Consider the following 47,392-nt stretch of genomic DNA (forward strand, 5'->3'; position numbering starts at 1 on the left):
GTACCATTGCTCCGCCTGAAGTGCCATTCCAGCCTTCATTTTCTCCTTTCCAGATGGTTTCGCCACAGCGGTTGTAGATCGAGAGTTGGCCCGTGGCCGGACTTATCCGGCTGGAAAGCCGAATTAATGTAGGTCCCAATTGCATTGGGACAAGCCCGGCAACGGGCTACCATGGCTGGATGACTCCGCTCTCCTACCCGGCCCTGATATTCCGCTGTCGTGGAATTGTCCGATAACAAATCGGACCTACATGAGCAACTGTTCCGTCCCAGCCTTCATTTTCTCCTTTCCAGATGGTTTCGCCACAGCGGTTGTAAATCGAGAGTTCCCCGCTCCCCGCTCTCGCTCGCCTCTGGCGAGTGTGAACTATCCCCAGGCGTCCCGCCTACGGTGATTGCAATAATTGTTTCATCCATTCACAAAAGTTGAAGCTACCGCACCACCGTCACATTTCCTTTAAAGAAATGCGGGGCGGCAGTATCGTCCTTTTTCTTCGTTTCTCAACGCTACAGCAGGTCAATTACAATCATACCTCTACCTCCGGAATAATTTACTGATGATTAACCCTCCAAGAGTATCAAAACTCTTGGAGGGTTGGGACGGGACGGATAAGGAATTTCAGGTTTATTCTTTCTCAAATATCATCCTCCGTATTTTTTCAGTTTCAGCACCCAATAATTCCTGAAAATCCCAGTCATGAAATTTGTTAGCGTTTTTGCCCGTGCAAAATGCCCGGTAGAAATCTTTCCAGTATTCTGGGTAAAAAGCCGCGGAAACAAACGTGCAGGCAACATAAGGAAGAGACCACCTTCCGTTTCCCAACGGAACAAACTGGATACAGGCTTCATCTTTTATTGTAGTTCCATAATTAAATAAGACATGGTAAACATCATGAAACTCTGCCATTGGAATCACTTCCAGGTTATGCCGTTTCAGGAAAATGCCTACATCCCTGCCCAAGGTACCTTCAGGCATTTTGCTCAATGATTCAACCGTGACATTCCAAGGTTTTCTGTTTCTCCTCATGTACAGGTATAGCGGACGTAATCCGTAAGCAATTTTCCAAGATAGCTTTTCCCGGAAAGATTGTTTATTTTTAAGTTTTAATGTTGACATACGAAAGCGTTGTTATTTGTTGTATTCATAGTCAAATTATCTGAAAGTACTTTGAGCTACAAAGTGATGTGGCAAATTTTTTTAGCGTTTTAAAAGCGTCATTCAAGTCCAGCAGAACGAACTGTTATCGCTGCTTTGCATTCCCCGTATAAGGTGTTGGGAAGTTGCAGCGTTTTCAACGCCAAGCAACCGATCGCAATCTGGTGATTCCGGAAAGTGATACAAATCCCGGGGGCATGTTCCAATAAGCTTTTTACCTCTGCCGAAGCGTATAGGCAATATGCTTCCTGATTTAAAGTGATCATAAAAGTACTTTGTGTTGCAAAGTAAAGTAAAGTAAAAGATTTGAAAGAAGGTTGTATCGTGGAGAAATAATTTATTGGTCTCTTTTCCCGCAGATGCTTCCGCCAGGCCAATAAAACGGACACCTTCCGAGGTGAGCAAATGGCTAAATTTTACCTTCGCTCCAGCTCAATGATGTTTGATATCATAATAAGTCAGGTTGTAGCCGACTATTTTACTATGATTAATAAAAATATGTCAACAAATAAAGCGAGATATTTTGGTTATTTCAATCAACTCGAAAGTAATTGATTTGACGTTGGTGATCCAGGAAAGACGCTTTAAAGTTCAAGTGAAAGTGCTTTAAAAGAATTACGCAGTGATATCCACTAAATATTAAAATCCCGAAAAGACAAGCGCTATCCAGATTCTCACTCTGCCGGACCCAATGCGCCCGGAAAATGAAACGCCTTTGTCATCTCAATATATTGTCCGGTATAATGCGCAGGATTGCCTTCGCGGATAACGATCATTTCTTCCGCAACTGCCTGCGGGTCTTTGCTGAATTCCAGGAGCATTCGATTGGGAGGATGCGAAGTGGTCGGCTTTACGAGTGCCTTTTTTAGGAGGTGAAGGGGAGATACTTCTGCAAGACCGATAAAATGGACGGCTTCTGTAGTGGGTAGCACCAGGCAGATTCGGCCTTTGGCTGAAAGCAGTAAAAGACTAAAGTGCAGCAGATCGCACAACGGAAGCCGATCATCGTGGCGGGCCGTGGCACGATGCAGCTTCTGTGGCTTCAGCGAATTGCGGAAGTAAGGTGGATTGCTGATGATGAGGTCAAAATGATTGTGGTTTGTTTTGGCAAATTCCTGCAATGATATTTGCGATACAGCAATTTGCGAGGGCCATTTGCTTTGCTTCACATTCAGCCGGGCCAGCTCTGCCGCCTTTTCGCTAACGTCAATGGCTGCGATATTGACAGTGGTTTTCTGCGCCATCATTAATGCCAGCGCTCCGGTGCCGGTTCCCACATCCAGGATGGAGCGCGCCTCAAGGGGTTGCACCCAGGCGCCCAGCAGCATCGTATCCGTCCCCAGCGGGAAGACCTCCGCATTCTGCTGCAAATCGAATTCTCTGAATCTGAATATTATTTCCGCCAATTCATTTTATTAAACAGAGGTGCTAATTATTAAAATAACACAAAACAGAAAATACCTTATATATTCTTAGCCATATTTCTTATATCCTTTGCCTTGAGATTGCGACCGGAACCTGCATGTTCAGAATACATTACCTCACCGGTAGCAGAATTAATAATACTTAATGTCTTTTGAAACTGGCTTTTGGTATACATAAGATAATAAAAAGGATTCGTATCTTTTAGTATCCGGTCATTAAGTTCTTTTATAGAAACAATTTCATAATCATAAACATAGTCCTTCATTAATTCCCCTGCCGTTAGCTTATCCGATTCGCTGTCAGTGAATTCATTAAACTTAATAAGCACATAATCCGGAATATAGAGCTTTTCATTCCTTAGTACTTTTAGCTTTTCTTTATTAATTATTTTATCTTTTAATGTTATTTCCTTTTTAGCAGTAAATCCCTGGTTTATTTGTTGAATATAGTTTTTTAAATAACCCTTATCCCAGTTTCGCACACGGCCACCCAGATCAGCATCTTGCCGGAAGAGTTCGTATTGTGCATCTACAAGGTTATGATCAGGGAACATTTGTATTCTGGCCACCGGCCTGATGTCTTTCTCTGAAAATTTTTTATTTCGCATAAAGAACCTGTCCCGTGGATACCAAAGCGAAAGGTACAGGTAAACATAAGAACCCCTGCGATAGGAGTCCAGCTCCCAGCGGAACGTAAGAAATGTAACGTTCCTGCCAAATACCTTACTCATATCCTCCTTACAAATAAAATCAAGCCTCGTAAAAGTCCAGTATTTCCTGTAAATCCTTTTATATTCTTTGGCAATTTCCGAGTCTGGATCGTTCATTACCACGTAGGTAACTCCACCCTGCAATTCCGGTATTTTCTCTACGTTTGATATTAATACTTGCGCATCTGAATTTACCGCTATAAATCCGAGAAATATGATTAATACGATCAATTTCAGAAGGTTTAATCTTTTGCTCATCGTCATTTAAATTTGGTTTGTGACTGCAATATCCGCATTTAAGCACTTCCCTCCAAATGCGCTTTAGCTATGGATGCTTAGCCACCAATTAAATCCACTCTTTCAATTGTTGGAATGGGGCGCTGTAACGCTGCTCTATCGCTTTTAACCATTCAGATATTTCAGGTAATTGAGTGAGTGAAGATGTGCCAATAGAAAAAGTTTCGATTGTCATTAAAGCGTACTAAATCCCCAAGATAAACAGGTTCATTTAGCAGATATGGCGCAGAGAACAAAGCCAGCGCCTCAAGAATATTTGACTTCCCCACATTAGGCCGCCCAATAAAAAGGTTGATCCGTTTGCACCGCAGCTTCATCTCCTTTATGGATTTGAAGTTTCTGATCTCAAGTTCAGTAATGAAATTCTTATTCACCTCCACGGCTACTATTGTTTCGTTCGGATGTCAAAAGTAGATATTTAGAAGCTTCTCTTTTTTAACGTGATCATTGAATCTTAAATCTTTACGCATTTTCACACTTCCCGTTTCTTCTCTTCAAATTTCTCGAATTCTTCCTGCGCTTCGGTCCATTCATTCATGGCGGCTTCCAGGCGGGCTTTCAGCTTATCGTACTGTGTAAAAGTATCGTGGCTCATGGTCTTGAACTTGGCGGGATCGGCCATGTCGGCTTCGTGGCTGGCGATGGATTTTTCCAGTTTTGCCACTTCCTTTTCCAGGTCTTGTACCTGTTTGCGCCATTTGCGCTGTTCGCGGTCCAACTCTTTTTTTGCCTCGTAGCGGGCTTTGTTGTCAACCGGCTCATTTACAGGGGCAGCGGCCTTTTTTTCATCCGCCTGCCGGCCAAGCTCATCCAGGGTTTCCAGCTTCTTTTTGCGCAGGAATTCATACACATCACCCGGAAATTCGCGGGTTTTCTGATCCTTGAACTCCACCACCTTTTGCGTCAGCCCTTTCAGGAAATCACGGTCGTGGGAAACGAGGATGAGAGTACCGGTATAGTTCTGTAGCGCCTGCTTCAGCACATCCTTGCTACGCATGTCGAGGTGGTTGGTAGGTTCGTCCAGGATAAGGAGGTTAACCGGTTGCAGTAGCAGGCGCGCCAATGCCAGGCGGGAGCGTTCGCCTCCACTCAGCACCTTCACTTTCTTGTCCACATCCTCACCGCTGAAGAGAAATGCTCCCAGCAAGCTGCGGACTTTCAGGCGCATTTCTCCGGTCGCTGCATTGTCAATTACCTGGAATGCAGTCAGGTCCTGGGGCAGGCGGTCGGCTTCGTCCTGGGCATAGAATCCGAGCGACACATTGTGGCCAGGTTTCATAGTGCCCTCAAAATTTTCGCGGCCTCCGATGATTCGCGACATGGTGGATTTCCCTTCGCCATTTTTTCCTACAAACGCCACCTTTTCCCCTCTGTGTATCTCCATTGAAACGTGGTCCAGCACAAGGTTATCATCATATCGTTTGCTCAGGTCTTTTACGTCCACCACCACGAGCCCGGATCGTGGCGCATCCGGAAAACGGAACTTTATAGAAGAAGTATCCTCTTCATCTAGCGTAATGCGCTCAATTTTATCCAGTTGCTTTATCCGGCTCTGAACCAGCGTGGCCTTTGTATTCTTGGCCCGGAATCGCTCAATGAATTTCTCGGATTGTTTTATCTGTTTCTGCTGGTTTTCATAAGAAGATTGCAGTTGTTCCCTGCGTTCCTGCCGTAATTCCATGTAGCGGCTATAGTTGGAAGGATAGTCGAAAACGCTGCCGTTGCTGATCTCAATAGTGCGGTTGGTGAGATTATCCAGGAATGCCCTGTCGTGCGACACGAGGAATACGGCTCCGACATACGATTTCAGGAATTCCTCAAGCCATTGGATGGACTCAAGGTCTAAGTGGTTGGTCGGTTCATCCAGAAGAATGACGTCAGGCTGCCGGAGCAGGATCTTGGCCAGCTCTATCCGCATCCGCCATCCACCGCTGAAGGTGCTTGTGGGAGCGTCAAAATCACTGCGCTCAAATCCAAGCCCCGTCAGCACTTTTTCCGTTTCACCTTCAATGCCGTGCCCGCCAAGCATGGTGTAGCGCTCGTTGGCTTCATGCTGTTTGTTCAGCAACTCCAGGTATTCAGCCGATTCGTGATCCTGCCGGTGGGCCACTTCATCCGCCAGCGCATCAATGGTTTTTTCAAGTGCTTTTAACTCAGCAAAAGCCGAAAGCGCTTCCTCATAAACGGTCTTTCCTTCCTGATGTACCATCTGCTGAGGCAGGTATCCGATCTTCCTCCCACGTGGTAATACCACCTCTCCCACGTCCGGCACATGCTCACCGGCCATGATCTTGAGTAGCGTGGATTTCCCCGCACCGTTGCGGCCCACAAGACCAATGCGTTCACGAGCGTTTACTGTAAAAGAAACATCATCGAATAGAATGCGGTCAGCAAAAATGACCGCCAGTTCAGAGGCAGTTAATAACATGGTGCAAAGGTAAAGACGCTAAAGCCGGAATTGGCTATCGACTGTTAGCTGTTGGCGATTGGCCGTTGGCAATGAGGACGCCATGAGGTCGCTCAGAAAAGTAATTTTTGCCTAAGGCTGTATATTACCTTTGTCGCTCTTTCCACCATATCCTATGAAACTATTTGCGGGGAGTTTACTGCTCCTGTTTTGCCTCCTACCTTTTAATGGGAATGCCCAGAAATACACGCTTAGCGGATACATTAAAGATTCCACCAGTGGCGAAGCGCTGATTGGTTCAACCGTTTATCTGCCCCGCCAGGAGACAGGTGCTGCCGCCAATGCCTATGGTTATTACTCTATTACATTGCCGGCCGACACGCTGGATATGGTGGTCAGCTATGTGGGCTATGAAAGCCTGGCGAAGCGGATAATCCTGGATCGCAACCGCACGCTCAATATTTCTCTCATTCCGCAGGCCACTATGCTGAAAGCAGCGGTTGTAACGGATAAAAAGTCGCGGGAAAATGTAGAGGCACCAAAAATGAGCACTATCGAGGTGAGCGTGGAAACCGTAAAGGAAATGCCTACAATTGGTGGGGAGAAAGACGTGCTGAAAACATTGCAGTTACTGCCGGGCGTACAAAGCGGCAATGAAGGATCGGCTGGCTTTTACGTGCGCGGTGGCGGCCCCGACCAGAACATGATCATGCTTGATGAAGCTGTGGTTTACAATCCGTTTCACCTCTTTGGTTTCTTCAGCATTTTCAACCCGGATGCGCTGCGGAACATCACCCTCATTAAAGGAGGGTTTCCGGCCAGGTATGGTGGCAGGCTCTCTTCCATCCTGGACATGAGCATGAAGGAGGGCAACTTGAAGGAATACCATGCGGAGGGAGGCATTGGCCTGATTGCATCGCGCATTACGGCTGAAGGGCCGATCGTTAAAGATAAATCATCCTTCATGGTGAGTGGCAGGCGCACCTATGCTGATGCCGTGGTGCGGCCATTTTTACCGAAGGGAGAGGATGGTGCCTATTATTTTTATGATGTAAATGGAAAGGTTAATTATAAATTTTCTGATAAAGACCGCATCTACCTTAGCGGGTATCATGGAAAGGATATTTTCTTTACTAAATTAACAGATGATGATTTCAAACTACGCTATCAGGTGGACTGGGGCAACAATACCGGCACCCTGCGCTGGAACCATATTTTTACTCAAAAGCTCTTTTCAAACACCTCTCTAATTTATAATGATTACGGTTTTCGGGTCAATTCAGAATTTGATTCAATTAACGTGGGACTTTTTTCCGGCATCCGGGACATCACCCTTAAATCAGATTTTGATTATTTTCCAAATACCCGGAACAAATTAACTTTTGGTTTTAATTTCTCCCTGCACCGGTTTATTCCACAGGCCATCAAAGGCAGTAAGGAAGAAATTGAGGAGGAACTTGGGATCCTGTTCCCGCCTGATCAGGTTAAGAATGTAAACGAATCGGCAGTTTATGTTAATGATGAAATTATAATTTCTGATGATTTGGCTATAAGCCTGGGTGTGCGAATTCCTTGGTTTAATTATAAAAGCACCAATTATTGGAGCGTGGAGCCGCGGGTAACGGGAAAGTACAGCCTTTCGGCCAATTCCTCCTTAAAGGCTAGCTATACGGTGATGAACCAGTACCTGCACCTGGTGAGCAGTTCCTCCATTTCCATTCCGCTTGATTTGTGGGTGCCCAGCAGCGATATTGTAAAACCGCAAATTGCACAACAGGCGGCCGTTGGGTATTTTCAGAATTTCTTTGACAATAAATACGAAGCAAGTGTAGAGCTTTATTATAAGGATATGCGAAACCAAATAGAATACAGGCCTGGTGCGAATGTATTCTTCAATGATAATATTGATGAGGAATTTATCTTTGGGAAAGGTTGGAGTTATGGCGGTGAGTTCTTTTTCAGGAGGCGGGAGGGGCGGCTCAATGGCTGGGTAGGCTATACGCTGGCATGGTCCGAGCGGAAATTCCCTGATGTGAACCGGGGGCTTACGTTTCCGGCCAAGTATGACCGAAGGCATGATCTATCTGTAGTGGCATTTTATAATTTCTCTAAAAAGTGGAGCTTCTCTGCAGTCTTTGTTTATGGAAGCGGGCATTGGGTTACTTTTCCAAAAGGAAGCTACACATTGCCTGTAAATGGTTGGCAGGATAATAATTCGTGGTGGATGAATGCCTATCCGGGTGGATCTTTTAATCACTATGAAGGAAGGAACAACCAACGGCTTAGGGCGTACAACCGCCTGGATGTTGGGCTTAAATATACCGTCCCTGACAGCAAGTGGGATTCAGAATGGCGTCTGGATATATATAATTTATACAGCCGAAGGAATGCTTATTTTATTTATCCGGTTAAAGAAAAAAACCCGAACAACAACCTCACAAGAACCTATGCCCGGCAAGTTTCCCTTTTTCCAATGATCCCTTCTATCAGTTATAATTTTAAATTTTAGAAAAATGAGAATTCTTAATATTTGTTTCTTTATTTCAACTCTGTTTTTTTATGCCTGCCAGGAAACCATCGAGATTCCTTATGAGGACTATGATGAAAAAATTGTAGTGTATTGCATGCTGGAGCCAGGGAAACCGCCCCAGGCCAATATCATGGAGAGCAAGGGGTTGGACACACCAGACGAATTGCAGGGTTCGGTTGTTTTTTTAAATGATGCAGTAGTTACCTTATTTGAAGGCACCACTGCTCATCCAATGTATTTGGTAAAAGGGGTTGAGCAGTTGCCCGATGGTGGAGATACTTATTACTTTACAGACACTGGTGTAACTATTGAGATTGGTAAAAGCTACCGTTTGGAAGTGATGCAGGGCGGCAGGCTGGTAAGTGGTGAAACTTATGTCCCGGCCCAGGTCCCGGTTACTTCGGTAACCCATGATGTGGTGAGCATTGATTACGAGGATCCTTCTGGTTATATTAGCGGTACAATAAGGATTAAATATTTCTTTGATAATCCTGCAGGAATAGGGGACAATTTTGAAGTAGTAAATTTTAACGATGTTTCATTTAGCCTAAGCAATTATGATGTTGAAAGTATTTTGCGCGATTCAATCCAGGAAAGGCACGAGAATGAGGTGCTGTATTATTTCTCTTCACAAGCCCATGAGGTACAGCTAATCGCTTACACGATAAATTATCCAAAAACCACTGCGGATTTCATAGAATCCCTGGCCAGTGCGAAATACTCCGGGCAAGATCCCTTTTCTGAGGTGAGTGAAGTGGTGTCCACCATCAGTGGTGGAATTGGGCTATTTGGTGCAAGGACGGTCAGCGATACCACTACCTGGGATCTTAAATTGAAATAGAAGATGCGAACACTCATTATTTTAGGATTAATTTTATGCATGGCCGGCACACTAGCAGGGCAAACGCAAGCGGACACCGTGAAGAAGCGGATCATTTATTTAAATGCAGGGATTGATTTTAAAGTAGCTGGAATTTCAGCACAAGTAAACCGGGAGTTCAGTGGAGAATATCTGATTGGCTCCTCCCCTCCCGAATGGGAATGGCGAGAGCGGTCGTTCTCCAAATCGGACTTTATGGATAATTATAAAGTTAAAATGTATGGCTTTCATATTTCGCTTTCGCCAATTAAAGCGGTTACTGCCGGGCTTTCCTACCGTGGGGTTTTATTGAAAAAGCAATGGGATGTGCCTGCGGGTTTCTTTATGATTACCGGTACACTGGCCTATAACCATTACTTTAAAAGTGCCCCGGGGTTGTTTATTACTTTAGGCGGTGCAGGTGGCAGCTTTCAGGGTACTGATGCCGGGACAGGGCGCGAGATGTATTTTTCAGCAAGGCCAGGCATTGGGTACAGGATAGCCGACCGTTTTACGTTTATGGCCAACTACAACCACGACTGGATGCTCTACCGTTACCATCCCGAACCATATTATTATGACAAAAGGCAAATGGACAATGCAACCTGGCAATTTTCCTACGTCAGCCTCACGTTGGAATATCATTTCCACCTCATCCCGGACTAAAAGTCCCGGGGGCGTTTCCTTCATTCTGTCACCTATAGCCTTTGATTTTTGCAAAAGCGTCAGTGCTGTCAGTGAATTTTTTTCAGGATTTCTGCCAATAAATCTTTTGTACTGACAAAATTTAGCCTCTGGTTGCTCCAATTTAGTGTTTGCAAATTATTTGATTAAGTGGGTTTATCAATGATTTTATTCAATTTGATAAACGTAACTTAAACCAATAAAAACAGGAGGTTATTATGGCACTTGTTAGATTTAATGAAATGGACGCGATCCCCGGATCTTTCAGCACTATGCTGGACAGGTTTTTTGAAGATGCAGTAAAAACCAAGGATGGCAATTTCCGTCCCCAGGTTGATGTATCAGAGACCGAAGATCAATATGAGATTGCTGTTTCTGTACCCGGTCTGAAGAAAGAGGAGTTTAATGTTGAGGTGCAGCAAAATTCCCTGGTCATCAGCGGAGAGCGGAAGTTCGTTCGTCAGGAAAATAAAAAGCATCATGTGGTGGAATCGCATTATGGTTCTTTCTACCGGATGTTCACCTTGCCTGATGACATAAAAGCAGACAGTATTGATGCTTCTTATGAAGGTGGCATTTTGAATATTGCAATTCCCAAAGACAAGGAAAAAACTGCCACTAAGCAGATAAAGGTGAAATAAGGGAAACCGGCTAATTAATTCAAATTAAGAAGGGAAAGTTCCGGAAGGGCTTTCCCTTTTTTTTTGATATTAAAATAATAAACATATGCCCAGGAGGAGCTTGTAGCTGAATTAACCTCTGCCTTCATCTGTGCTTCTCTCGGATTTTCAAAGATCATTACCAACAATACCGGCTATTTGAAGGATTGGCTTAAGGTGGTATTGAAGAATGATCACCGTTTCATCTTTAAAGCAAGTAGTCACGCTGTAAAAGCAAGTGAATACATTTTATCCCAAACGGGTAGTAGTCTTGCGCACTTACCACATCTGCCAGATAATAGTCAATCCTTTCATTCCCACTGGTATCCTGAGGCAATTTTCTGTCTGTGACCACTACGAGTACGTTCCCCAAAGATTGGTCAATTCATACAGTCTTTGACCCCTACAGCGCCTGAAATGAGTGGTATCGGTAACCGTTGTTCCTGAATCCAAATAAGTAATGTCTGTAAGCGTTCCTTCTTCTGCGTCAAATATACCTTTATAGTGGAACCACTTCAGCGTAAGGCTGTCGTGCTTGTAAGCGCCAAGCCGAGAAGATCCGTACATGTTGTGCTCTTTCAAATGATAATTTTCTGTAACGTACAACGTGCCATTCAGCCCTAATCGTTCAATCAGTTCATCATAATCGGTAAAGGTACCAGTTACGGTATTGCCAGTTTGATACGTTGATTCTCTTTCGCACTGCTGCATCTCTAATGTTTGTACTTCCTGATCATGGCGGTTAAAGGTACGAGTTACACTGCATAATCTTCCATTGGCATTCCAGATTATTCCGTTAAACTCGCACCAGCAAAGGCTTTATCCAGAAATAATAAGGATTAGTGCTATTCCTTTGGTTTAAAAGATAAACCTGTAATGATAATGAAAGACTTTGAAGCGCATTGTACCCCACCTCCACATAAAAAAAACCCGTTGCGAATATTCGATTCATAACGGGTTTAATTAAAAAGCGTGCCCAGGGCGGGACTCGAACCCGCACGACCAGAGGCCACCACCCCCTCAAGATGGCGTGTATACCAATTTCACCACCTGGGCAATTCAGTGATCCCATCAGGACTTCCCGACAAAAAACCGGGATAAACTTCTCGTCTGATGATCTCACCTTCGTGATCCCATCAGGACTCGAACCTGAAACCTACTGCTTAGAAGGCAGTTGCTCTATCCGGTTGAGCTATGGGACCAAATCCTTCATCCGGTAGTTTACTACCTGAAAAAAGAGGTGCAAAGATAATTGTTCTTCTGAAAAAATCAGGGTGAACATTCACTTTTCAGGCAGAGCTAATCAAAACTTTCACCAGGAAAAATCATTATAGCTGTTGAATAAAAGAAGAAATATGGCTTTAGGAAGATTTCACATCAGCCATTTATGGAGCCTGCTGAAAGAAACTTATATTGAATGGAACGAGGATGAACCTTTCAGGCTGAGTGCCGTGGTGGCCTATTATGCAATTCTATCACTTCCTGCGCTGCTGGTTATCATCATTGCTGTAGCGGGGACGATATTCGGGCCTGATGCCATAAAAGGAGAGATTGCCGGACAAGTGAGCGATATAGTAGGTTCCGAAGCCGCAAAGCAAACCGAAACAATGATCGCAGAAGCAAGCATGAGCGAGCGAACGGTTACTGCCACCATCATTGGCATTGGTACGCTGATCTTTGGCGCAACAGGTGTTTTCTTTCACTTACAGAAATCACTGAATGAAATTTGGGGCGTAAAATCCCAGCCCAAGCGTGCATTCCTCGGCCTGCTGCGCGACCGTGCATTTTCCTTTGGAATGGTCATGGTCATTGCATTTCTCCTCCTGATCTCTCTTATTGTTTCTGCTGCCCTCTCCGCGCTGAGCAATTGGATCGTAAGCCAGCTTCCGGGATGGACTATTTATTTTTTCAGGTTCATTGATCTTATAATCTCCCTCGGCATCATCACCATCCTTTTTGCCTTGATATTTAAAGTATTGCCAGACGTGAAAATAAAATGGCGGGATGTCTGGACGGGAGCCGTTGTGACTTCCGTGCTGTTTGTAGCCGGCAAATTTGCCTTAGGTCTCTATTTCAGCGAGGCCGATCCCGGATCAGCCTATGGTGCGGCAGGCTCTGTCATCGTAATTCTGATCTGGATCTCTTATGCCTGCCTGATCCTTTTCTTTGGGGCAGAATTCACACAGGTTTACGCCCGCAGATATGGCGATCGGATTGAGCCTGCCGACTATGCAGTGCGTACGGCAGACTATTTCACCAACCGCAGAGACCGCATCCTGGATCGCGAAGCCAAACGAAAGAATAAGATACAGGAAATTCGACTCAGGAAAAAAAAGGATCAATAACTCTTATAGGCAATCAATGCTTACCACACATCAGGTACAGGACAAGAAAAATATTTTAATTCTAATTATTGATTTATTAAAATAGAAACTAAATTTTAACATTAAAATAATTACAGTTTAAAATTAATGCAAAAGGCCGTCTCGACTTAATGTCTGAAACGGCCTTTGCTATTTATTATTTACTCATTCAGTGCATCACTTTCCACCTTTCTTTTTGCCGCTTTCCTCGGCTTCGGTATTTTTAGCGGCCTGGATCTTTATCTCCAGTTCCTCACTATCCTTGGGCAAGTCCACTTTGATCACATCGCCCTCCTTTATCTTGGATTTTAAGATTTCTTCGGCAATGGCATCTTCCAGATATTTCTGGATAACGCGCTTGAGGGGCCTCGCACCGTATTTGGGATCAAACCCCCGGTCAGCCAGGAAAGCCTTAGCCTTGGGCGTCAACTCAATTTTGTAATTCATCTGGTTGATGCGATTGTACAACAAGTCGAGCTGAAGGTTAATGATCTCATGGATGGCCTCCTTATCAAGGCTGTTAAACACAATTACATCATCAATCCGGTTAAGGAACTCTGGAGAGAAGGTACGCTTCAGCGCAGTTTCAATAACGCCTTTCGTATACTCATCAATTCCTTCTTTAATGGCTGTAGTGGAAAAACCAACACCTTTACCAAAGTCCTTCAACTGGCGGCTGCCAATGTTGCTGGTCATTATGATAATAGTATTTCTGAAGTCTACCCTGCGGCCCAGGCTGTCTGTGATAAAGCCTTCATCCATGATCTGGAGCAGGATGTTATATACATCCGGATGCGCCTTTTCTATTTCATCCAGCAGGATCACTGAGTAAGGTTTTCTGCGCACCTTTTCAGTAAGCTGTCCGCCTTCTTCATAGCCAATATATCCCGGAGGGGCACCAACCAGCCGGCTTACCGCGAATTTCTCCATATACTCGCTCATATCAATTCTGATGAGCGCATCATCAGTGTCAAACAAATAACGGCTGAGAACTTTCGCCATTTCCGTTTTTCCCACCCCGGTAGGCCCCAGGAAAATAAAGCTTCCGATCGGACGGTTCGGATCTTTCAATCCGGCTCTGGTTCTTTGAATGGCCTTGGTCAGTTTTTTTATTGCCTCTACCTGGCCAATAACCTTACCCTGAAGTTCCTGCTCCATGTTCAGGAGCCTGATGCCTTCACTCTGTGCTATCCGTTTTGTTGGGATGCCGGTAACCATTGCCACAACTTCAGCAATATCCTCTTCCGTCACACTATAGCGCTGCTTCTTGGTTTCCTCTTCCCATTTATACTTTTCGATTTCAAGCTGCTCCAGAAGTTGCTTTTCCCTGTCGCGCAGCTTGGCAGCTTCCTCATACTGCTGGCTTTTTACCACTTTATTTTTCTCATCCTTAATGTCTTCAATCTTCTTTTCAAGATCAAGGATATCCTGCGGAACGTGAATATTGGTAATATGGACCCTTGCACCGGCTTCATCCAATACATCTATGGCTTTGTCCGGCAAATACCGGTCGCTGATATAACGTTCGCTCAGTTTGACGCATGCCTCAATCGCCTTGTCGTCATAATTCACTGAGTGGTGATCTTCATATCTTTCTTTGATATTGGTGAGTATCTCCACGGTTTGTTCGGGAGTGGTGGGATTTATCATTACCGGCTGGAATCTTCGTTCCAGAGCGCCATCCTTTTCAATATACTGGCGGTATTCGTCTAGCGTAGTGGCTCCGATGCACTGAATATCTCCGCGCGACAAAGCAGGTTTGAACATATTGGATGCGTCCAGAGACCCTGATGCTCCGCCCGCTCCAATGATGGTATGTAACTCATCAATAAAGAGGATCACGTTAGGATTTTTCTCCAGTTCATTCATTACCGCTTTCATCCGTTCTTCAAACTGTCCCCGGTACTTTGTTCCAGCCACCAATGAGGCCAGATCCAGGGAAACGATGCGCTTATTGAAAAGCACCCGGCTCACCTTTCGTTGCGTAATGCGCAGGGCCAGACCTTCAGCAATTGCGGTTTTACCTACCCCGGGTTCCCCGATCAATACCGGGTTGTTTTTCTTTCTGCGGCTGAGGATCTGAGAAACGCGCTCTATTTCCAGCTCTCTTCCTACAATCGGATCCAGTTTGCCTTCTTCAGCACTACGCGTCAGATCTTTTCCGAAATTGTCTAGTACCGGTGTTTTGGATTTAACTTCAGAACTCTTGCGGCTTTGGCCATACCCTTTTGAGGGATCGCTACGCTCGAAATCTTCCTCGGCAGGATCCTGAGGATATTCACCTTTGGGAGAATAGAATATATCTTCCAATTGCTCTTTAAAGGCTTCATAGTTCACCAGGTATTGATTCAGCACCTGGGCTGCTATGTTGTCTTCATCTCTCAGAATTGAGAGCATGAGGTGCTCGGTTCCGATCAGATCGCTCTTGAAAATTTTAGCCTCCAGGTATGTTACCTTCAGTACTTTTTCCGCTTGTTTGGTCAAAGGAATATTACCGGTAACTTTCTTGTGAGATGCCGTATTGCGAATGGTATCTTCCACGGTCTTCTTCAACCTGATCAAATCGGAATCGAGGCTTTTTAATGTTTGGATGGCCTTTCCTTCTCCTTCGCGTAAAATGCCGAGGAGTAAGTGCTCCGTTCCTATATAGTCGTGGCCGAGACGGATGGCTTCTTCCCTGCTGTAGCTGATCACGTCCCTGACTCTGGGTGAAAATTTAGCTTCCATATTGAGATTAAAATTTATATCTTTAAAACACTCTCGCCTGTAAAAGTCAAATACTACGCCAACGCCCTGGTGATAAATGCTTGCGCCATTTTGCCAAAACCGTTGACTTTTCAACCTTACGAATCTGCCAGATTGCCTGCTAATGTAGGCAACTCTTTATTCTATTGGCAATGATTTTTTCCACACAAAGTTTCAGGAAATTTTATTTCTTATAATCAGAACAACCTCTGCCTGCTCACAATGTATGTTTTTTTATAAAATTATAAAATAAAAAACCGGACAGATAATATTTTCTGCCCGGTAAAAAATATAGTAAACGAGATACTTTCTCTTACTTCACAACTGAAAAGGTGATCATCTCCACATCCTTTTCATTTTGTATCCGCAGAAAATAAATCCCCTGATGCAAACCATTGATGTTAAAAATTATATTGTTCTCACCTTTTGCTACTTCCCTTTCTGAGGATTCGATGGTGCGCCCTGCTATATCCTGAATACTAATTAAATAGGATGCGGGTCTATCTGAATTAAGGCTCAACCGGAAATGGTAGCTGGCAGGATTTGGGAAAATACGTGCTGCAAATGATGCAGGTTGCTCCTTTAAGCCGGTTTGTTCATCATCTATTACAATAATCGTTTTTTCCTTAACATCAATGTCTGCAATGTTCGCAGTATTTTCCAATTCCAAAATGATCGTGTCATTCGGATCCATGGTAGTGTTATCTGTAATGCTGAGCGTAAACGTGGTGTAGGTAAAAGAATTAGGGGGAAATGTGATCGTTTTGGGAGTGATCGAAAAATCAGTTCCTTCAGATGCCGTGGTCCCGGGGGCGACATTCACCTCAACTTCTACCGGTACGGATTGCGTATTCGTCAGCGTAATGGCCAGTTCGATGCTGCCGGTATCTTCGCTCACAGAGAGCACACCCGGCTCAAATGAAATTACGGCCCTTTGTTCGAAAGACCCAATGTCGTTCAGGTCGCGCGGCAGGATCTTCCAGTTACTGAAACTGAAGTACATGATGCCTCTCAGATATGGTAAAAATTGGTTGCGGGTTAAGGAGTCTTCCGCGAAATTGTCAGCGATCCTGGTACTGTAGTCATCCACCCGTAAGCCAGCAGTTGTATTGAGTTGTTCCCCAATAGCCCATTCTCCAAAGTAGCTGGGCGAATCTGCATTATTAGTGGCAATAAAAACATTATCAAATTGTACCAGCATTCCTTCATAAGCTTCTGAGTAAGCGTTTGCACCAGTCCGCACTGAATCCATGGGAAGGCCGGTAACGGCAGCCGGGAGCTCATTTCCATGAGAGATTACCTCATAAGTTATATTCTCAAGATGCGTAACGTTAAATATTTCCGTCACAATTGCTGAAGTGATTTGGATGCTATCTCCCCGGTGTAAATTCACGATACCATCTCCGGCCCTTGCACGCAGGAAAATTCCTGAAAAAGGAGTGGTTCCATCCTGTATTGTTGTCAGGCCCAGATCATTCAGGGTTGCTATTACTACTCCTCTCACGTTGATATTTCTCAGCGTATCATCCTCCCAAATGGAAGAGCCGCCACCACTTGGAGTGCGCTGAATATTGCGGATAGACCGGATGCCGTTGTCCAATACCTGCACTACATACCCTGTCTGCAGCGAATCCGGCACAAAGGAACTTCCTCCGTCAGCATCTTCGGAACTAACCCAATAATAGATGTAGGCCCCATCCGCTTGTGCAGGGATCTGTGCGCGATAAATACTGTCCTGAATTTCAACCATTGCCACTTCGGAAATGGAACCGGTCGTACCCACACGATAGTGGAGCGTTGCGGAAGCGACTGCGTCATTTTCGTCAGAAATCCGGCCGGTCACCTCAATTGCATCCGTGGCAGAAGGAACGGTGGGCGTACGCGTTACGGATTCAATAAATGGCGGTGATACCACGGGGCCAATATCATTCGTATCGCGTGGACCTATCTGATATCCGAAATTCTCGGTCTGCACAATAATGCCCCGCACGTAGGAGATCTCAGAACCTTCAACAGGCGGTGTGAAATTGTAGCCTGCCGGTGTAGGATTGTCAGACGTATTATCATTTCTGAACCATCCCGAAACGTCTCGGACGCCAATTCTATTTCCTTTTGAATCCTGGAGAGACCAGAACCAGCGGCTACCGCTTGCCGTAATATCCACTACTTTCACGTTTCGGAATTCTACTAATACTCCTTCCCAGGGTTCGGCAGTTTCCATTTGCTCTACTTGATTTCCTGATCCATCATTTTGCATAAAATCTTCAATTTCCAGAAGTTCCGGCTGTAAGTTGACAGGAGTAAGATTGGTGATCTCCGACTCTACCGGCATTACGTGCAATTGGGTTGAACCTTCAAACTCGCGCACCTGCCCGGTAACTTTCACGGTGAGGCCACGGACCATATTATCCATAAACTTTACCTCGGTCATTAACTGGTCAAGGTCATAACCCTGAAAGGCAGAAGGTTCAGCCATCACTTCAATGCCTCCGAAAGGCATAGGGGCCTCAGTTTGTATCCATGTGGATTTGCGACTTCTGCTCGTACTTAAGCCGTACCAACCGGGATCAAAGCTTACCACGCCTTCAATTGTTACGGTGTCTCCATACTGGAAATTGGCAGGATCATCCTCCCCATTCTGAAGGTCTTGCGGGTTCACATATTGAATGCTGTCAATCGGAACCACAGGACCGTGTTGCGCATTTAAAGCTATCATTGTCAAGCTGAAAAACGCCAGCATCGTAATCTTTTTCATAGGTGTATGAGTTTTAAAATGTAGGTGCAAAAGTACAAGTTGCATCCTGAAGCCCTGAAGCATTCAATATGAAATTACTGCTAAAAAAGGATTATCAGCGGTGAAAACCCGAAAAACAACCAACAGATCCTCAGCTACTTACGGATGAACACCTGTTCGCCTCCCAGCCAGGTTTGAGACACCTGCAATTGCCAGAGTGAATCTTCAGGAGCCGTCATAAGGTCTTCCTCAAAAACCACGAAATCAGCGAATTTTCCAGTTTCAATGCTGCCTTTTTCCGTCTCTTCAAATGCGGCATAAGCTGCCCAGATAGTCATGGCGCGCAGAGCTTGCTCCCGTGTCAGTGCATTTCCGGGCTGGAATCCTTCGGGTGGAAAGCCGTCCTTGTCTTTTCGTGCCACAGCCGCATAGAAACCAAACAAGGGGTTGATATCCTCAATCGGGAAATCGCTACCTCCTGCCACCAGGCCTGCCGACTTTTGCAGGTCCTGCCAGGCGTAAGCATACTCAACGCGTTCATTGCCAAGCCTGTCAGCCGCCCAATACATATCTGAGGTGGCATGCGTAGGTTGCACGGATGGGATGATATTGAATTTGCCGAATTTGGGAAAATCCTCCACACTGATCACCTGGCAATGCTCAATACGCCAGCGCCTGTCATTTCCTTCGCCCAGGGCATCTCCATAAATATCAAGAATGAGCTTGTTTGCACGGTCTCCAATTGCATGTGTATTCATCTGGAATCCCAGTTCCTTCATCTCCTGCGCGAACTTCACATAATAGCCGGGGTCTTGCAGAAGGAAGCCGTTCTTGCCGGGCTGGTCAGCATATCCTTCCAATAGTGCCGCACCATAAGAGCCGAGGGCGCCATCTGCATAAAACTTAAAGGAGCGTACATTCAGGCGCTCCGTTTTATAAGGTCCGTTTTTATAATAATGCTCAATATTTTGTTCATCAGGCGTAAGCATTGCATAGATGCGCATCCTGAGTTTTGAGTTTTTTTGCAGCGAATCTATCAGGTCAATCTTTGCTTTATCCAGGCCCGCATCGCCTACTGAAGTGAGGCCAACCTCAAAGCATCTTTCCTCTGCACTCGTCAGCGCTTCAATATTTCTTTGTGCAGACGCCCGGGGTACCACTGCCTGCACCAGTTCCATAGCATTATCTACCAGAATCCCTGTGAGGAGACCATCTCTCATGCCTATCTCACCACCATCCACGGAGGTTGTGGAATCAATTCCTGCGAGCTTCAGGGCGTGTGTATTCGCGATTGCTGCATGGCCGTCAATGCGCCTGATGAAAACCGGGCGGTCAGGAAAGAGGCTGTCCAGCTTCCTGTTTTCCGGAAATTCTTTTACCGGCCAGTCATTCTGATCCCACCCGCGTCCTAATATCCATCCCTGGCTGTTCTCATCGCCATATTGCTTTACGCGCTGTACCACGTCATCCCATGACTTTGTTCCCACCAGGTCGAGTTCAGAGAGATTGATCCCGAACCAGTAGAAATGGCAATGTGCGTCAATCAGTCCCGGATAAATGAATTTGCCCTGCATATCAAGGATTTCGTCAGCCTCATATCGCTCAAGGATTTCTTCGTCAGGGCCGGTAGCCACAAATCTTCCATCCTTTACCGCAAAGGCAGAAACCTGGGAAAAGCCGCTGTCTACCGTATAAATGGTTGCATCGTGAATAATGAGATCTACTTTTTCTTTGGAAGTGCAGGCCATGAATAAAATTGTAAACAGGAGTTTCAGGATGAGCAGGTTATACCGCATTCTTTGGCAGGTTGGATTATCAGTGGTTATTTGCAGGTAAGATATTGTGCAAAAAATGTTTTCTCCGCAAATGCGGCTTCAGCAGCGGCAGTATGTTCAAAAACGTTGAGGAACAGCACGGGCTGGCCTCCTTCTCCTTTATGTAGCAGTGCATAAGTCCCAAATTCAGTCAATCTTAATAAATAATGTTGCCCCCACTCATCGTCCCTGTGAGCAGCGAGAGCAGGATGAGTTCTAATAGCTGCGATTACTGAATCTGCTTCGCCAAGTGGCAGCGCAATAAAAGTAACCCGGCCGGGAGCTGTTACCACTCTCGTTAAAGGCACATTTTCGAGATACAAGATATCCTCTGCTATGGCAATATATTCCCGGTAACTTTTTGAATCCGGTGCGGTAAGTATATCGTCAGGGGCCGGGCGGAAACATGCCAGGCCCAATATCTTCTCTTCTGCAGTGCTGCAGGCCGCCATTACAGTGAGCATAAAGAAAGCAGCTACACTTTTTAATTTCATAATAGAAGACAAATAAAAAAACCCGGACCGCAATGCCAGTCCAGGTTTAGTTTGAATGATTGAAAAAGAAGATTACTCGCCAGTTACCACTGTGGTATAGGTGGTTTTAAAAATCCCGGCTTTAATATGAAAGTCCACCGTTGCGACCTTTTCAATGCGGCCATTTTCAGCAGCCTGGGCTATTCCAATATCTGCGTCCATAGGACGGATAAAGCCAAGAATTACTGAGTAACTTGCTTTGCCCACTTTTGTACCTACTGAATTGTCAGTAACCTGAAGTGGTAAGCCCACAGAACAAGATGAAAGTCCTGTTGCAAATAAAATAGCTAATAGTATGTTTTTCATTTTCATGATTCTTTTCATTTAAAATTTAGACAAAGATGATTATTCACCGGTTACAACTAATTCCCATTTCAGCCACAATACATAATTCGTCACCTTCAGGTCAACCGTGGCGACTTGAGAAATTCCTGCATCTTCAGCAGCCTCACGAATACCATAGTTACCATTGAAGCACAGGCCGTTGCTGATCATTCTCAATGATGAAGGCATGGTTCCTCCTGAAGCAGGATTATAATAGCGCGTAGACAAAAGGCAAGTGTTAGAAGAAACACCTGTTTTTGATGCAATGGAATTGTTCGTAGCCTGAAGTGGCAGGGTGGTACTGCAAGATGAAGTAAATCCTGCTATCATCAGTCCGAGTATTATTACTTTTATTGATTTCATTGTTAGCCAATTTTTTTGTGGTTAAGAAAAGGTTATTCCCCGTAAACAGAAGTTTTGACCGAGAGAGGAATGATGAAATACTTGTATTGAAATTCAGTGGCGCCAATTTTATCAACGTTTCCATTATTTGCCGCCTTCTTATAAGAATAGTCAGCGTCCGGATTAAAAAGCACCCTTTCTTTGGCCACGCCTACTTTAGACCCAATCGGATTGTTGGTAACCGTAACAAAGCTCATAGTACATGATGTGCAAAACAGCATCAAGCCACCAACGAGCAGCGGTAGCATCAGTTTCTTCATTTTTATTTGTTTTTTGTGAGATGAAATAATGTGCGAATATAGAAAAGTAATTTACAATTGGTCAATCTTAAAAAATTTCTTGATTCGGATAGAAATACAGGTTCACGGCAGGTTTTAAGGTTGCCTGATTAACTAGTGGATCAAATTGAAGAGCCGGCCCCACCTGATCTTGCTAAGTCCTCCACCATCAGTATCCCAGGACATCCATATAAAGAGAGGTTTGCCAACGATATGGTTCTCCGGCACAAAGCCCCACATGCGTGAATCCAGGGAGTTGTGACGGTTATCTCCCATCATCCAGTAATAGCCCATCTTAAACTCATACTCCTCAAGCGGCTGCCCATTGAGATAGACGATGCTGTCGCGCAGTTCCAGAGACGGATTGTCTTCGTACACTTTTATCGGCCGCTCATAAACATGATAGTTGTGAACGGTCATTGCTATTCTATCTCCTTTCCGTGGAAGATATACCGGACCATAGTTGTCAATATTCCATTGCAGCTCCGGCTCAAAGGGATAAATCTCAGGCTGCTTGAATCCTTTAGGCAATACAATCTTCTTGACATCCTTGACCACCGGAATAGCTGCAATCTCTGCAGCCGCGACTTCTGTCATCTTAATTTGATAGTTGGTGCTGTTCAAAGCCTGATATTCTGTAATGTCATATTTGCGCAGCATCCTCTTATTGAAGATCGGCTGCTCCGTCACCACCTCAAAAGTAAACTGTGATTCTTCCGGCTGCGGCAACGCTACTCCGTCAATGTGTATCATCTGGTCCACAATACTCAGTGAATCGCCCGGAATGCCGACACATCGCTTGATGTAGTTGTCCTTTTTATCTACAGGCCGGCCATCTTCGCGTGGATAATTAAAGACCACGGCTTCCATCCGCTCCACATCGCGAAAGCCCGGCAAGCGGTTATAGGGAAGTTGCAGCAATTCAATATAGGATTTGGTCCCGAAAACCGGCAACGTATTATGCACCAGCGGAAAGGAAAGAGGCGTATTCGGGATGCGCGGCCCATAATGTACTTTGCTCACAAACAGAAAATCCCCGATCAACAGAGACTTTTCCATGGATGATGAAGGAATAGTAAATGCTTCTATCAGGAACCAACGGATCACGGTGGCAGCGATCAATGCAAAGATGATGGCATCAGCCCACTCCCTTGCTTCAGAGCGTTTGCCGCCCGGACGTTCCAGCTTGCTTCCCTTTCCGTAATATCGCGCATCAGAGAAGGCCAGGTAGGGCAGGTATATAAAGGGGAAGAATATGGCGGCCAATTGTGCTCCGAGCCCGAATTTTCCGAAAGATTTGATGAGGTCAATGATCATCACTGCCAGCACCAGCAGACCCACCACAGGAATAAATAGCATGATGATCCACCAAACCGGGCGGCCAATAAGTTGCAGCCAAATCACGGCATTATAGATGGGTACAATGGCTTTCCATCCCGCCTCTCCTGCCTTTTCAAAAAGCTTCCACAGCCCGATGGCAGAGGGAACGATCCATATTATCAATAAGATTATGTAAACAATAGTACCTGCTTCCATTGCAGAAATTTATCTTTTAAACTGAAATTAACTAATTACGTCTCTCATTGTGAATACCCCGGTTTTGCCGATCAGCCACTCTGCAGCCAGCACCGCGCCCAGGGCAAATCCTTTCCGGCTGAAGGCTTCGTGCCTGATGACTAATTCATCAATGGCAGAGCGATAGCTCACCTCATGGATCCCTTTCACGTCTCCTTCCCGGATCGAGACCACCGGCAACACCGCACCTTCTGCTTGTGCTTTATCGCCTTGCATAAACCCTTTCCAGCGCTTTTTAGTATTTGAATTTTGAAGAATAGCATTGGCCAGTGTCACGGCAGTTCCACTTGGTGCATCCAGCTTCTGAGTATGATGGGTCTCCCTGATCCTGGCCTCGTAATTTGGATATCGATCCATGATTGCCGCCAACTCTTCATTAATACGAAAAAGAATATTTACGCCCAGGCTGAAATTCGTGGCGGTGAGCATGGCTGCGTTTTTCTTTTTGCACGCATTGCTTACCTCGTCAAAACGGTCGTACCAGCCGGTTGTCCCTGCCACCACGGGTATCCCGGCTTCGATGCATTTCAGGATATTGTCGGGGGCCGCATCTGGCGTAGTAAATTCAATGACCGCATCAGCTTCCGCGAGCTTTTCACTTGTTGTTTGCGCAGCGTTATCAATCCGGTGCAATATGGTATGGTTTCTTTCGAGGGCCACTTGTTCCACTTCTTTGCCCATTTTGCCATATCCGAGTAAGATGATCTTCACTTTCCTAATTTGATTTTGAGGCTCACAGTTAACTGCGAAGGGGGTGCAATATTACCTAAATTCGGCTGAAGGGGCTGCCCCAGTCCAAGCGACAGATCGTCCGAAACATCAAAGGTGCTCAGGTGCGCGTCCACATAGGCATCGGCAATATTGAGCAGGTAAACCACAGCCGAAATGATGATGGCGAAATCCCGGCCTCTGCGATATACATCCCGGCCAGCTATCACTGCATTATCAGAAAGATCCGGTCGCGGATCTATGCTTGTAGTATCGTTATTAAGCCTAATGAGAAGCGACTTTTTATACTCCTTATAAAGTCCGTGGTTGTAGTCAATAACCAGCCCCAGACCTACGGCCCCGGCATAAATGATCGGGATCTTCCAGTACTTTTTATTGCTGAACTGACCCCATCCCGGAAGGACCGCACTTTGAATCGCGATCCGCTTCGCCCTTTTTTGGTCAGGCGTCAGCGAATCCTTTTTTGGCTTAGGATCTTCAGAAAGATAAGAGGGTTCCGGATCTGAAAGTGAACTGAAATGTTGCTGTGCTGAAGAGGCTACGGAAAAGCCCAGCAGAAGCAATAACAAAAGGCATTTTTTCAAGCCAGATGGAGTTTTGCTACAGCGATTGCAATATTCGTTCTCTTAGTTTCCAAGCATATCAGTAATCTTCTGCAAATCCTCTTCAGAAGTAAAAGGAATCAGAATTTCTCCCTTCTCACCTTTCTGTGCCTTGATCTTCACTTTGCGGTCCAGGCCTTTGCCGAGACGCCTTTCCCAGATTTCATATCGCCACAGTTGGAAGTCATCCTTATCCTGTAGCTTTCGCTGTGTGGCCGGTTGTGAGGCGGCAGCCGGAGCGGCTTCCCGGCTTTTTTGCACAAGCTGCTCAGCCGCACGTACTGACAATCCTTTGTCAACGATCTCATTCAGGAATTCCAACTGCAACGCAGGATCATCCACGTTAATAAGTGCGCGTGCATGTCCCATCGAAATTTTGTCATCGCGCAGGGCCGCCTGTAATTCGTGCGGCAGTTTCAGCAGGCGCATGTAGTTGGCTACGGTACTCCGCTTTTTACCCACGCGTTCGGCAAGTTCATCCTGCTTCAGACTGCACTCTTCCAGCAGCCGCTGAAAACTCATGGCTACCTCCAGCGCATTCAGTTCCTGCCGCTGAATATTTTCGATGAGCGCCATTTCCAGCATCTCCTGATCGTTCGCTATGCGCATGTATGCCGGAAGCTTCTTCAACCCGGCTCTGATGCTTGCCCGTAATCTTCGCTCTCCGGAAATGAGCTGGTATTTTCCATACCCCACCTTTCTTACGGTAATCGGCTGTATGAGGCCATGTACTTTAATTGAATCCGTAAGCTCCTGAAGCGCTTCCTCGTCAAAAGCTCCACGAGGCTGAAAAGGATTTGCCTCAATTTCATTTACAGGAATTTCAGAAATAGAATTCACCGGCATCGGATTGCGTCCGGTGGGATCAGTGTTGCTGTTTTCTAATAAAGCTGTCAGTCCTTTTCCCAAAGCTGTTCTTTTCCCTATTGTGGTCATATTTAATTTGCGTTTACTTGGTGTACCTGAGCACTGGAACTCAGGCCGTTTTTTATCATGATCTCCTTGGCCAGATGGAGATAATTCACGGCTCCTTTTGAACTCACATCATGCAGGATCACCGGCAGGCCAAAGCTTGGCGCCTCGCTCAGCCGCACGTTTCTTTGAATGATGGTATTAAATACGAGTTGCTGAAAATGGGTCTTTACTTCGTTCACCACCTGGTTGCTCAAATTAAGGCGCGCATCATACATAGTAAGCAGAATGCCTTCAATTTCGAGGTCGGGATTCAGGTTGCTCTGTACGATCTTGATCGTGTTGAGGAGTTTGCCCAAACCTTCCAAAGCAAAATATTCGCACTGTACGGGGACGAGCACCGAATCGGCCGCAGTGAGTGCATTTACCGTAATAATGCCGAGTGACGGAGAACAATCTATCAGGATGAAATCGTAATCATCTTTCACCTGTGCAATGCTCTTTTTCATCATTCGCTCCCGTTCCGGCATATTGATGAGTTCTATCTCAGCGCCCACCAGATCTATGTGAGAAGGGATGAGGTGCAGATATTCAATCTCTGTATTGATAATGGCCTCACGGGGATGCAGGTTGTTGATGATGCACTCATAAATGCTCGTCTGAACGGTGCGGGGATCGTAACCTACGCCTGAGGTGGCATTGGCCTGGGGATCAGCATCTATAAGTAATGTTTTAAATTCCAGGGCAGCAAAACTGGCTGCAAGGTTCACAGCCGTGGTGGTTTTACCTACTCCACCTTTTTGATTTGCCAGCGCGATTATCTTACCCATTTTCAATTTTTTTCATTCAATATTTAATAATGTACTCCCATCAATTTCGCAAAGAAAAGAAAATTATCTCCCTGAACAGGGTCGGGAAATGAAGCAGTTCGCGATAAACTCTTCATCCTGTTTTCAAAAGTCCCTGCTCTCTCCTATCCTCATCAGCACCAGCTCTTTCCCCTTATGCCTGAAGTTATCCACAGCTTCCTGATGATCAATTTCAATTTGTTCAAAAGTATCGTAATGCATTCCAATAATCCGGTTGCAATTGATGAAATCGCTGCACCGGATGGCATCCTTCACGCCCATCGTATAGCTATCTCCCAGCGGCAGGAAGGCAAAATTAAGATCAAACTCCTCTGCAATCAGCTTCATGTCGTAAGTAAGCCCCGTATCTCCGGCAAAGTAAAAACTGCCTTCAGCCGCTTCCACCACAAATCCACCGGGGTTGCCCGCATACGTTCCGTCAGGAAGAACGCTGGAGTGCATGGCCACAACATACTTTACCCTGCCGAAATCAAAATTTACAGATCCGCCAATATTCAATCCCTTCACCTTTTTAATGGTCTTTTCAGAATAATAGCGGACGATCTCAAAAGCTGATATTACCGTAGGCTCACTGTTTTTGTACACTTCCAGCACATCTGCCACATGATCTTCATGGCCGTGAGAAATCAGCAGGTAATCAGGCCTTACGGTTTTAATATCTATTTCCTTTGCCAGCTCATTGGGCGAAATAAAAGGATCGAAGAGCAACTTCTTTCCGCTCACTTCCACCATAAAGCAGGAATGTCCATAGTATGTAACCTTCATAGGTTTCGTTTATTTGCAGGCTGATATGCGGGATTATAAACCGGGGCTAAATTACTGTTTATGGAAAGGGACGACCGGGATGGTTATCCTCTTGCTGTGGATAACTATATTCTCCGGATGTGGACAAAATTCCACAGAAAACCACAAGAAAACTTTTTACTGGAATATGCACAGCGGCATCCGCTCGCTGGATCCCGCTTTTGCCCGTGCCCAATTCGACATTTGGGGATGCAATCAACTTTATAACGGCCTTTTGCAACTTGATGACAGTTTGCAGGTGGTTCCGGCCATTGCACGTGGATATCAGGTAGAAGACGGTGGAAAACTTTACCGCTTTCACCTGCGGCAGGATGTCCGTTTTCATGACAGCCCCGTGTTCCCAAATGGAAAAGGCAGGCGCGTAGTGGCAGCCGATTTCGTATTCAGCTTCAACCGGCTCATTGATCCTGCGCTGGCTTCGCCCGGTGCCTGGATATTCAATGACAAGATCATCTTCGATTCCACTGCAACTCCGCCCACCGGGAGCTTTACGGCCATTAACGATTCCACGCTGGAAATACGACTGCGCGAACCGTTCCCGCCTTTTGCCGGATTGCTGTCAATGCAGTACTGCTCTGTAATTCCGCATGAAGCCGCCAGTTTTTTCGGAAAGGATTTCAGACGGAATCCTGTGGGAACTGGGCCGTTCAGGTTTGGCAACTGGGACGAAGAAAATATGCTGGTGCTGAAACGAAACGACCACTATTTTGAAACGGAAAACGGGCAGCCACTCCCCTACCTCGATGCTGTGTGCATCAGCTTTATGGCCAACCGGCAGAACGAGTTCTTCGCTTTCCTGCAACACAATCTCGACCTGCTCTCCGGCATTGATCCTTCTTTTAAAGACAACCTGCTGACGCCACAGGGAAAGCTGCGCCCGCAGTTCGAGGGTGAATTTGTGATGGAGAAAATCCCCTTCCTGAACACCGAATATTTTGGCATCCTCCGCGACACCAATAGCCCCGTATTGCGCAACAACCCGCTAAGGATGCGGCAGGTGCGCCAGGCCATCAATTATGGCTTCGACCGGGAAAAGATGATGCGCTACCTGCGCAACAATATTGGCCGTCCAGCTACGGCAGGCATGGTACCGCCCGGCCTGCCCTCCTTCAGCGCCAAAGCGGTGGAAGGATATTCATACAACCCGCAGAAAGCACTACGACTGCTTGAAGAAGCCGGATTCCCGAACGGGCAGGGGCTGCCGGAAATCGCCTGCTTTACCAATCCTACTTATATGGACATAGCCGTTTTCATCCAGCGCCAGTTGCAGGACATTGGCATACGCCTGAAGATAGAGACCACGCCTCCGTCCGAGCACCGGCAATACATGGCCGAAAAGAAAATGCCCTTTTTCCGTGCAAGCTGGATAGCCGACTACCCCGATGCCGAAAACTACCTGGCCCTTTTCTACAGCCCCTTCAAAGCCCCGGCAGGCCCCAACTACACCCACTTCGGCAACCCCACCTTCGACAGCCTATACGAAGCCTCCCGCCTCATCACCAACGACTCCGCCCGCTACCCCCTCTACCACCGCATGGAGCGCCTCGTAATGGAAGACGCCCCGGTAGTGGTACTATTCTATGATGAGGTAATCAGGCTCATTGGAAATGATGTGCGCGGTTTGAACCGGAATGCTTTAAATTTGGTGAGTTTAAAGCGGGTGAGGAAGGAGTGAAAAACTAACCATTGAAGAATATGCAGATGATTAAAAAAATAACTCCATACTTTCAAGTTGAAGATAATTATGTAAAACAATTTGTGATCGATATTATTCCAGTAGATGTCAACTCGGGAGTTTACATCCTAACCGAAGAAGAACAAAAGGTTATGTACTTCCAAGAATACCACTTAATTGCTAATTGTAACTTTCTTACATTCTGCCAGCACCACAGTATCGAAACCGAGAATCATTTAACATCATATTTTACCAAAAAGGGCACTGCTAAATTTTTAGTTGAAAATGATCTAAATATTTTCTATGGGGGAATCATTTTAGATTACCTTGAGTATTATCCAGAATACCAGAAAACTTTAATGCTAAAATACGATAAGGAAATAAAGATTAGGAAAATCGCCTATGAGAAAGTTTATTCAATTGTCGGAAGAGGTGCACACAGATGGTACATAAATCTGTTTGAAGAATGTTTCCTCAGTAACCAAAACACCTATTTAACAGCAGCTGGCTTTGAAATAAATAATATTGAGAAAATTCTCTTGGCATCAAGGACAACGATAGTGCGCAATATTGAAAAATTAAAAATCCACAATATTATTTCCTGCGAAATTGATGGCAGGAATATTCACTACTTAAAGTTCAACTTAGAATTTATCCCAGCCAATTGGCAATCGGCTCCTTCTCTTTTCTCATCAGCTTTTTATCAAGATAAATCATCAACCTTGCATAGTTTCACTTGCATTAACAGTCTATTAAAACCTGTAAAAGAAAATAAGAAACGAGAAGGAAATAATTCAAGTAAAGTAAATGTATCACAAGACTATATAAAAATCACTGAGAATAATATTAAAATAGGAGACAAATCAGAAGCAGCGGCTTATCAATACGAATTAGATAGATTAAAAGATTTAGGGGTCGAAAATGCTAATGACTTGGTTGTCTTAGTATCTGAAAACTCAACTTTGGGATATGATATACTCTCTTGTGATTTAAATGGCAAAAAAAGATTTATAGAAGTAAAGACAGTGAAGCAAACCGGACAGTACAAACGCTTTTACCTCACAAAAAATGAATTAGAAAAAAGTCAAACATTAGATAATTACTACATATATATAGTAATCTATAGCAATGACAAACCAGAAGTCGCAATGATTCATTGCAAGAATATTGCTGACTCGGAGTACTTCTTGATCAGGCCGACAGAATATGAAGTACTAATAAACTATTAAATATTTATTCGCTTTAGGCTGGCACCTGCCTGTGGCGCATGTCCTATGCAGCTACCCGCTCGCATTATATCACACCACCAGATTTTTCCCTCCGCTATCGCTGCGGTACCCATGACACATTTTATTATATATCTAAAAAAGAGACATATATTTCAATTGCCAGTTTGTTGAGCCCACTCCCACTTCTTGTCATTTCGAGTATTTATTTTAAGGCATTAAAAATGAAAGATTTAATGACAGGTCTGGCAGGATGCATGTGCCTACACGCTCAGTAGCGTAGGGTTTAAACCCTACGCTACTGAGCCAAGAAAGAGCCTGATCATGAGTGCCCTTACAACATCTGTCATGGGTGCCAGCGGGAGAAATCCTAGCTCGCAGAAAGAACGGTCAGTGATATTCCAACCTATCCAGGTTTTCTCGCATTCGCGAGAAATGCCAAAGGGGGTGCTTGCGTGTATCTTTTTGATCTTTCCGGAATTCGCGTTATTTACTTGTCGGCATTAACGATTGCTGTACAATTCAGTACAACTCTCCAGGGAACACTTCCGGAATTATCGGAGCGTGTAAATCGGAGTCGCCATCCAGCATAGTATTGGAAATACTATATTTGTAGTGTGAAAAAGATGTATATCATAGCCGGGCCGAATGGTGCGGGAAAGACTACGCTGTCTTATACGATCCTGCCGGAGATATTCGCATGTGAGGAATTCATAAATGCGGATGAAATTGGAAGGGTATATCTCCGCTAAACTCAGAAAAAGCCAGAATTCGCGCTGGACGGTTGATGTTACAAAGGATAAAGGAACTGTTAAATCAGGGAGAATCTTTTGCTTTTGAAACTACCTTGGCAACCAAAACATATCAGAACTTAATTAACTCTGCTAGGAAACTTAATTATGAAGTTATACTTCTTTTTTTGGCTTTGGATTCTTCTGAATTGGCCATTCAACGCGTATTAACAAGAGTCATTGAAGGAGGACATAATATTCCGGTTGATACGATTAAAAGGAGATTTGATAATGGACTAAGGAATCTTTTTAAAATCTATCTGCCAATCGTAGATAAATGGATTATAATTGATAATTCAACAGAGAATTTTGAATTCATTGCAGAAGGATCAGAATCAGAGGTAATCATAAGGAGCAAAAACAAGTGGATTGATTTAAACAAAAAACACAATGGATATTAAAGTACAACTTAGGGAATTGGAAGAAAAAGTTAACTTAGGACTTAAAGAAGCTTATCGCAAGATGGCTGTTTTTAAAAAGAAAAATAACAGTCCTTTAATTGTCTCTCGTGACGGAAAGGTTACTGTGATTCCCCCGGAACAAATACTCCCGACAACAAAAGCTAAAAATTAATTTTCTAACTGAGCATACTTTCGGATTCGTGTATCGAAGCCATTTTTACATATCCATGAGTTCAGGTTTCAGCCATTGGATTTATGGCAACTTGGAAGATGGGAGTTTCACTCCCCCGCTGTCGCTCCGCATACTTGCGGAGTGTCAGCTATTACGAGGCGTCCCGCCTAATTTAGCCCCGAGGGCTGAAAATAGCTCACATTTTGCTAAAAGGCGGAGCGAGAGCGCGGTTGTATCTATTGCAGATTGGCGAGACGGAAAAAAATTATAAAATTTTGATTATTCGATAAATTAATTGAAGAGAACTTTTCAAGAATTATTTATTTGATTAATTCCTTTAAAAAGTAACGGGTAATTCTTAAAATTTTTCTACTTGTTTTTTATACCATGCAACAAATTTCCAGGCCTCTCTAACGGGCCATGAAATTCCGAAACCTTCACGAAATGCAAGTTCCAATAATTGATACCTCCTGGACAAAATCAAAGCAAAATTGCACAAAACCTTACAGCAGCAAGCCAAAAGAAAAATACCTGCTTTAGCACTTCATTCGATGAGATGAACTAAGTTCGCCTGAACATGCGAAACCCGAATCCGCACCAACAGCGGATTTTAAACACCGGACAGATCAAATTTTGTAAATCTCAAGAAGAAAAATTAGCTTTGATTTGCTGACATGAACCGGTCAGCTTTTGAAGTACCAGCAAATGAACAAAACCCCGGGCAACAACAGGTTCCGGACCCTCCTGTCATATAAGCTCCTGGACTCCCCCTCCGAAAAAGAGTATGATGACATTTGCGGTCTGGCTGCACTTATTTGTCAAACTCCCATAGCCGCCATATCACTGGTTACGGATAGTGTAACATTTTTCAAATCACGGCTGGGCTTTGAAATAGCGCAAATTCCTGCGATTCAATCTTTCGACTCTTTTGCGATCCAGCGGCCATCAGAGATCCTGTTCGTAGAAAATGCCCCGGACGACCCGCGTTTCAGCAAAAATCCGCTTGTGGCGGGCGCATCCAACGTAGTTTGCTATATGGGAGTTCCGCTTGTTTCGCCAGAGGGAGATGCGCTGGGTGCACTGTCAGTGATGGATCGCAAACCCAGGAAATTGGACGCAAACCAAATTGAGGCGCTCAAGGCACTGGCACGCCAGGTAGGGCAGTTATTTGAACTGCGGAAAGGCCAGTTAGCACTCAGCCAAAGCAAAACGTCCGTGGAAAATGGATCCAAAAGGCTCACCAACATTGCAGAGACTGCACGCACGGCCACCTGGGAGTGGAATATTGAAACCGGAGAGGTACAAATAAATGATCGCTGGGCTGAAATTTCTGGGCATACCAAGGAGGCACTCCTTCCCATGACTATAGACACCTGGAAAAGAATGATTCACTCCGAAGACCGGCAACTTTTTGACGAAAAAGTAAAGGAGTGCTTAGAAAAAAAGGCTGAACATTACCAGATAAAATATCGCATGATCCATAAAGAAGGAGACACAATTTGGATCAACGATCGCGGAGAAATATCACGCTGGGACGAGGATGGAAAGCCGCTGAGTGTGGCAGGAACACATTCGGATATTTCTCAGCAAAAAATTACAGAGCATCAATTCAACACCATTACCAACAATATCCCTGGAGTGGTATTTCGCTATCAGCGCTACCCGGATGGCCATGACAACCTGCAGCAGGTGAGCAATGGCGCTTTGCAACTCTGGGGATTCTCTGCAGAGGAAGTGATGCGAAATAACAGGGTGGTGTGGGAGCGTTACGATGAACGTGATTTGGAGAGCCATGTCAAATCCATCGAAGAATCTAGCCTCAGCCTGAGTTTTTGGCAGCATGAATGGCGGTATCGCCATCCTGATGGTTCGCTCCGCTGGCATAAGGGTTCCGGAAACCCTTCCCGCCTTGCAGATAACAGCATTATCTGGGATTCTATCATCCTGGACATTACACCACAAAAAGAGGCAGAAGCGCAATTAACCCAAACATTAAAAGCCCTGCAAAAACGTGTAAATGAGCAAACCTGCCTGTTAAATATTTCCGGGTTAAGCCAGATTGACCAAAGCCTTGAAGAATTGCTTCAAATGGCCGTATCGTTTCTTCCCGGTGGTTGCCAATATTCAGATATTACAACAGCAGCTATAAAATATAAAGGAAAGATTTACAAAACAGCCGGACATAGAAAAACGAAATGGCAACTGCAGCGAACAAAACAAACTTTTGAAGGGGAAATACTGGAAATCACAATAGCCTACAAGAAAGAAAGGCCTGCTGCCTTCGAAGGGCCATTCCTGAAGGAAGAACAACAGTTGCTGGAAAGCGTTGTTGACAGCCTGGCACTTAACATCAACCAGGTATTAGTCAGAAAAGCCAATGATATTATTCTCAACGCAACAGAGGAAGGAATTTATGGTATTGATAAGAATGGCCTTTGCAGCTTCATAAATCCTTCTGCAGCAAAAATGCTGGGCTTTACACCGGCAGAATGTATAGGAAAAAATATCAATAACCTCATTCACCAGCACAACGCAGATGAATTTTATGTAAAAGAGGAACGTGATGTTTATCTGGCAAATCAGTTCCGGAAAGGCTTCCAGAATTCAGAAGATATATTTTGGCGCAAGGACGGCAGCCATTTTTTCGTAAACTACTCCTCCACCCCGATATTGGAGAACGGAAAAGTGGAGGGGGCAGTTGTAACTTTTAATGACATTACCGCCAGGAAAAACGCTGAAACGCAGTTGCAGCTTAGCGAAAAACGCTACAGGAGCTTGGTGGAAAATGGAGCTGATGCCATCGTGATATTAGGACCTGATGGCAGTAATTCCTACGTGTCGCCATCTATTACAAAGGTATTGGGATACACTGAGGAGGAGGCCCTGCAACTCAATTTATTTGAGGTTATCCATCCTGATGACCGGGAAGAGGTCTCAATAAAAATGCAGGAGGTAATGCAAAACCCCGGAAAAACACTGGAGGGAGTAAATGCACGGACCAGACACAAAGACGGCTCCTGGCGCTGGCTGGAAGCCAATGTAACCAATTTGCTCCACGACCCGGCTATCAATGGAATCGTGGATAATTTCAGGGATGTAACCGAAATTATTGAACTCCACCATCTCCTGGAAAATGCCAATCAACTCGCGAAACTGGGAGGCTGGGAGTTAAATTTAGACAATAACATTATTTACTGGTCCACCATCACCAAACAAATCCATGAAGTGGAGGAAGATTACATGCCTTCACTGGATGAAAGTTTAAGGTTCTATCCGAATGGCGTAAAAGAGGAAGTTCGCAACATCCTCTCAGAGATTTCTAAAACAGGTGGAAGCTTCGATTTTGAAAGGTCAATTATTACGGCAAAAGGAAATGAACGCTGGGTAAAGGTGATTGGCAATGCAGAGATGCATGATGGAAAGTGCCGAAGAATATCAGGAAGCTTGCAGGACATTAGCCGGCAAAAAATTACCGAGATTGAACTGCAAACGGCTTTTGAAGAAAAAAACAATATTCTGGAGAGCATTGGCGATGCATTCTTTGCAATAGATAAAGACTGGACGGTAACCTATTGGAATAAAGAAGCAGAAAAAATTCTCTTTAAAAAGAAACAAGAAATTGTAGGAGAAAATCTCTGGAAAATATTTAATGATGCCACCGAAACCAATTCTTTTACAGAATATAAGCGCGCTATGGATACCGGTGAAACCATTCATTTTGAAGACCACTATCCCACTACCGGCCAGTGGTTTGAGGTGAGTGCATATCCCTCTGAAAAAGGTTTGTCAGTTTATTTTAAAGACGTAAGCATCCGCAAAATTGCGGAGAAGCAATTCCGACAGTCCAATGAGCGTTTTGAGAAAATTGCCGAAGCCACCAATGATGCTATCTGGGATTTCAACATGGTAGAAAATGAGCTGTTTTGGGGCAAAGGATTTAAAACACTATTTGGACACGACCCGGAGGTGATTAAGCCAAGCTTTGAGCTGATGATAAGCCTGATACACCCGGAAGACAGGCAGGAGGTGATGGAACATATTATGGCATTCACAAAAGACCCGGAAGCCATAAACTGGTTCTTCGAATACCGGCTCAAAATGAATGATGGAACGTATGCTTTTGTAATTGACAGGGCCATTTTTATTAGAGACCGCAAGGGCAAGGCATTGAGGGCAGTAGGCGCAATAACTGATATTTCTTATCGCAAGGAACATGAGGATTCACTAAAAAAACTTAATGCAAAACTCGAAGCCAGGGCGCGTGAACTGGTAATTTCCAATGCAGAGCTTGAACAGTTTGCTTACGTAGCCTCGCACGACTTGCAGGAACCCTTGCGCATGGTGAGCAGCTTCCTCACTCAGTTAGAGAAAAAGTATGGCGAAACACTTGATGACAAAGCCAAAAGATATATACACTTTGCCGTGGACGGGGCCAGGCGCATGAGGCAGATCATCCTGGACTTGCTGGAATTTTCGAGAGTTGGCAAACATGAAGAGGAGCAAGAAACAATTCGCCTGAATGAGGTTACCGATGAAGTTTTAAAACTCCTCCACAGAGAAATTAAAAAATGCAAAGCCACCATTCATGTAAGTCATTTACCAGAGGTCTATTCATTTAGGACTCCTCTCATCCATATTTTTCAAAATCTTATCAGCAATGCCATTAAATATGTAGATCCAAATGAATTGCCGGTAGTCCGGATCATGGCCAGGTCTCAGGGCAACGAATGGCTCATTTCGGTGAGTGACAATGGCATTGGCATCGGGCAGGAATATTTTGACAAGATATTCGTCATTTTCCAGCGGCTCCATATCAAAGAAGAATACAGCGGCACCGGGATGGGCCTGGCAATCGTAAAAAAGAGCGTTGAAGGACTGGGCGGCCAGATTTGGTTAAATTCCGAAGAAGGGCAAGGAAGCACCTTTTATTTTACCCTCCCTCAAAATAACGGATCAGTACTTACTCTCCCTTTATGAAACAAGTGTATTTATAAACACCAGAATTCCGCAATCATGGCAAGCTTCATTAAATGTATTTCAAATGAGCTAACTTTTACTATTAAATTCATAAAAAAATTTTCATGAAATCTATTCATATCTTATTGGTAGAAGATAACGAGGGTGATATTATCCTCACTACAGAGGCCTTAGAGGACAGCAAAATCATTAATACGCTTAGCGTTGTAAGAAATGGAAAGGAGGCGCTCGATTATATTTTTAAGCAGGGAGAATATGCCAATGCACCAAGCCCTGACCTTATCCTGCTGGACATTAATCTGCCATTAAAAAGTGGCCATGAGGTTCTGAGTAAAATTAAAAGTACTGACGCTGTTATGCATTTTCCTGTCATTATGCTAACCACCTCTTCTTCAGAGAAAGACGTGCTCATGTCATATAAACACCATGCGAATTGCTACATCAGCAAACCTGTGGAAATAGGGCAATTTTTAGATGCCATTACAAGCATAGAAAACTTCTGGCTAAATATTGTAACATTACCGTCAAATGCAAAAAGACAATAGTCTGTATAAAATTTTAGTAGTTGAGGATAATCCGGGCGATTTGCTCCTCGTAGAAGACTACCTGGAGGAAGCTATTGTGGCGCCCGTTATTTTAACTGCGCAAAATTTTGAAGAAGCACACGATGTATTAACGCAAGATTCAGGGCAAATTGATGCGGTGTTGCTCGATCTCACCTTACCTGATTTACAGGGAGAACCCCTCATAAAAGAAATCATATCAGTAGCCGGAGAAACACCGATTATTATTCTTACGGGATACACCGATCTGGCCTTTGCCACGCGTTCTATTTCCTGGGGCGTATCGGATTATCTGCTGAAGGACAGCCTCAGTTCCGCAATGCTTTATAAAAGTATTTTATATAATATAGAAAGGAACAAGTACCTGGTGAGCCTGAAGGAATCGGAGCAGCGCTACTCCGATCTGTTTCACCTAAGCCCGCAACCCATGTGGGTTTATGATGTGGAAACCCTGGAATTTATGGATGTAAATGATGCGGCAGTTAATCAATATGGTTATTCGCACCAGGAATTTGTAAACATGACCATCAAAGCCATCCGTCCCAAATCCGAAATACCCAAAATGGAGAAAGGAGTAGAACAGGTAAGGGCAAATGACAAGCTTTTCTCACAAGGACAATATTTACACAAAAAGAAAAACGGGAAGTTAATTATTGTGGAAATTCGCAGTAACATAATTTATTATAATGGACGGAAAGCTGAAATAGTACTGGCTTCAGACGTTACTGATCGCCACAAACAAATACAAGCCATAGAGGAACAAAATAAAAAGCTCCGGGAAATTGCCTGGACCCAATCCCACAAAGTACGTGCACCAGTGGCTCGCATCATGGGCCTGCTGGAGATTTTAACTGACAAGGACAATACACCAAGTGAAAATAATGAATTACTGCGATATTTAATGGATTCAGCAAAAGAACTGGATAACATCATCCGTGAAATTGTTTCAACTTCGCATAAAATAGATTCCCCGGAATAGTTTGCAATTTCAGAATCCTCGCTTTCCATTAAAAGAAACTGAAATTCATATAAATATCCGGTATTTGTTTTTTTAATTAACAAATTCCCATGCTAAACCAAAAACAAAATTCCTGGGTTTTAATGGATAATTTGGAAGATAAAAATAACTACTGCCGGTAAACTCCTGGTTGGCATGTTCTAGTTTTGCAAAAATCCTGAACCGCGTGATCTCGGCATTAAAGAAAACATCAAAATGTGGATAATTGCCAACGGTAATGCTGTCCTGCAAAGCCAGTTGAGAAATGGGAGGTAAATACCTGGCTGCCTTGTAGGCTGTATTATAATTCAATATAACTCCCACCTGGATATGAAATTTATCTTTAATAATTTGATCAAAAGCCAGGGTAGTATTAATGAGAAAATCAGGCAGGCGCAGCAGATCATTTGAAAGTACAGGCTGATACAACAGCACATTATCCATTACAAAATGTTTGGTTTTAAATACCTTTTGCAGTTTGAGTTTCAGATATGGAATGGCCTCATTTGCCTGAACCGGAATTTCGGTGCTGTCAAAATATGGGTAATTGCCGATGCGCATAAATTCGGCTGTGAGCGCAGCATTTTCCTTCGCATTGACAAAACCACCGAAAAGTCGCTGATGATTCACCCGCTGCAATTCCTGTAACCAACGGTAATGATTGGAACTGTAATACTGAAAGATAAATGGCACTGAGGTCTGCGCTGCAGAAATTCCCGCCATCAGATTCCAGTTTTTATATACAGGATATTGCGCCTGAGCTTCTCCGTGGTAATTTCCGGACAGATAGCCTGCGGTATGAAGGGAAGCGTGGGTCTTAACCCTCAGCCGCTCAAGCCGGAAATGAAATCGCCCCTGAACTTGCAGTTGATTAGTCGCAAATTCCAACGAAGAAGAACCCACCTCATTGTAGGCATGGCTCACTGTAAACGCCAAAAGCCAGGGCCGCTCCCTGAACACCGTTACGCTGTCAGTATCCCGCACGGCACGATAAGGTGCCGAAGAAAGCGTGAATTCATTGCGCAGCTCGGAAAAAAAGATAGAATCACTGGTAGCGAGCGGATTATCATAAATGTGCCTGTAAAATGCTGAATCCGGAGCCTCGTCTTCATATTGATGTTTTGTTTGCCGGTACTGAAATGCGTGGCTCAGGTAGAAGGATGGAAACAGCTTTTTGCGCGTCAGGCTATCAGCCGGACTAAAGATGCTTTTGTATTTACCGAAATAATAATACTGTTTTGCAAAAAGTTGGGTTTCCCGCCACTGCTGGCTGGCACTGCCCAGGTTCACGTTCATATTGATTTTATCAAAGGCAGAAAGCGTATCAAATAAGGGCTGGCCAAATTTGGATGATCCGCTGTCGCTGATGAGCGGGTTGATAATACCGCCATTTTCCTGTGTACGATACCTGTTTACGATAACGTTGGCGAGGAGCCGGTAGCGCTGGTTTTTCGTCTGGAAATTATTGAACAGTGCTATTTCAGTACTGGCTGTGCTTTGCTGCTGATAATAGCCCTCTGACCCTCCTCCCCGTATCTTCAGGCCAACATTCCATCCCGGATTTATATTGCGCGTATGCAGCGCCTCCAGGATCTGAAGGTTGGTACCTCCGCCCTGCACGTAATACAGGCGGGTGTAAGGAGTAAAGGTATTGTAATATCGAATGTTCTGCCGGGTGGTGCGATACAGATCCCATTGATTGAATCCCAGTTCGAACTGCTGGCCGGGCATCTCATATTGCAGCGGGAAAGCCGGGCTGCCATAAACCGAAGTATGCAGGTAGAAACGGGCCCTCGCATAAATAGGATCATATTGGGCAAAGTCAACGAGCAGGCTATCCTGAACCTGAAGTGAATCGTAATGAATATCAATGAGTTCCTCGGTGGTGAATAACACCCGGACGCTGTCATCCGGCACAGCCGTTTCCTGGGAATGGATAGCGGTGTGAGAAGCAAGAAATAAGAATAGCAGGAGTACCCGTGAAGCTGTCATCAATCAGCTTTCAAAATTCTGAAAGATTTTGTGAATTCTTCTCCGCTTAGCGTAAGGATATACATTCCCGGATACAGGAACTGCCGTGTACCTACCTTCCACCGGTTTTCCCCTGAAGGAAATCTTCTTTCCAGAGAGAACAATTCCTGCCCCAAAAGGGTGTGCATTGACATTTGCATTTGCTGATCCACGGACAATTCAAAAACCAGCGAGAAATGATCAATAAATGGATTGGGGGATAGAATTGCGTCAGGAAATTCTTCTTTTGAAGGCGTATAATACAGCGTATCCAGTTTAAGAAGAAAGAGCCCATTTTCAAGATCGGAAGCTGCTATGATCCCGGATGGAAAAAAGGGATAAATTCCCCAGCATCCCAACATGCCGCCATACCCGGTATTTTGTGGGTAGGTGTCATACGCATCAATAAATTCCGGTTCTTCAGGATTTGAAATATCAAAAACCACCACGCCTTCATGGTAATAGGAAATATAAAGATATTCATCGCGGATGAAAGGATTGTGCGGAATAGAACCTTCATTCCAATTATAACCCAACAACGATTTTAATTTCAGGTCAGTAGGATCAGAAGCATCAAATAGTTTGAGCCGGGTATGGTGGGTTTCATCCGCCATGATCAGCAGCTTGCTGTTCGCAGCGCGCCAGGAGCTGTGATTATATCCCTGGTCAGGATAAATTTGCAGATCCGTTATGAGTTTTGGGTTCACCGGATCGCGGTAATCGTAGATCATAAAACCGTCATCGCCTACCGAGCAGTAGGCCGTGTCATTCTCTACAAATACGTCATGTACTTCTGAAAACAGCGGATCGCCTCCTACTACGGGCGGCTTTAAACGTGAGATAAGGACAGGATTCACAGGATCATCAAGAGACAGCACTGCCATTGGAGCATACCCTGTAGGAGTTGCATTATCAGCGAGATAAAGGCGGCTGTTTTCTACAAAAATATTGTGCGTCTGAATGCTGAACTGGTTGCTGTCATAAACCTTGTGAACGGAATCAGGCAAATAGCTGAGATCGAATATCTGGAGGGAACTGTTGTTTTCATCCGCCACCGCGTAGCAATAATTCAGGTAGGTTTTAAAATCGCGGTGAATACAGCCCGGAGCTTTGCCGGCCTCTACATCGCATAGCACGGGTTTTTCAGGATCGGTGATGTCGAAAAAGTAAATGCTGTCATAGCTGCCCATTATCACGAACTCACGTCCCTGGCTATCTACCCATCCCCATATATCATTGAAAATTTCGCTTCCTCCCGGACTGAGATCTTCATTATTCCAGTTTGCCTGAAGCTTCAGTGAGCGTACCATTTCCACTTCTTCCTGCGCACTTGCAGTAAAAGCAAAAAGCATCAGCAATAAAAGGAGCGTATTTCTAAAGAAGTTGATCATAAGGAGGAAATGAGCGCCTTGATGAGTCGCGTCATTTTGGGTTCGGTTTTCTGCGCAGCGGCAATGACGTCTTCAACCGTAACCGGTTCGAGAATTTCATGCCAGCCTTCATCAGTCACCACGGATATAGCAAAACATTTCAGCCCCATTTGCACCGCTACTAAAACTTCCGGTATGGTGCTCATTCCCACCACATCTGCCCCCATCACCTGGATCATCTTGTATTCTGCTGCTGTTTCCAGATTTGGCCCCTGCACGCTTGCATAAGTGCCCACATGGATCGGGATCTTGTTTTCCCTCGCAATGGCAGTTGCCTTCCGGATCATTTCGCGGTCGTAAGGCTCATAGAGATCAGGGAACCGCGGACCAAGCTCAGGATAATGGCGGCCCCGCAAAGGGTTTTCCGGCAATAGATTGATGTGGTCATTCAGCACCATCAGGTCGCAAGTGCGGATGCTGGGATTTACCGAGCCACATGCATTGGATACGAAAAGCCGGGAAATGCCCAGGAACTTCATTACCCGCACAGGAAACGTGACTTCTTCCATTGAGTAGCCCTCGTAATAGTGAAACCGGCCCAGCATGGCCACCACTTTTTTCCCGCTCAGCATACCGAATACCAGTTTGCCATGATGGCTTTCAACCGTGGAAATTGGGAAATGCGGGATTTCGTCATAACTCAGAGAAGTGATGATCTCCACCTCTTTAATCAAGCCGCCAAGGCCGGTTCCCAGTATGACTCCATACTCCGGCTCAAAGTCAGTCTTGCTTTTAATAAATCCAACAGTCTCAGTAATCTTTTGAATTAAATCCATTTTTCATCTTTGAAATTATCAGGGCAGAATCCACCAGAGCTTTTGAAACCCTGATCATTTTACGCGGGTCCAGGTTTGAGAACGACCCAGCAGCGAAAACCCCAGATAACCTCTCACTGTCAGTGTATTCGCATCCTCCAGCGTTAATTCGCAGCTATATTCCTTACCTGAAGAGGGGTCGTAAATATCCCCATCTTCCCATTTGTTGCCACCTTCATATTCCAGATTGCTCAATATTACCAGTCCTTCCAATGGCCGGCTACGGAGTTCTGTTTCAGGGTTGTTTTTGTCACGTTTGGGTTCACCCTCATCATTTAGTGGTTGGGTCAAATCAGCAAGCTTTCCAAAATATTTGTTGCCTTGTCTGTAAATCTTCACCTTGGCCTTCTTGTCCTCAGTCCACCAAAGACCGGCTATATCATTGGCAGTTTGTGCGGCAGTTTTAAGCGGTATCTGAAAACAGACAAAAAGCAAGATCAGCAAGAAATGGTTTTTCATTTTTATCAAGTTTTAAAATTAATAGCCAAACAAATGGCAATATAAATCTGTCAAAGGAAATTTTTCATCTTTGCACCCGTTTTCTGCATTTACCCATAAAAAATCTCCTTGTGAAAAGTTTTCCCATCATTACTGTTATAGGTCTTTTGTTTTGTATTTCTTCAGCCACAGCACAAGAGGGCCAGGAAGATACCGCAATAATTTCCACGGTAGATTACAAATACGCACTTGGAGTGCGCGGTGGAGCCGTTACAGGTTTCAATGCCAAAATGATGATTGCGCCCCAGGATGCCATCGAAGTAATAGGAGGTTCAGGCTGGAAATATTCCGGCTTGCAGCTCATCGCGTTGTACGAACGCCACGCAGGTGCTTTCCAGTCTCACGTGGATGGGATGAACTGGTTTTTTGGAGGTGGATTGCATACCGGCCTTTATGACAATGTTTCTTATAAGAACATAAACAGGGATGTGCCCTCCAAAAGCGGGGACTATTTGGTAGTGGGAATAGACGGGATCCTGGGTATTGAATATTTTATCGGTGAAATTCCATTCACCCTGGGGCTTGACATCAGGCCTACGCTGGACATTGTTCCCAAACCGGATTTTTTCCTGGCCGGAGCCATCTCCATCCGCTATGCATGGGGCCGGCAATAGTCCGCCAATCAGCCCTTCGGATGAAAATCTTTTAAGCTCACAGCCACCGCATTCTCGCGCTGCACGAGCTGCATCGGGTCGTTGTATATAAAGTATTCAAAGGCCTCTTCGTGCGCAATGTTGCGTCCTTCCAGAATGCTCATCAATTCCTGCTGTTTGCTGAAGAAATCAATCTTATCAGCCCGTCCTTCAAATTTCAGCAAGGCTTTATAGCTCCCTTCGGTTTTATGAATATTGATCTTATTGGAAAGCGGCCGTGGCAGCTTATCCATCGCATACTCTTTCGGCAGCACCAGGGTCATCGTTCCTTTGCCTGAAGCATCATCATATTGCACAACCATAGGCTTGGTCATCTCAATTTCCTGGCGCACATCGTTTTTCCCGGAAAGGTAGCCATATAGCGTTTTAAAGCCCTTTTTGAGCATTTCTTTGTAGCCACCAGTTCTTACTACTGTGGCCATGACCACAGGCGGATAGTATCGTATCTCAAAATCCTGGGTGCCTTCCACGCGGCTGCTGGGTCGTTCAGCCGTGAATTTATTGGTAAGAACTTTTTTGGCCTGCCATGCGGCAAAGACAGCAGAACCAAAAAGGGCGGTTTTAAGCAGCGTTTTGAATCGCATAATTTTCGTCATTTGGATTTGCAGCTAAGGAACACGCTCCCGAACCGGATTGTTTGAAAGCCAGCCCCAGCATAAAAGAACCCCGCAAAAGTTTATAGTTAAATATAAATATTAAAAATAAATTTATCCAAATAATTTAAATTCTATTGCCTATTGCAAAAAGCCAATTAAATAAATCATTCCTGTAAGGTAGCAATTACCTCTCGCATATCTTTTTCCTCAAAATGAGTAATTAGTTTTAATGCTAAATTTAAAGGTAAAAATCCCGGGTTGATCATTTTGTCAGCCAGTCGGGCATACGTTTCATCAGCCTGGATGATGCGCTGCTCCTGCTCCGCATTGCAAAGTGGAAATAGATCACAGGCCAGGTCCCACGCACATTGCCGGGCCTTTATCATGCTAAAGCCCATAAGCTTTTCGTCAGTCCTGTGTCCGATTAAATCTAGCAACACCATGAGCCTTGAGACCTTTCCGACCCGCCTTTGTATCTCGTTCACCAATCCTAAAAGAATGAGATTCACGGTAAAAAAATCATTTTTCAATGCCTGGAGATCGCCCCCGGCTGAAAAGGCCGAGACAGCTATTCCCAAATCGAGGTTGATGTGGGCATTCATCCCCAGCATTAAGTGCTGAACAATTGACAAATCTTTGTGGGATGGCTCAAATGATCTTTGCCAGCAAAGCCTTACCGGGCGGTCTTCCACGTAATTGTAATAAGCATCCAGGTATAATTCTGCAAAAACAATATCGAAGAGCGCCATGCGGCTATTGTCCTCGAATCGTTTTTCCAGCACCGCCTGCTTAATGGCGCTGGTCGTCCTGCGGTAGGCATAAGCAAAAATTCCGATCGGACTATTTGCCTGAAGTTCCCGCGCTATGATGAGGTCCAACTCCTCAAGGACGTCATCAATGGTATGTAGGTTCCGGTCCATTTGCTTCATTAATGGGCGAAGCTAAGGATGGCGAATGAAACGGGATCAAAAAATCCACAGAACCCCAGGTGGCCTGCCAGCATTTGCAGGGGATCAAACTTTAAGTTATCGAAGATCATTGGGCTAAATCGAATTTATTTTCCCAAAATTATTAAAATGATAATCAGATAAAAATAAAGAGCTATTTCTATTTCCTTTAAAAATTCAGTATTTGATCACTCTGCCTTTCTCCAGTAGCGTAATGGCGGTTTTCCAGTCAGGTAGGGTATCGGTATCCAGGGTCGTGGTTCTGATTTCCCGGGCAATTTCATGTGCCTTTTTCATTGCCTGCAAGTGGGCACCGATAGTAGCAAACTCCCTCATATCCTCCTCAGTTTCCCAAAGTGTCATGGTGTAATGTTTTGTCCACCATCCTCTTTTCTTAAAGCGGATACATTTGGTGGCATTTAGTTGCCTGACAATTTTCATTGCACTGTATGACAGTGCAAAAAACCTGAACGGATCTTTGAGTTCTATTGAAGTGATAACAACTTTCACTTTTACCTGTCAGCTTTGGTAGCAGCGGCTGCAAGTGCAAGCCTGTCATACTTGCCGGTTCCCAATTGATTAAGCAGCGAAAAATGGCTTCTTAGTGCACCGAAAAAAGTTTTGTGCTGATAATAGGGCACATCAAATTCCTCAGCCGTTTCCTTAACGATTGACGAAATTCTTTTGTAATGAACATGGCAGATATGAGGAAAAAGGTGATGCTCAATTTGAAAATTCAAGCCACCAATAAGCCATGAAAACCATTTGCTGTTATTTGCAAAATTGGCCGTAGTACGCATTTGGTGAATGGCCCAGTTATTTTCCACGCCCCCGGTTGGGTCCGTTTCATAAAAATCAGTTTCCTGAATAACATGGGCAGATTGAAAGATAAACGCCAGCAGCAAGCCGCTGATGAAGTGCATCATTAAAAAGCCCAAAAGCACCTGCCACCACGGCAATGCAATTAAAATAATTGGCAGACCCAGGGTTAGTGCAACGTACCAAGCTTTATTAAAAAGCACTTCCCGAAAAGCCTTTTTAAGGGTAATTCCCTGCTTTGCCAAAAGTTTAGTTTTGCTATATTTTATCACCGATTCAAAATCCTTGCTCAGGAACCAATAAATAGTCATTAGCCCATAAAAGAAAGGTGCATAAAAAGCCTGAAACCTAAAGTACTTTTTTCTTTTTTGATTGGGTGAAAAACGCATGATCGGCTTCTCAATATCTGAATCGTAGCCATCAATATTGGTGAAGGAATGGTGCAGCATATTGTGCTGAATTTTCCAGTTGGTATGATAGGCTCCGATAAAATTAACCAGAAACCCCAATACGTTATTGACCTTTTGGTTGCTTGAATATGAGCCATGATTTGCATCATGCATAATCGCCAAACCAATTCCTGACATTCCCAGGCTCATCAGAACCCACATGAGCATAACCGGCCAAAGGGTGGTTACCACACCCGTCAGCATAAGCCCGAAAGGGACAAAATACAGGGCAAGCATAAAGGCTGTTTTTGCCTTCATGTCGAAGTTGGCGTGCCTGGAAAGGTTGTTATCTTTGAAATGTTGGTTTACCTTTTTCCGCAACTCTTTGATGAATTCCGGCCGGTCTTCCATGTTAAACTTTACTGCTGGGATACTCATAAATTCTTGTGGTAGTTGATTTTAGCTTCAGGAAGGCTGGTTTTACCGATCCTGAATGTCACCGCCTTTGATGTCCCCAAAGTTACCATATATGTACCATGTTTATGTTTCGGGGCAAATAATTTTGATTTGATCAGAGAAAATCACGTTTCCAGTCATTGGGTGTTTTCGAAGGGGACAACCGCCTCCCCGGCAGAGTGTCTGCCGGCTCATAAATTTTCCAGCCTCCCAAACGCTGCCTTCGTTCAAGACGCTACGGAACCATCAGTTATTTTTTCCGGCCTTTTGTTATTCTCAAACATTAAAAACAGAAGTCTCCCTAAAAGCAGTTTTTTATCATTATGAAAATTACTATACCCTTTTATTTTTTGATGAATAAACATTAAAGGAAACATAACAAATAATAACCATTGAGAAGTGCTTTGCTTCCTGTCTATTTCAACTTTTGCGGGTTTAAATCTGTGTTTTACAGCTACATAGTTATATTGATCCAGTGTGAGAGAAGCGACATGCTGGAGGCCGTTATAATTTTTTAATAGGTATAGGCTTTTAGATCGCAATTCTAAAGTGCTGATTTAATTCGTTT

General features: G+C 44.6%; 40 protein-coding genes, 2 tRNA genes and 1 pseudogene. 13 read left to right on the plus strand and 30 right to left on the minus strand.

Features of this window, described 5'->3' with window-relative positions:
• Positions 1–275: 275 nt before the first annotated feature.
• The 6 genes from WD077_01510 to WD077_01535 form a co-directional block, all read right to left on the minus strand.
• A complete protein-coding gene (locus WD077_01510) occupies positions 276–416 on the minus strand; it encodes a hypothetical protein (protein MEX0965888.1) in 141 nt (46 codons plus the stop codon).
• A 208-nt stretch (positions 417–624) separates the two neighbouring features.
• Positions 625–975 carry a Coq4 family protein gene (locus tag WD077_01515; protein MEX0965889.1) on the minus strand — a complete coding sequence of 117 codons (351 nt, stop codon included), beginning with the start codon at positions 973–975 and terminating at the stop codon, positions 625–627.
• 854 nt (positions 976–1,829) lie between these two features.
• A complete protein-coding gene (locus WD077_01520; protein ID MEX0965890.1) occupies positions 1,830–2,561 on the minus strand; it encodes a methyltransferase in 732 nt (243 codons plus the stop codon).
• A 56-nt stretch (positions 2,562–2,617) separates the two neighbouring features.
• Positions 2,618–3,547, minus strand: a complete 930-nt coding sequence (locus tag WD077_01525; protein ID MEX0965891.1) for a hypothetical protein — start codon at positions 3,545–3,547, stop codon at positions 2,618–2,620.
• A 161-nt stretch (positions 3,548–3,708) separates the two neighbouring features.
• Complete coding sequence (locus WD077_01530) at positions 3,709–3,960, minus strand: AAA family ATPase (GenBank protein ID MEX0965892.1); 252 nt, start codon at positions 3,958–3,960, stop codon at positions 3,709–3,711.
• Positions 3,961–4,058: 98 nt separating this feature from the next.
• Entirely contained in the window at positions 4,059–6,014 is a 1,956-nt protein-coding gene (locus WD077_01535) for an ABC-F family ATP-binding cassette domain-containing protein (GenBank protein MEX0965893.1), read from the minus strand.
• A 154-nt stretch (positions 6,015–6,168) separates the two neighbouring features.
• Between WD077_01535 and WD077_01540 the strand changes: the two genes are divergently transcribed.
• From WD077_01540 to WD077_01555, 4 genes are all read left to right on the plus strand, one after another.
• Complete coding sequence (locus WD077_01540; GenBank protein ID MEX0965894.1) at positions 6,169–8,502, plus strand: TonB-dependent receptor; 2,334 nt, start codon at positions 6,169–6,171, stop codon at positions 8,500–8,502.
• Between the two features lie 4 nt (positions 8,503–8,506).
• The gene (locus WD077_01545) at positions 8,507–9,364 is read left to right on the plus strand and encodes a DUF4249 family protein (GenBank protein MEX0965895.1); all 858 of its coding nucleotides are present in this window, start codon (positions 8,507–8,509) and stop codon (positions 9,362–9,364) included.
• 3 nt (positions 9,365–9,367) lie between these two features.
• A complete protein-coding gene (locus tag WD077_01550; GenBank protein MEX0965896.1) occupies positions 9,368–10,048 on the plus strand; it encodes a hypothetical protein in 681 nt (226 codons plus the stop codon).
• A gap of 236 nt (positions 10,049–10,284) precedes the next feature.
• Positions 10,285–10,707 carry an Hsp20/alpha crystallin family protein gene (locus WD077_01555; GenBank protein ID MEX0965897.1) on the plus strand — a complete coding sequence of 141 codons (423 nt, stop codon included), beginning with the start codon at positions 10,285–10,287 and terminating at the stop codon, positions 10,705–10,707.
• A 372-nt stretch (positions 10,708–11,079) separates the two neighbouring features.
• Here WD077_01555 and WD077_01560 read toward each other — a convergent pair whose 3' ends face one another.
• From WD077_01560 to WD077_01570, 3 genes are all read right to left on the minus strand, one after another.
• Positions 11,080–11,436 carry a hypothetical protein gene (locus WD077_01560; GenBank protein ID MEX0965898.1) on the minus strand — a complete coding sequence of 119 codons (357 nt, stop codon included), beginning with the start codon at positions 11,434–11,436 and terminating at the stop codon, positions 11,080–11,082.
• A 262-nt stretch (positions 11,437–11,698) separates the two neighbouring features.
• Positions 11,699–11,781: transfer RNA gene (locus WD077_01565), tRNA-Leu, on the minus strand.
• A 72-nt stretch (positions 11,782–11,853) separates the two neighbouring features.
• Positions 11,854–11,927: transfer RNA gene (locus tag WD077_01570), tRNA-Arg, on the minus strand.
• A 153-nt stretch (positions 11,928–12,080) separates the two neighbouring features.
• Here WD077_01570 and WD077_01575 point away from each other — a divergent pair.
• Positions 12,081–13,070 (plus strand): YihY/virulence factor BrkB family protein, encoded by a 990-nt coding sequence (locus tag WD077_01575; protein MEX0965899.1) that lies wholly within the window; start codon positions 12,081–12,083, stop codon positions 13,068–13,070.
• A gap of 195 nt (positions 13,071–13,265) precedes the next feature.
• On the opposite strand, the gene WD077_01580 is transcribed toward WD077_01575, so the two are convergent.
• From WD077_01580 to WD077_01640, 13 genes are all read right to left on the minus strand, one after another.
• On the minus strand, positions 13,266–15,815 hold the full coding sequence (locus WD077_01580; protein ID MEX0965900.1) for an ATP-dependent Clp protease ATP-binding subunit: 2,550 nt from the start codon (positions 15,813–15,815) through the stop codon (positions 13,266–13,268).
• Between the two features lie 331 nt (positions 15,816–16,146).
• Positions 16,147–18,588: a T9SS type A sorting domain-containing protein gene (locus WD077_01585; GenBank protein MEX0965901.1), complete on the minus strand. Its 2,442-nt coding sequence runs from the start codon at positions 18,586–18,588 to the stop codon at positions 16,147–16,149.
• A 134-nt stretch (positions 18,589–18,722) separates the two neighbouring features.
• Positions 18,723–20,363, minus strand: coding sequence for an amidohydrolase (locus WD077_01590; GenBank protein ID MEX0965902.1), 1,641 nt, complete (start codon positions 20,361–20,363; stop codon positions 18,723–18,725).
• A 26-nt stretch (positions 20,364–20,389) separates the two neighbouring features.
• Positions 20,390–20,875 carry a hypothetical protein gene (locus WD077_01595; GenBank protein MEX0965903.1) on the minus strand — a complete coding sequence of 162 codons (486 nt, stop codon included), beginning with the start codon at positions 20,873–20,875 and terminating at the stop codon, positions 20,390–20,392.
• 72 nt (positions 20,876–20,947) lie between these two features.
• Positions 20,948–21,226, minus strand: coding sequence for a TRL domain-containing protein (locus WD077_01600; GenBank protein ID MEX0965904.1), 279 nt, complete (start codon positions 21,224–21,226; stop codon positions 20,948–20,950).
• Positions 21,227–21,259: 33 nt separating this feature from the next.
• On the minus strand, positions 21,260–21,601 hold the full coding sequence (locus tag WD077_01605) for a TRL domain-containing protein (protein ID MEX0965905.1): 342 nt from the start codon (positions 21,599–21,601) through the stop codon (positions 21,260–21,262).
• A gap of 32 nt (positions 21,602–21,633) precedes the next feature.
• On the minus strand, positions 21,634–21,900 hold the full coding sequence (locus tag WD077_01610) for a hypothetical protein (protein ID MEX0965906.1): 267 nt from the start codon (positions 21,898–21,900) through the stop codon (positions 21,634–21,636).
• A gap of 132 nt (positions 21,901–22,032) precedes the next feature.
• A complete protein-coding gene (gene lepB, locus WD077_01615) occupies positions 22,033–23,454 on the minus strand; it encodes a signal peptidase I (protein ID MEX0965907.1) in 1,422 nt (473 codons plus the stop codon).
• 27 nt (positions 23,455–23,481) lie between these two features.
• The gene (gene dapB / locus WD077_01620; GenBank protein ID MEX0965908.1) at positions 23,482–24,204 is read right to left on the minus strand and encodes a 4-hydroxy-tetrahydrodipicolinate reductase; all 723 of its coding nucleotides are present in this window, start codon (positions 24,202–24,204) and stop codon (positions 23,482–23,484) included.
• A complete protein-coding gene (locus WD077_01625) occupies positions 24,201–24,806 on the minus strand; it encodes a DUF5683 domain-containing protein (protein ID MEX0965909.1) in 606 nt (201 codons plus the stop codon). Before WD077_01625 ends, dapB begins: the two co-directional genes overlap by 4 nt.
• 42 nt (positions 24,807–24,848) lie before the next feature.
• On the minus strand, positions 24,849–25,760 hold the full coding sequence (locus WD077_01630) for a ParB/RepB/Spo0J family partition protein (protein ID MEX0965910.1): 912 nt from the start codon (positions 25,758–25,760) through the stop codon (positions 24,849–24,851).
• 2 nt (positions 25,761–25,762) lie between these two features.
• On the minus strand, positions 25,763–26,566 hold the full coding sequence (locus WD077_01635) for an AAA family ATPase (GenBank protein MEX0965911.1): 804 nt from the start codon (positions 26,564–26,566) through the stop codon (positions 25,763–25,765).
• Positions 26,567–26,689: 123 nt separating this feature from the next.
• On the minus strand, positions 26,690–27,370 hold the full coding sequence (locus WD077_01640; protein ID MEX0965912.1) for a metal-dependent hydrolase: 681 nt from the start codon (positions 27,368–27,370) through the stop codon (positions 26,690–26,692).
• 25 nt (positions 27,371–27,395) lie between these two features.
• Here WD077_01640 and WD077_01645 point away from each other — a divergent pair, with 25 nt between their 5' ends.
• The 7 genes and pseudogenes from WD077_01645 to WD077_01675 all read left to right on the plus strand — a co-directional run bounded on the left by WD077_01645 (position 27,396) and on the right by WD077_01675 (position 38,193).
• Entirely contained in the window at positions 27,396–29,084 is a 1,689-nt protein-coding gene (locus WD077_01645) for an ABC transporter substrate-binding protein (protein MEX0965913.1), read from the plus strand.
• 20 nt (positions 29,085–29,104) lie between these two features.
• Positions 29,105–30,313: a DUF3883 domain-containing protein gene (locus WD077_01650; protein MEX0965914.1), complete on the plus strand. Its 1,209-nt coding sequence runs from the start codon at positions 29,105–29,107 to the stop codon at positions 30,311–30,313.
• A gap of 623 nt (positions 30,314–30,936) precedes the next feature.
• A pseudogene (locus WD077_01655) lies at positions 30,937–31,502 on the plus strand (zeta toxin family protein).
• Positions 31,492–31,674 (plus strand): hypothetical protein, encoded by a 183-nt coding sequence (locus tag WD077_01660; GenBank protein MEX0965915.1) that lies wholly within the window; start codon positions 31,492–31,494, stop codon positions 31,672–31,674. Before WD077_01655 ends, WD077_01660 begins: the two are co-directional and overlap by 11 nt.
• 705 nt (positions 31,675–32,379) lie before the next feature.
• Positions 32,380–36,651 (plus strand): PAS domain S-box protein, encoded by a 4,272-nt coding sequence (locus WD077_01665; GenBank protein ID MEX0965916.1) that lies wholly within the window; start codon positions 32,380–32,382, stop codon positions 36,649–36,651.
• Between the two features lie 104 nt (positions 36,652–36,755).
• A complete protein-coding gene (locus WD077_01670) occupies positions 36,756–37,196 on the plus strand; it encodes a response regulator (GenBank protein MEX0965917.1) in 441 nt (146 codons plus the stop codon).
• On the plus strand, positions 37,180–38,193 hold the full coding sequence (locus WD077_01675) for a PAS domain S-box protein (GenBank protein ID MEX0965918.1): 1,014 nt from the start codon (positions 37,180–37,182) through the stop codon (positions 38,191–38,193). Before WD077_01670 ends, WD077_01675 begins: the two co-directional genes overlap by 17 nt.
• Positions 38,194–38,265: 72 nt before the next feature.
• Here WD077_01675 and WD077_01680 read toward each other — a convergent pair whose 3' ends face one another.
• Genes WD077_01680 through WD077_01695 form a run of 4 tightly spaced genes read right to left on the minus strand, consistent with a single transcriptional unit; the run spans position 38,266 to position 42,925 of the window.
• Positions 38,266–40,203 carry a putative porin gene (locus tag WD077_01680; GenBank protein MEX0965919.1) on the minus strand — a complete coding sequence of 646 codons (1,938 nt, stop codon included), beginning with the start codon at positions 40,201–40,203 and terminating at the stop codon, positions 38,266–38,268.
• Positions 40,203–41,612, minus strand: coding sequence for a choice-of-anchor B family protein (locus tag WD077_01685; GenBank protein MEX0965920.1), 1,410 nt, complete (start codon positions 41,610–41,612; stop codon positions 40,203–40,205). Before WD077_01685 ends, WD077_01680 begins: the two co-directional genes overlap by 1 nt.
• Positions 41,609–42,427, minus strand: a complete 819-nt coding sequence (locus tag WD077_01690; GenBank protein ID MEX0965921.1) for a purine-nucleoside phosphorylase — start codon at positions 42,425–42,427, stop codon at positions 41,609–41,611. Before WD077_01690 ends, WD077_01685 begins: the two co-directional genes overlap by 4 nt.
• A 54-nt stretch (positions 42,428–42,481) precedes the next feature.
• On the minus strand, positions 42,482–42,925 hold the full coding sequence (locus tag WD077_01695) for a DUF2147 domain-containing protein (GenBank protein MEX0965922.1): 444 nt from the start codon (positions 42,923–42,925) through the stop codon (positions 42,482–42,484).
• Positions 42,926–43,035: 110 nt separating this feature from the next.
• Between WD077_01695 and WD077_01700 the strand changes: the two genes are divergently transcribed.
• On the plus strand, positions 43,036–43,578 hold the full coding sequence (locus WD077_01700; GenBank protein ID MEX0965923.1) for a hypothetical protein: 543 nt from the start codon (positions 43,036–43,038) through the stop codon (positions 43,576–43,578).
• Positions 43,579–43,586: 8 nt separating this feature from the next.
• Here WD077_01700 and WD077_01705 read toward each other — a convergent pair whose 3' ends face one another.
• The 4 genes from WD077_01705 to WD077_01720 all read right to left on the minus strand — a co-directional run bounded on the left by WD077_01705 (position 43,587) and on the right by WD077_01720 (position 46,806).
• Positions 43,587–44,201, minus strand: coding sequence for a heme-binding protein (locus WD077_01705; GenBank protein ID MEX0965924.1), 615 nt, complete (start codon positions 44,199–44,201; stop codon positions 43,587–43,589).
• Between the two features lie 176 nt (positions 44,202–44,377).
• Complete coding sequence (locus WD077_01710; GenBank protein MEX0965925.1) at positions 44,378–45,133, minus strand: DUF5995 family protein; 756 nt, start codon at positions 45,131–45,133, stop codon at positions 44,378–44,380.
• Positions 45,134–45,337: 204 nt separating this feature from the next.
• Complete coding sequence (locus WD077_01715; protein MEX0965926.1) at positions 45,338–45,670, minus strand: DUF3291 domain-containing protein; 333 nt, start codon at positions 45,668–45,670, stop codon at positions 45,338–45,340.
• Positions 45,671–45,672: 2 nt separating this feature from the next.
• Positions 45,673–46,806, minus strand: coding sequence for an acyl-CoA desaturase (locus tag WD077_01720; GenBank protein MEX0965927.1), 1,134 nt, complete (start codon positions 46,804–46,806; stop codon positions 45,673–45,675).
• Positions 46,807–47,392: the final 586 nt, after the last annotated feature.

It is taken from the genome of Bacteroidia bacterium, assembly GCA_040880525.1.
Lineage (GTDB): Bacteria > Bacteroidota > Bacteroidia > CAILMK01 > JBBDIG01 > JBBDIG01.

What these genes read in the sequence shown, in the direction of transcription:
- WD077_01595 (MEX0965903.1), bottom strand. Translation starts at nt 20,875, where the DNA reads ATGAAATTAAAAAGTGTAGCTGCTTTCTTTATGCTCACTGTAATGGCG.
- WD077_01680 (MEX0965919.1), bottom strand. Translation starts at nt 40,203, where the DNA reads ATGACAGCTTCACGGGTACTCCTGCTATTCTTATTTCTTGCTTCTCAC.
- WD077_01525 (MEX0965891.1), bottom strand. Translation starts at nt 3,547, where the DNA reads ATGAGCAAAAGATTAAACCTTCTGAAATTGATCGTATTAATCATATTT.
- WD077_01650 (MEX0965914.1), top strand. Translation starts at nt 29,105, where the DNA reads ATGCAGATGATTAAAAAAATAACTCCATACTTTCAAGTTGAAGATAAT.
- lepB (MEX0965907.1), bottom strand. Translation starts at nt 23,454, where the DNA reads ATGGAAGCAGGTACTATTGTTTACATAATCTTATTGATAATATGGATC.
- WD077_01550 (MEX0965896.1), top strand. Translation starts at nt 9,368, where the DNA reads ATGCGAACACTCATTATTTTAGGATTAATTTTATGCATGGCCGGCACA.
- WD077_01585 (MEX0965901.1), bottom strand. Translation starts at nt 18,588, where the DNA reads ATGAAAAAGATTACGATGCTGGCGTTTTTCAGCTTGACAATGATAGCT.
- WD077_01695 (MEX0965922.1), bottom strand. Translation starts at nt 42,925, where the DNA reads ATGAAAAACCATTTCTTGCTGATCTTGCTTTTTGTCTGTTTTCAGATA.
- WD077_01675 (MEX0965918.1), top strand. Translation starts at nt 37,180, where the DNA reads ATGCAAAAAGACAATAGTCTGTATAAAATTTTAGTAGTTGAGGATAAT.
- WD077_01575 (MEX0965899.1), top strand. Translation starts at nt 12,081, where the DNA reads ATGGCTTTAGGAAGATTTCACATCAGCCATTTATGGAGCCTGCTGAAA.
- WD077_01610 (MEX0965906.1), bottom strand. Translation starts at nt 21,900, where the DNA reads ATGAAGAAACTGATGCTACCGCTGCTCGTTGGTGGCTTGATGCTGTTT.
- WD077_01720 (MEX0965927.1), bottom strand. Translation starts at nt 46,806, where the DNA reads ATGAGTATCCCAGCAGTAAAGTTTAACATGGAAGACCGGCCGGAATTC.
- WD077_01660 (MEX0965915.1), top strand. Translation starts at nt 31,492, where the DNA reads ATGGATATTAAAGTACAACTTAGGGAATTGGAAGAAAAAGTTAACTTA.
- WD077_01670 (MEX0965917.1), top strand. Translation starts at nt 36,756, where the DNA reads ATGAAATCTATTCATATCTTATTGGTAGAAGATAACGAGGGTGATATT.
- WD077_01705 (MEX0965924.1), bottom strand. Translation starts at nt 44,201, where the DNA reads ATGCGATTCAAAACGCTGCTTAAAACCGCCCTTTTTGGTTCTGCTGTC.
- WD077_01685 (MEX0965920.1), bottom strand. Translation starts at nt 41,612, where the DNA reads ATGATCAACTTCTTTAGAAATACGCTCCTTTTATTGCTGATGCTTTTT.
- WD077_01710 (MEX0965925.1), bottom strand. Translation starts at nt 45,133, where the DNA reads ATGGACCGGAACCTACATACCATTGATGACGTCCTTGAGGAGTTGGAC.
- WD077_01510 (MEX0965888.1), bottom strand. Translation starts at nt 416, where the DNA reads ATGGATGAAACAATTATTGCAATCACCGTAGGCGGGACGCCTGGGGAT.
- WD077_01645 (MEX0965913.1), top strand. Translation starts at nt 27,396, where the DNA reads ATGCGGGATTATAAACCGGGGCTAAATTACTGTTTATGGAAAGGGACG.
- WD077_01635 (MEX0965911.1), bottom strand. Translation starts at nt 26,566, where the DNA reads ATGGGTAAGATAATCGCGCTGGCAAATCAAAAAGGTGGAGTAGGTAAA.
- WD077_01640 (MEX0965912.1), bottom strand. Translation starts at nt 27,370, where the DNA reads ATGAAGGTTACATACTATGGACATTCCTGCTTTATGGTGGAAGTGAGC.
- WD077_01630 (MEX0965910.1), bottom strand. Translation starts at nt 25,760, where the DNA reads ATGACCACAATAGGGAAAAGAACAGCTTTGGGAAAAGGACTGACAGCT.
- WD077_01560 (MEX0965898.1), bottom strand. Translation starts at nt 11,436, where the DNA reads ATGCAGCAGTGCGAAAGAGAATCAACGTATCAAACTGGCAATACCGTA.
- WD077_01580 (MEX0965900.1), bottom strand. Translation starts at nt 15,815, where the DNA reads ATGGAAGCTAAATTTTCACCCAGAGTCAGGGACGTGATCAGCTACAGC.
- WD077_01590 (MEX0965902.1), bottom strand. Translation starts at nt 20,363, where the DNA reads ATGCGGTATAACCTGCTCATCCTGAAACTCCTGTTTACAATTTTATTC.
- WD077_01690 (MEX0965921.1), bottom strand. Translation starts at nt 42,427, where the DNA reads ATGGATTTAATTCAAAAGATTACTGAGACTGTTGGATTTATTAAAAGC.
- WD077_01515 (MEX0965889.1), bottom strand. Translation starts at nt 975, where the DNA reads ATGCCTGAAGGTACCTTGGGCAGGGATGTAGGCATTTTCCTGAAACGG.
- WD077_01545 (MEX0965895.1), top strand. Translation starts at nt 8,507, where the DNA reads ATGAGAATTCTTAATATTTGTTTCTTTATTTCAACTCTGTTTTTTTAT.
- WD077_01605 (MEX0965905.1), bottom strand. Translation starts at nt 21,601, where the DNA reads ATGAAATCAATAAAAGTAATAATACTCGGACTGATGATAGCAGGATTT.
- WD077_01540 (MEX0965894.1), top strand. Translation starts at nt 6,169, where the DNA reads ATGAAACTATTTGCGGGGAGTTTACTGCTCCTGTTTTGCCTCCTACCT.
- WD077_01600 (MEX0965904.1), bottom strand. Translation starts at nt 21,226, where the DNA reads ATGAAAATGAAAAACATACTATTAGCTATTTTATTTGCAACAGGACTT.
- WD077_01555 (MEX0965897.1), top strand. Translation starts at nt 10,285, where the DNA reads ATGGCACTTGTTAGATTTAATGAAATGGACGCGATCCCCGGATCTTTC.
- WD077_01535 (MEX0965893.1), bottom strand. Translation starts at nt 6,014, where the DNA reads ATGTTATTAACTGCCTCTGAACTGGCGGTCATTTTTGCTGACCGCATT.
- WD077_01665 (MEX0965916.1), top strand. Translation starts at nt 32,380, where the DNA reads ATGAACAAAACCCCGGGCAACAACAGGTTCCGGACCCTCCTGTCATAT.